The 57671-nt window shown below is 70.1% G+C and carries 47 protein-coding genes and 1 tRNA gene (2 of these 48 running past the window's edge); 17 read left to right on the forward strand and 31 right to left on the reverse strand.

Annotated features, from left to right (window positions below):
- The 8 genes from rpiB to IT371_17890 all read right to left on the reverse strand — a co-directional run.
- Window positions 1–288 carry the 5' portion of a ribose 5-phosphate isomerase B gene (gene rpiB, locus IT371_17855; protein ID MCC6749535.1) on the reverse strand. The gene continues 228 nt to the left of window position 1, outside the view, so 288 of the gene's 516 nt are visible here — the first part of the coding sequence; its start codon is at window positions 286–288; its stop codon lies off the left edge, out of view.
- A gap of 33 nt (window positions 289–321) precedes the next feature.
- Window positions 322–1566: a beta-ketoacyl-ACP synthase II gene (fabF, locus tag IT371_17860; GenBank protein MCC6749536.1), complete on the reverse strand. Its 1245-nt coding sequence runs from the start codon at window positions 1564–1566 to the stop codon at window positions 322–324.
- Window positions 1567–1574: 8 nt separating this feature from the next.
- Window positions 1575–1817, reverse strand: coding sequence for an acyl carrier protein (gene acpP, locus IT371_17865; protein ID MCC6749537.1), 243 nt, complete (start codon window positions 1815–1817; stop codon window positions 1575–1577).
- Between the two features lie 60 nt (window positions 1818–1877).
- Entirely contained in the window at window positions 1878–2618 is a 741-nt protein-coding gene (fabG, locus tag IT371_17870) for a 3-oxoacyl-ACP reductase FabG (GenBank protein ID MCC6749538.1), read from the reverse strand.
- Window positions 2618–3577, reverse strand: a complete 960-nt coding sequence (gene fabD, locus IT371_17875; protein MCC6749539.1) for an ACP S-malonyltransferase — start codon at window positions 3575–3577, stop codon at window positions 2618–2620. Before fabD ends, fabG begins: the two co-directional genes overlap by 1 nt.
- A gap of 10 nt (window positions 3578–3587) precedes the next feature.
- Complete coding sequence (locus IT371_17880) at window positions 3588–4568, reverse strand: ketoacyl-ACP synthase III (protein ID MCC6749540.1); 981 nt, start codon at window positions 4566–4568, stop codon at window positions 3588–3590.
- A 1097-nt stretch (window positions 4569–5665) separates the two neighbouring features.
- Window positions 5666–5851: a 50S ribosomal protein L32 gene (rpmF, locus tag IT371_17885; protein ID MCC6749541.1), complete on the reverse strand. Its 186-nt coding sequence runs from the start codon at window positions 5849–5851 to the stop codon at window positions 5666–5668.
- 76 nt (window positions 5852–5927) lie between these two features.
- A complete protein-coding gene (locus IT371_17890; GenBank protein ID MCC6749542.1) occupies window positions 5928–6497 on the reverse strand; it encodes a DUF177 domain-containing protein in 570 nt (189 codons plus the stop codon).
- A 245-nt stretch (window positions 6498–6742) separates the two neighbouring features.
- Here IT371_17890 and IT371_17895 point away from each other — a divergent pair, with 245 nt between their 5' ends.
- Window positions 6743–7360 carry a hypothetical protein gene (locus IT371_17895; protein MCC6749543.1) on the forward strand — a complete coding sequence of 206 codons (618 nt, stop codon included), beginning with the start codon at window positions 6743–6745 and terminating at the stop codon, window positions 7358–7360.
- Window positions 7361–7389: 29 nt separating this feature from the next.
- Here IT371_17895 and IT371_17900 read toward each other — a convergent pair whose 3' ends face one another.
- The 6 genes from IT371_17900 to IT371_17925 form a co-directional block, all read right to left on the reverse strand.
- A complete protein-coding gene (locus tag IT371_17900) occupies window positions 7390–8949 on the reverse strand; it encodes an MCE family protein (GenBank protein MCC6749544.1) in 1560 nt (519 codons plus the stop codon).
- Window positions 8946–9755, reverse strand: coding sequence for an ABC transporter ATP-binding protein (locus IT371_17905; protein MCC6749545.1), 810 nt, complete (start codon window positions 9753–9755; stop codon window positions 8946–8948). Before IT371_17905 ends, IT371_17900 begins: the two co-directional genes overlap by 4 nt.
- A 35-nt stretch (window positions 9756–9790) precedes the next feature.
- The gene (locus tag IT371_17910; protein ID MCC6749546.1) at window positions 9791–10594 is read right to left on the reverse strand and encodes an ABC transporter permease; all 804 of its coding nucleotides are present in this window, start codon (window positions 10592–10594) and stop codon (window positions 9791–9793) included.
- 3 nt (window positions 10595–10597) lie between these two features.
- Window positions 10598–11785, reverse strand: coding sequence for an alanine racemase (alr, locus tag IT371_17915; protein MCC6749547.1), 1188 nt, complete (start codon window positions 11783–11785; stop codon window positions 10598–10600).
- A 131-nt stretch (window positions 11786–11916) separates the two neighbouring features.
- On the reverse strand, window positions 11917–12639 hold the full coding sequence (locus IT371_17920; GenBank protein MCC6749548.1) for a Crp/Fnr family transcriptional regulator: 723 nt from the start codon (window positions 12637–12639) through the stop codon (window positions 11917–11919).
- Between the two features lie 160 nt (window positions 12640–12799).
- Window positions 12800–13768 (reverse strand): hypothetical protein, encoded by a 969-nt coding sequence (locus IT371_17925; protein ID MCC6749549.1) that lies wholly within the window; start codon window positions 13766–13768, stop codon window positions 12800–12802.
- Window positions 13769–13833: 65 nt separating this feature from the next.
- Here IT371_17925 and lepB point away from each other — a divergent pair, with 65 nt between their 5' ends.
- On the forward strand, window positions 13834–14454 hold the full coding sequence (gene lepB, locus IT371_17930) for a signal peptidase I (GenBank protein MCC6749550.1): 621 nt from the start codon (window positions 13834–13836) through the stop codon (window positions 14452–14454).
- A gap of 17 nt (window positions 14455–14471) precedes the next feature.
- On the opposite strand, the gene IT371_17935 is transcribed toward lepB, so the two are convergent.
- A complete protein-coding gene (locus tag IT371_17935; GenBank protein MCC6749551.1) occupies window positions 14472–14828 on the reverse strand; it encodes a PilZ domain-containing protein in 357 nt (118 codons plus the stop codon).
- 187 nt (window positions 14829–15015) lie between these two features.
- Here IT371_17935 and IT371_17940 point away from each other — a divergent pair.
- From IT371_17940 to IT371_17950, 3 genes are all read left to right on the forward strand, one after another.
- A tRNA-Thr gene (locus tag IT371_17940) sits at window positions 15016–15091 on the forward strand.
- A 133-nt stretch (window positions 15092–15224) separates the two neighbouring features.
- Window positions 15225–16160 (forward strand): polysaccharide deacetylase family protein, encoded by a 936-nt coding sequence (locus IT371_17945; protein MCC6749552.1) that lies wholly within the window; start codon window positions 15225–15227, stop codon window positions 16158–16160.
- A gap of 78 nt (window positions 16161–16238) precedes the next feature.
- Complete coding sequence (locus IT371_17950; GenBank protein ID MCC6749553.1) at window positions 16239–18941, forward strand: tetratricopeptide repeat protein; 2703 nt, start codon at window positions 16239–16241, stop codon at window positions 18939–18941.
- A gap of 34 nt (window positions 18942–18975) precedes the next feature.
- Here IT371_17950 and rnc read toward each other — a convergent pair whose 3' ends face one another.
- The gene (rnc, locus tag IT371_17955) at window positions 18976–19686 is read right to left on the reverse strand and encodes a ribonuclease III (protein MCC6749554.1); all 711 of its coding nucleotides are present in this window, start codon (window positions 19684–19686) and stop codon (window positions 18976–18978) included.
- A gap of 77 nt (window positions 19687–19763) precedes the next feature.
- Here rnc and IT371_17960 point away from each other — a divergent pair, with 77 nt between their 5' ends.
- Window positions 19764–24668 carry an AAA family ATPase gene (locus IT371_17960; GenBank protein MCC6749555.1) on the forward strand — a complete coding sequence of 1635 codons (4905 nt, stop codon included), beginning with the start codon at window positions 19764–19766 and terminating at the stop codon, window positions 24666–24668.
- Window positions 24669–24690: 22 nt separating this feature from the next.
- Here IT371_17960 and IT371_17965 read toward each other — a convergent pair whose 3' ends face one another.
- The 3 genes from IT371_17965 to IT371_17975 all read right to left on the reverse strand — a co-directional run bounded on the left by IT371_17965 (window position 24691) and on the right by IT371_17975 (window position 27775).
- The gene (locus tag IT371_17965; GenBank protein ID MCC6749556.1) at window positions 24691–26862 is read right to left on the reverse strand and encodes an HDIG domain-containing protein; all 2172 of its coding nucleotides are present in this window, start codon (window positions 26860–26862) and stop codon (window positions 24691–24693) included.
- Window positions 26863–26941: 79 nt separating this feature from the next.
- Complete coding sequence (locus tag IT371_17970) at window positions 26942–27130, reverse strand: hypothetical protein (GenBank protein ID MCC6749557.1); 189 nt, start codon at window positions 27128–27130, stop codon at window positions 26942–26944.
- An 87-nt stretch (window positions 27131–27217) separates the two neighbouring features.
- Complete coding sequence (locus IT371_17975; protein ID MCC6749558.1) at window positions 27218–27775, reverse strand: hypothetical protein; 558 nt, start codon at window positions 27773–27775, stop codon at window positions 27218–27220.
- A gap of 222 nt (window positions 27776–27997) precedes the next feature.
- Between IT371_17975 and IT371_17980 the strand changes: the two genes are divergently transcribed.
- The 3 genes from IT371_17980 to IT371_17990 all read left to right on the forward strand — a co-directional run bounded on the left by IT371_17980 (window position 27998) and on the right by IT371_17990 (window position 35040).
- On the forward strand, window positions 27998–31279 hold the full coding sequence (locus IT371_17980) for a tetratricopeptide repeat protein (GenBank protein MCC6749559.1): 3282 nt from the start codon (window positions 27998–28000) through the stop codon (window positions 31277–31279).
- A gap of 211 nt (window positions 31280–31490) precedes the next feature.
- On the forward strand, window positions 31491–33344 hold the full coding sequence (locus tag IT371_17985; GenBank protein MCC6749560.1) for a serine/threonine protein kinase: 1854 nt from the start codon (window positions 31491–31493) through the stop codon (window positions 33342–33344).
- Window positions 33345–33369: 25 nt separating this feature from the next.
- A complete protein-coding gene (locus IT371_17990) occupies window positions 33370–35040 on the forward strand; it encodes an HDIG domain-containing protein (GenBank protein ID MCC6749561.1) in 1671 nt (556 codons plus the stop codon).
- Here the strand turns inward: IT371_17990 and IT371_17995 are convergent.
- On the reverse strand, window positions 34994–35269 hold the full coding sequence (locus IT371_17995; protein ID MCC6749562.1) for a hypothetical protein: 276 nt from the start codon (window positions 35267–35269) through the stop codon (window positions 34994–34996). The two genes, IT371_17990 and IT371_17995, sit on opposite strands and share 47 nt — an antisense overlap.
- Before the next feature lie 235 nt (window positions 35270–35504).
- Here IT371_17995 and IT371_18000 point away from each other — a divergent pair, with 235 nt between their 5' ends.
- Together IT371_18000 and IT371_18005 are read left to right on the forward strand one after the other, a co-directional pair.
- Entirely contained in the window at window positions 35505–37961 is a 2457-nt protein-coding gene (locus IT371_18000) for a HEAT repeat domain-containing protein (GenBank protein MCC6749563.1), read from the forward strand.
- A 262-nt stretch (window positions 37962–38223) separates the two neighbouring features.
- Complete coding sequence (locus tag IT371_18005) at window positions 38224–38799, forward strand: sigma-70 family RNA polymerase sigma factor (GenBank protein ID MCC6749564.1); 576 nt, start codon at window positions 38224–38226, stop codon at window positions 38797–38799.
- A gap of 34 nt (window positions 38800–38833) precedes the next feature.
- Here the strand turns inward: IT371_18005 and IT371_18010 are convergent, their stop codons facing one another.
- The 9 genes from IT371_18010 to tilS form a co-directional block, all read right to left on the reverse strand.
- Window positions 38834–40384 carry an NAD(P)H-hydrate dehydratase gene (locus IT371_18010; GenBank protein ID MCC6749565.1) on the reverse strand — a complete coding sequence of 517 codons (1551 nt, stop codon included), beginning with the start codon at window positions 40382–40384 and terminating at the stop codon, window positions 38834–38836.
- 5 nt (window positions 40385–40389) lie between these two features.
- The gene (locus IT371_18015) at window positions 40390–40761 is read right to left on the reverse strand and encodes a holo-ACP synthase (GenBank protein ID MCC6749566.1); all 372 of its coding nucleotides are present in this window, start codon (window positions 40759–40761) and stop codon (window positions 40390–40392) included.
- A 7-nt stretch (window positions 40762–40768) separates the two neighbouring features.
- Window positions 40769–41476 (reverse strand): pyridoxine 5'-phosphate synthase, encoded by a 708-nt coding sequence (locus IT371_18020; protein ID MCC6749567.1) that lies wholly within the window; start codon window positions 41474–41476, stop codon window positions 40769–40771.
- A 12-nt stretch (window positions 41477–41488) separates the two neighbouring features.
- The gene (locus tag IT371_18025) at window positions 41489–42847 is read right to left on the reverse strand and encodes a phosphoglucosamine mutase (protein MCC6749568.1); all 1359 of its coding nucleotides are present in this window, start codon (window positions 42845–42847) and stop codon (window positions 41489–41491) included.
- 61 nt (window positions 42848–42908) lie between these two features.
- A complete protein-coding gene (locus IT371_18030) occupies window positions 42909–43856 on the reverse strand; it encodes a YbbR-like domain-containing protein (protein ID MCC6749569.1) in 948 nt (315 codons plus the stop codon).
- A complete protein-coding gene (locus IT371_18035) occupies window positions 43837–44814 on the reverse strand; it encodes a TIGR00159 family protein (protein MCC6749570.1) in 978 nt (325 codons plus the stop codon). The genes IT371_18030 and IT371_18035 overlap by 20 nt, the downstream gene beginning before the upstream one ends.
- On the reverse strand, window positions 44811–45674 hold the full coding sequence (gene folP / locus IT371_18040; GenBank protein ID MCC6749571.1) for a dihydropteroate synthase: 864 nt from the start codon (window positions 45672–45674) through the stop codon (window positions 44811–44813). The genes IT371_18035 and folP overlap by 4 nt, the downstream gene beginning before the upstream one ends.
- Window positions 45675–45757: 83 nt before the next feature.
- A complete protein-coding gene (gene ftsH / locus IT371_18045) occupies window positions 45758–47644 on the reverse strand; it encodes an ATP-dependent zinc metalloprotease FtsH (GenBank protein MCC6749572.1) in 1887 nt (628 codons plus the stop codon).
- 134 nt (window positions 47645–47778) lie between these two features.
- On the reverse strand, window positions 47779–49131 hold the full coding sequence (gene tilS / locus IT371_18050) for a tRNA lysidine(34) synthetase TilS (GenBank protein ID MCC6749573.1): 1353 nt from the start codon (window positions 49129–49131) through the stop codon (window positions 47779–47781).
- A 95-nt stretch (window positions 49132–49226) separates the two neighbouring features.
- On the opposite strand from tilS, the gene IT371_18055 reads away from it, so the two are divergent.
- The 6 genes from IT371_18055 (at window position 49227) to IT371_18080 (ending at window position 56537) form a co-directional block, all read left to right on the forward strand.
- Complete coding sequence (locus tag IT371_18055; GenBank protein MCC6749574.1) at window positions 49227–50036, forward strand: hypothetical protein; 810 nt, start codon at window positions 49227–49229, stop codon at window positions 50034–50036.
- Between the two features lie 3 nt (window positions 50037–50039).
- On the forward strand, window positions 50040–51677 hold the full coding sequence (locus IT371_18060; GenBank protein MCC6749575.1) for a hypothetical protein: 1638 nt from the start codon (window positions 50040–50042) through the stop codon (window positions 51675–51677).
- Window positions 51678–51888: 211 nt separating this feature from the next.
- Window positions 51889–52824 (forward strand): ATP-binding cassette domain-containing protein, encoded by a 936-nt coding sequence (locus tag IT371_18065; protein MCC6749576.1) that lies wholly within the window; start codon window positions 51889–51891, stop codon window positions 52822–52824.
- A gap of 7 nt (window positions 52825–52831) precedes the next feature.
- Window positions 52832–53542 (forward strand): ABC transporter permease subunit, encoded by a 711-nt coding sequence (locus IT371_18070; protein MCC6749577.1) that lies wholly within the window; start codon window positions 52832–52834, stop codon window positions 53540–53542.
- A gap of 4 nt (window positions 53543–53546) precedes the next feature.
- Window positions 53547–55193, forward strand: a complete 1647-nt coding sequence (locus IT371_18075; GenBank protein MCC6749578.1) for a GldG family protein — start codon at window positions 53547–53549, stop codon at window positions 55191–55193.
- An 18-nt stretch (window positions 55194–55211) separates the two neighbouring features.
- On the forward strand, window positions 55212–56537 hold the full coding sequence (locus tag IT371_18080; GenBank protein MCC6749579.1) for a DUF4340 domain-containing protein: 1326 nt from the start codon (window positions 55212–55214) through the stop codon (window positions 56535–56537).
- Window positions 56538–56539: 2 nt separating this feature from the next.
- Here IT371_18080 and IT371_18085 read toward each other — a convergent pair whose 3' ends face one another.
- Both IT371_18085 and IT371_18090 read right to left on the reverse strand, forming a co-directional pair.
- The gene (locus IT371_18085) at window positions 56540–57523 is read right to left on the reverse strand and encodes a hypothetical protein (protein ID MCC6749580.1); all 984 of its coding nucleotides are present in this window, start codon (window positions 57521–57523) and stop codon (window positions 56540–56542) included.
- Window positions 57523–57671, reverse strand: the end of a protein-coding gene (locus tag IT371_18090) for a serine/threonine protein kinase (GenBank protein ID MCC6749581.1). The gene runs 1348 nt beyond the window's last position; 149 of the gene's 1497 nt are visible here — the last part of the coding sequence; its start codon lies off the right edge, out of view; the stop codon is at window positions 57523–57525. The genes IT371_18085 and IT371_18090 overlap by 1 nt, the downstream gene beginning before the upstream one ends.

Here is a 57671-nt window from a genome sequence, read left to right on the forward strand (position 1 = left end):
GATGGACATGCCGATGCCGGAACCGCAGATGAGCAACCCGAGCGGCACGCGCCCATCGGCCACGGACTGGGCTACGGCCAGGGCGAAGTCGGGGTAATCGACGGAGTCGGTGGCCGCGAGGACCCCCTTAGACTGATCGAAGCGCAGCCCGTGCGCTCCGTCGGCCGCCAGGGGGTGGCACCCGAGGTCCTCGACCGCCCAGCCCCACTTGTCCAGCGCTCCCAGTAGCTCGAACTTGAGCGCCAGCCCCGCGTGGTCGCAGCCCAGGGCAATCCGTCGCTCGTGCATGATCAACTCGCTGCGCTCTCCCCGGCCCGCGGCTCAGTCGCCTTGATAGCGCTGCACCACGAGACAGGCGTTCGTACCGCCGAAGCCGAAGCTATTGCTCACCGCCACGCGAACGGACTGCTCCCGCGCCTGGTTCGGCACGTAGTCCAGGTCGCATTCGGGGTCGGGTGTTTCGTAGTTGATCGTCGGAGGGATCACGCTGCGGAAGACGGTCATGGCCGCGACGGCGGTCTCAACCCCCCCCGCGGCGCCCAGCAGGTGCCCCGTCATGGACTTCGTCGAGCTCACCGCCAGCTTCGCCGCGTGATCGCCGAACACGCGTTTGATGGCCATGCTCTCGAGGGCGTCATTGAACCGTGTCGAGGTGCCGTGCGCGTTGATGTAGTCCACCTGCTCGGGGCTGATCTGCGCCGAGCGAAGCGCCATGCGCATGCAGCGCTGAGCTCCCTCCCCCTCGGGGGCCGGCGCGGTGATATGGTACGCGTCCCCGTTCAGGCCGTACCCGACGAGCTCGGCGTAGATGCGCGCGCCGCGTCGCTTCGCGCGCCCGAGCTCCTCGAGCACCAGGATCCCCGCCCCCTCTCCGACGACGAAGCCGTCCCGATTGGCGTCGAAGGGACGACTGGCGCGGGTCGGGTCCTCGTTGCGCTTCGAGAGGGCCTTGGCCGCGTTGAAGCCGCCGACGCACAGCGGGCTGATGGTGGCCTCCGTGCCGCCAGCGAACATCACGTCCGCGTCGTCCCGCTGGATGCACCGGTACGCGTCGCCGACCGCGTGGGCCCCGCTCGAACAGGCCGAGACCTGACACAGGTTCGGGCCCTTGCAGCCGAACCGGATGGAGATCTGGCCCGGCGCCATGTTGGGGATCATGGCGGGCACGAAGTAGGGCGACATCTTGCGCGGGCCCTTCTCGAGCAGGACCTTGTGGGTCTCCTCGATGGTGTGCACCCCCCCCATCCCGGAGCCGACAAAGACCCCGACCCGTTCCGCCTCGTCCTCGCCGAATTCGAGACCAGCATCCTGCTTGGCCAGCTCGGCCGCGACGACACCGAAGGCGACGAAGCGATCGACCGTCCGGGCGAGGCGGTTGTCCATCCACCGCGTCGGGTCGAAGTTCTTCACCTCGCACGCGAACGTCGTCGGAAACCCCGTCGGGTCGAACTGCGAGATAGGACCCGCCCCCGACCGACCGGCCAGCAACGCAGCCCAGGTCTCGTCGACCCCAACGCCGATCGGGGTCACCAGTCCTATTCCGGTAACGACCACCCGTCGCGTCACGGCTCGTCCTATTTGGCGTGGTTCTGGATGTAGGTGATGGCGTCCTGCACGGTCCGGATCTTCTCGGTGTCCTCGTCCGGGATCTCGATCCCGAAGGCCTCCTCGAGCGCCAGCACCAGCTCCACGACCGCAAGCGAATCGGCCTGCAGGTCGTCCGTAAAGGACGCCTCGGGCTTGATCTTGTCGGCGTCGTGGTCGAGCTGCCGGCTGATGATCTCAATTACCTTCTTGGCGATTTCGTTCTGGCTCATCACTCGCTCCGCTGGGAGGCCCCTCGGCCCCCCTCGTCAATAAAGGGGCCTCGGCCCGCTCTAGAGATACAGTCCACCGTTGACTCGGATTACCTGCCCCGTGACGTACGCCGCCCGGGACGAACACAAGAACTCCACCGCATCGGCCACCTCGTGCGCCGTACCCATGCGCCCGAGCGGGATCGCCGCGAGCAGCTTCTCCCGCGCCTCGCCGACCACGTGATCGTCGGTCATCTGCGTGGCAATGAACCCCGGCGCGATGGCATTCACCGTCACGCCCCGGGGCGCCAGCTCGAGGGCCAGGCTGCGCGTCAGCCCCAGCAGCCCCGCCTTCGAAGCAGCGTACGAGACCTGCCCGGCGTTGCCGCGTTCCCCGACCACCGAGGAGATGTTCACGATGCGGCCCAGCTCCTTGGCCTTGAGGAGGTGCCGCGCCGCCGCCTTGCAGAAATTGAACGCCCCGGTGAGGTTCACGCCGAGGACCTTATCCCATTCCTCCGGCTTGGTGCGCAGAAGGAGCCCGTCCACGGCGATCCCCGCATTGTTCACGAGGATGTGCAGCCCCCCGAAGTCGGCCACCACGCGAGCCACGGTGGCGTCGACGGCCTCGCGGTCGGTCACGTCGCAGCGGAAATACGCCGCCCCCTCGCCGCAGAGCGACACGGCCTCGTCCGCGCTCTCCTGGCGGTCGCAGAGCGCCACCCGAGCCCCGCGGCCCGCGAGCGTCTGCGCGATGGCGCGCCCGATCCCCTGCGCGGCCCCCGTGACCAGGGCTGCTCGTCCGCTCAGTGTCTGCTCGATCACGACCCCTCCTCGGTCTTCGTGGCGCCCGACGCCGCTGAGGCCAGGGCCTCTACGTTCTCGGGGGTCTCTACGTTCCCCAGCTCGAGCCGCCCCGCAATGCGCTTGATCAAGCCCGTCAGCACTTTTCCGGGGCCAACCTCCAGCGCCCGGGTCACCCCGAGCGCCTCCAGCGCCAGGACCGAGGTCTCCCAGCGCACCGGCGCAGTAACCTGCCGCACCAGCAGGTCGGGGATCCGAGCGGCGTCCTGATTCGGCGCTCCCTCGACGTTGCTCACCACGGGTATGCGCAAGGAGGCGAGCGTGACCCGCGCGAGCTCGGGCGCCAGACGGTCGGCTGCCGGGGCCATCAGCGCGCAATGGAAGGGGGCGCTCACCTGAAGGCGCACCGACCGCCCCCCCCTCTCCTTCACCAGCGGCAGCAGTCTCTCCACGGCGCCCGCGTGCCCGGCGACGACGACCTGGCCTCCGCCGTTGAAGTTCGCCGGCGCCACGACCTCTCCCTGGGCGGCCTGGTCGCACGCCGCGGCGACCTCGTCCTCCGCGAGGCCCATGACCGCGGCCATCGCACCTTGGCCGAGGGGAACCGCCTCTTGCATGAACCTTCCGCGCAGGTGCACGAGCCGCACGGCGTCGGCGAAGGAGAGCGCCCCCGCGCACACGAGGGCGCTGTATTCCCCGAGACTGTGCCCGGCCGCCACCGCCGCGCGAAGGCCCGTCTGCTCCTCGAGCGCTCGGAGGGCCGCGATGCTGACCGTCAGAATGGCCGGCTGGCTGTGTGCCGTGAGCTTGAGCGCCTCCTCGGGCCCGTCGAAGCAGATCGCGGACAGGGAGAATCCGAGCGCATCGTCCGCCTCTTCGAAGGTCCGCCGGGCCACGGCGTAGCGGTCAGCTAGGCCACGGCCCATGCCTACCTTCTGCGAGCCCTGACCTGGAAAGACGAATGCCAGCATCCGCAGATCCTTCTCCTTACCAGCGCACCAGAGCCGCACCCCACGACACGCCCGCCCCAAGCGCCGTCAGCAACAGGAGATCCCCCTGCTGAATGCGTCCCTGCTCGAAGGCCTCGCTCATGGCGATGGGGATCGAGGCGGATGAGGTGTTGCCGTACCGTTCGATGTTGTTGAAGAAGCGCTCCGAAGGCAGTCCCACGCGCTGCGCGACGCCGTCGAGGATGCGAAGGTTGGCCTGGTGCGCGAACACCGTGGTCACGTCCCCGGCCGCGTACCCGCACCGCTCGAGGACCGTCGTGCAGGCCGCCGACATGTTCCGCACGGCCAGCGAGAAGATCTGCCGCCCGTTCATGTGAACGTAGTGCAGCTTCTTCTCCACCGTGTCACCGTTCGTCGGGTTCACCGTGCCGCCGCCGGGGATCGTGAGGTGACACGCCTGCGCACCATCCGAATGGATCTCGCAGCCGAGGAGCCCGCTCGGACCATCCCCCGGCACCAGCACCGCCGCGCCGGCACCGTCGCCGAAAAGCACGCAGGTCCCGCGGTCCTTCCAGTCGAGGAAACGGGACAGGATCTCCACCCCGATCACGAGGATGCGCTTCGCACTGCCGATCCGGATCAGGGCGTCGCCGAGCGTGAGGCCGTAGATGAAGCCCGCGCAGGCCGCCGACAGATCGAACGCGGGACAGTGCCCGGCCCCCAGCTTGGCCTGTACCCAGGTGGCCGTGGCCGGCATGGCCATGTCGGGCGTGACGGTGCCCACCATGATGGCGTCCAGCTCGCTCGGCTCGACGCCGGCGAGCTTGCAGGCTCGTCGCCCCGCCTCGGCCGCTAGGTCCGAGGTGCACAGTCCTTCAGCAAGGATGTGCCGCTGACGGATCCCGGTGCGCTCGACGATCCATTCGTCCGTCGTGTCGACCATCTTCTCCAGCTCGGAGTTGGTCAGCACACGCTCGGGAACCGCCCGCGCCACTGCGGCTATCTTGGCTCGCATCATCGCCCTGTTGTCCTTGTCGCGACCCTGTTCCGCCACCCCCGGGGTCGCCGGAGCTCGCGCCCTGGCCACGGGCCGCCGTGAAGAGCGGCCGGTGAGCGTCCATCGCGTCACCGATCGCGCCCGGCAGATTCAGATCCGCATGTCGCCCAGCCGCCAGCAACGCGTTCTTGATGGCCTTGGCGTTCGATCCGCCGTGGCAGATCATGGCCGTGGCGCGCACGCCCAGGAGCGGCGCCCCCCCCCACTCCGCGTAGTCGATGCGTCGCTTCAGCTGGCGAAAGGCGGGCAGCAGGGCCAGGCTGAGCAGCTTGCCCGTCCAGGTCGCCGTCAACGTCTCCTTGGCGATGGCCGCGATAGCGTCCGCCACCCCCTCGCTGACCTTGAGGACCAAGTTGCCGCTGAAGCCGTCGCACACCACGACGTCCACGTTCCCGGAGAAGACGTCCCGCCCCTCGACGTAACCGACGTAGTCGAAGCCGACGGGATTCTCCCGCAGCAGCCGATGTGACTCGCGCGTCAGCTCCGTCCCCTTGTGCTCTTCCGAGCCGTTGGAGAGCACGCCCACCTTCGGCTGCGCCCGTCCGAGCACGTGCCGCGCGTAGGTGGCGCCGAGGACCGCGTACTGCACGAGATTGAGCGGCCGGCACTCCACGTTGGCGCCCATGTCCAGAAGCACGGCCTGCTGTCGCTTCGTGGGAACCGTGATGGCGATCCCCGGCCGGTCGAGCTGGGGCACACGCTTCAGCACGAACAGCGCGCACGCCATCATCGCGCCGGAGTTGCCCGCGGATACCACCGCGTCGGCCTCGCCCCCTGCCACGAGGTCGGCCGCGATCCGCATCGATGCCTGCCGCTTGCGACGCACCGCCTGACCGGGGTGGTCGTGCATCGTGATGACGTCGCTCGCGGCCCGTACCTCGATCGGCAACCCGGCGCTTCCCCGGGCCGCCAGCTCGCGCCGCAGCCTGGCCTCATCTCCGACGAGCAGGACGCGCACGAGCCCCGTCCTCGCCGCGGCGACGGCGCCTTCCACCTCCACCACGGGAGCGTGGTCACCGCCCATCGCATCAAGGGCGATGGTCTTCATCTGCGGGCGCTCACTCCTCCCCAACGTCGAGGATCTTCTGTCCGTCGTACTGTCCGCAGCTCTTGCACACGCGGTGCGAGAGCTTCGGCTCCGAGCAGTTCGGACAGAGGACCACCGCAGGCGCCGGGACCTTCATGTGATTCGCCCGGCGCTGGTTCCGCTTCGTCTTGGACATTCGTTTCTTCGGGACCGCCATCGTCGCTTTCCTTTCCCGGATTCGCATCCGGAGGCTGACGCGCAGGACCGCGTGGTCCGCGCCTCGCCCGGGCCGCCTACTTGGGTAGAGCGCCCCGCAACTTCCCTAGAGCAACCGCCAACTTCGACACCTCGGCGGACGCCTTCTCGCTACAGGTACACGCCTCGCGGTTCAACTCGGCCCCGCAGCCGGTGCAGAGGCCTCGGCAGTCCGGCCGGCAGAGCGGCGCGATCGGAATCGCCAGAACCAGCTGTTCCCGAACCATCGGCTCCAGGTCCAGAGTCACACCGTCATGGACGTAGGTCCCCACGTCCTCGAGCGCCTCGCTCTCCTCGCCCTCCTCGCCCGCCGCCTCCGCGGCCGAAGGCAAGTACGTCAACGTCAGCTCCGGCTCGTCCACCGAAATGGTCGCCGGGGCTAGACACCGGCTGCACTCCAGCTGGAACGACGCGGAGAAGGAACCCCTCGCCAGAATGGTGGTTTCCAGCGAATCGACCTGCAGCGCCAGGGTGGCCCAGGCTTCCCGATCCTCGGGGGCCCCGGGCACCTCTCCCAGCAGGGCGCGCACTACCTCCGCGCCGAACCGGCGCTCCACGCGAACGCCTTCGGGACCAATGTCCTTGATATTTAACTTCAAATCCAGCATTGCCCCGGTACGCTCCCGAGGGACCGGGGTACTATAGGGAAGCCCACCCCCCTGTCAAGGATAAAAACCCCCGGGAAGAGGAGCGATCCCGCGACGTAGAAGTGCACCGGGCCCAAGGTTGCGGCCCCGATGCGACAGCGCGGGCCGGGGTGCCACTTCTTCTACCGGAGGACGGAGAGAAGAGCCCGCGGCCCCTTCCGAGCGCCGGGGCCTGAGCGTCCCAAGCGGACAGAACTGGAAGAGTCGTGAGCAGCTTCACTTATCTCCACCACTGCGTCTATCCCTACCTCGAACCCAGGGAGCGGATCGAAGCCGTGCGCCCCCTCTGCCGCCCCGAGGATCATCCGGTCTGGCACCCCCTCGTGGATGACCTCGGCGTCGTGTACGTGCTCCACGAGGGGGAGCAGCGCACCACCCTGCGCGTGCGGGACCTGGAGCGCCTCGGCGTCGCCGATCCGGTCCTGAGGCTCCTGGCCCAGGAGAACCTGGCCCAGTTCGACGCCGTGGCGGAGGCCCAGATTATGAACGAGGCGGGCGGTCCACTCCTGCTCTTCCACCACCCCCAGCTCCCGGTGGCTGCCGCGTTGGACAACGCCGCCTTCCGCCAGAGTCTGAAGGCCCTGCTGGCGGGCCCGGCGCTCGTCAGCGTCCCCCGCCGCAACGTCATTCTCGCGCTCGGGCTCCACAACGAGGAGGGCCTCGAGACCTTCCTCTCCGAGACGCAGAAGCTCTACGCCCTGGCCTCCCATCCGCTCTGGCCCACCGCGATCGTCGTGGACGGGGCCAACCTGTCTCCGTTCGGTCCCGTCTCGGGCGGCGGTGGTGCCAAGGCCGAGTCCGGCCTCATCACCCTCGCCGCCTGACCCCGCCCGGGGCCCGGCGCCCCGCGACCCTACTTCGCGCCGGTGCTCCCCGTCAGTGCGCTCCCCCCGAAGAGCAGCAACTGCTTCAGGTCGTCGTCGTTGAACCGGATCTGCCCGCCGAGGAAGAAATCCCGCCCGCCGCCGGTGCCGTCCTCCGGCCGTCGGTTGAAGGCGTCGTCGATTCCCCCGACCACGTAGAGCCGCTTGAAGAACTCCCACGCGGCGAGGGCCTTCAGCCGCGGGTAGATGTTGGCCTGAAAGTCGAAGAGGTCGGTCTGGATCTGGATGCGGTCGCGGAGCAGGCGCACGTCCGCTCCGATCCCCCCCGTGCTCTCTTTGATGCCGAACCGGAAGGTGAAGGGGCCGATGCGCTTGGCGAACTGGAACGTCATGCGGAAGGCGTCCGAGATCTCGATCCGCTCCTCGCGCGTCAGGAGCGGACGGGACGGGTCGTCGGAGCGAGAGATGACGGTGCGGTTCGTGCGCCGGCCCCGCGGGTCGTCCACGAGCTCGATCAAGTAATACTTGTCGGGCCGCGGCTGCAGTTCGAGCGTGACGTAGGTCTTGATGCTGCCGGCCTGGAAGTTGTACTCGCTGCGCAGCCCGACGATCGTCTGGAGCCCCGTCACCTGCTTGACGAAGCTGCTGGCGTCCCGCACTACCCCTTCCACCTCGTTGACCAGCGTGTCGTCCTTCAGCAGCCTGCCGATCGTCCCCTTGCCGTCCTTCACGTCGGTACTGACCTCTTCGACGTTGGCCAGCGCCGTGTCCAGCTTGTCGATCGCCGAGGAGAGCTTCCCGAGTCCGTCCTTGAGCTTGTTACCGTACTGATCGGTCTTCGCCTCGCCCACGATGCTCCGGATCTGCGAGGTGATGACCTTCACGTCGTCGATGATCTGCCGCACGTCCTTGTCGGCCCCCGCGGTGACCTTCCGCAGGTCCCGCGTCAACACGTCCACGTTGCCGAGGATGTCCTTCACCGCTTGCCGGTTCTCGTTGATCCCCTCGTTGATGTTCTTGCTCATGCTCGCGAGAGGCCCGCGAATGAAGGACCGCACGTCCTGGGCGAGGTCTCTGAGCACCGGCACCACGTCCGAGAGTTGCTGCACGAGCCCCGACGCGGTGGCTGCCTCGCCGACGAAGCGAACCTCGGCACCGTCCTTCAGCGTCTCTCCGACGTGCACCTGGCCGTTGTCATCGACCCACTGGTACGTCCCGGGGTCCACCTCGAGGTAGAACTCCCCGAGCAGAGACGCCGACCGCTTGTGAATCACGGCATTGCTGTAGAGCGTGACCCCCTTGTTCAGGGAGACCGAGATCTTGGCGAAGCGCTTGTCCCGGATGAGCTCCACGCGCGGCGGTCGAACGTTGAGCTCGCGGGAGACGATGTGTCCGACGGTCAGACCCGCGATCTGAACGCGAGATTTCTCGACGAGAAGGGTGGCGTCCTTGAAGTAGGCGTGGACCCGCAGTTCCTCGGGCTTCGTGCCGCAGCCCCCCTTCGCGAGCATCATGAAGGACCAGTAGCCCGCGACAGCGGCGACCACGAAGGTCAGTCCCACCTTGACCGCCGGCCCGAGGTTCCTCACGCTGACTCTCGTCCTCGCTTCGTCGGGAGCGATATTGCCGCCGAAGTGGTCACGAATTCGTGGAGCGCCGGGTGTGGGTCCTCGAGGATCTCCTCCGGCCGGCCGCTCGCGATAATTCGCCCCTTGTATAGCATCGACACGCGGTGCCCGATGCGAAAAGTTGAAGCCATGTCGTGGCTGATGACCACCGAGGTGACGCCCAGCGTCTCCGCGATCTCGGCGATCATCTCATCCACGTTCTTCGTCGCCACCGGGTCGAGTCCCGTCGTCGGCTCGTCGTAGAACAGGATGGCGGGTTCGAGCACGATGGCGCGCGCCAGCCCCACGCGCTTGCGCATGCCCCCCGAGAGCTCGGCGGGATACTTCTGCTCGACGTTGTAGAGACCGAGCGCGTTCAGCTTGTCCCGAACGAGAGCACGCATCTCCGTCCGCGACATCGTGCCGCGGCGATGCTCGAGCAGCGGGAAGATGACGTTCTCCTCCACGGTCATCGAGTCGAAGAGGGCCGCGTACTGGAAGAGCATGCCGAACTTCTGCCGCACCCGGTTGAGCTGGAAGTCGTTCATCGGCACGAGGTCTTCGCCGTCGACGTAGATCTGCCCGCTGTCCGGCTTGAGCAATCCGATGAGGTGCTTCATGAGGACCGACTTGCCGGCCCCCGACCCGCCGATCACGACGTTGATCCGGCCACGCTCGATATCCAGGTCCACCCCGCGCAGGACCGGCTGGTCACCGAAGCTCTTGCGCAGCCCCCTCACCCGGATCTGGTGCCGCTCGGACCGCGGAGCGGGGTCCTCGTCCGGCATGCGTACCGCGGTGGACTCGTCGTCGCCGATCAGCATCAGAGGCCCAACGTGATCAGAACGTCCGTCAGGATGAAGTCCAGCACGAGGATCGACACCGACGAGATGACGACCGTCCGCATGGTGGCGAGGCCGACGCCCTTGGCTCCCCCGGAGGCGTGATACCCCTGGTGGCACCCGACGAGGGCCACCACGAGGCCGAAGACCGTCGCCTTGATGAGACCCATCGACAGGTCCTCGAGGTCGGTGAACCACCGGACGTTGTAGATGAAGATGCCGCGGTCCACCCCCTTGATGAGCACCACGAAGATGTACGCGCCGAGCATGCCCATCACGTTGAAGATGAGCGTGAGGGCCGGCATCATGATCGTGGACGCCAGCAGCCGAGGCACGACCAGGTACTGGATGGGGTTCACCGCCAGCGTCGCGAGCGCGTCGATCTGCTCGGTGATGCGCATGGACCCGATCTCGGTGGCCATGGCGGAGCCCGCGCGGCCCGCGACCATCAGCGCGGTGATGACGGGGGCGATCTCGCGGGTCAGCGTCAGCGAGACCGCGGTGCCCACGTAGGCCTCGGCGTTGAAGATACGGAACGCCTCCACGCTCTGCAGCCCGAAGACCCCGCCGGTGAAGAGACTCACCAGGGCGATGATGCTGATCGATCCGACCCCGATGAAGTCCATGGCCTGCAGCAGGAGGCCGAAGCGGTAGGGGGGGCGAACGCCCCAAAGGCTCGCCCGCCCGAGGAGGAGCAGCATCTCGCCGAGGGCGCGGACGAAGCGCAGCGGGACGGACCAGATCCGGTCCACGGCCCAGCTCGTGCGCTCGAGGATCCCGTCCATGGACTAGGGCGCTTCCCGGGCTGCGCCGGGGGCGCCCCCCTCCCCCTCGAGTCCCGGGTAGGTCCGCGGAACCCGACGCGAGATCCCCGAGAGGATCTCGTACGGGATGGTGTCCGCCCACGCCGCGAGGTCGTCCACGGTGATCGCCGACGCTCCCTGACCCCCGAGGAGGGTGACGCGATCCCCGACCGCCACCGCCGGCACGTCGGTCACCTCCACCATGCAGAGGTCCATGCACACCATCCCCACGACCCGGCACCTCACGCCTCGCACGAGGACCTCCGCGCGATTCGAGAGGGCGCGCGGGTAGCCGTCGGCGTACCCGACGGGAACGGTCGCCACGCGCGAAGACCGGGAGGTGACGTAGGTCCCGCAGTAGCTCACGGGCGTGCCGGGAGGTACCTCGCGAAGCGCGTTGATGCGACTTTGTAGCCCCATCACCGGGCGGAGGCCCAGGTCGGGCACCTCCTGGCTCGGCCGCGCCCCGTACAGCACGAGCCCTGGCCGCACGAGGTCGAAGCGCGTGTGCGGGAAACGCAACGCTGCCGCGGAGTTTGCGGCGTGCACGAGCTGCGGGTCCGCTCCCATGCGACGGGCTTGCTCCAAGCACCCGCGGAACGAGGCCAGCTGCTCCTCGGTCCGCGTAGCGTCGGGGATCTCCGCGCAGGCGAAGTGCGTGGCCAGCCCGTCCACGCGAATCGACGGGTGCGCGGCGCAGCCTCGGAGGAACTCCGCGAAGTGCTCGGCCCGCACGCCGAGCCGGGTCATGCCGGTATCGATCTTCACGTGGATTCCGAAGCGCACCCGACCTGCCGCGCTGGCCGCCTTGGCAAAGTGCTCCACGTCTCCCGGGTCCCCCACCACGGGGCACAGATCGTGGTCGATCACGGCGCGATGATCCCTGCCGAAGGCCGCGCCCATGACGAGCACGGGGGCGCGGACCCCCCCGACCCGGAGTTCGACCCCCTCCTCGACGGTCGCGACGCCGAAGGCTCGCACGCCGAGTCCCTCGAGGAGGCGCGCCACCGGCAAGGCTCCGTGCCCGTAGGCGTCGGCCTTCACCACGGCCACGACGCCGACTTCGGACCCGATGACCTGTCGCAGCCGGCGCAGGTTGTGCGTCAGCGCGCTCAGGTCGACCGTCGCCACGGTGGGACGAATGGGGCCGGCCGCGATGACTCGGCTGCTCACGCCTCTAGCCTCTCGGCCCGCTCGAATGGAGGATGGGTGACGGGACCGACGGAGTCTTAATCCGGGGCCGATACGCTGTCAATCGCGGCGCAGGCACCAGAGCGGCGCCCGCACGTCGGCGCAAGCCCCCCTCACGCGGCCTGTTTCGTCGCCCCGAGCAACGCGGGTCGCAGGACGATGTGCCGGCCCCGGGAGATGACGAGCCCCTGCCGGGCCAGCGACGTAAGCGCTCTAGACACCGTCTCGCGGCAGGTCCCCACCATGTTGGCCAGGTCCTGCTGCGTGGGGCGATTGCGGATCGTCCACCCCTCGTCGCTCTGCTCCCCCTGTTCGCGGGCCAGGCTGATCAGCGTGCGCGTCAGCCGAGCCGAGACGTCGTGCAGCGCGAGGCTCCCGATCAGCTCGTCCGCGCGCCGCAGGCGTCCCGCCATCACCTGCAGCAGGCTCAGGGCCGTCTGCGGATGGGCCCGAAGGTGCGCGACGAACGCCTCGCGATCGAGGACCAGGAAGACCGAGTCTTCTGCGGCGACGACGTTCGCCGAGCGCGGCTTCCCGTCGATCAGCGACACGTCACCGAAGAAATCTCCGGCTCGGAGGACGGACAGCGTGATCTCGCGTCCGTTCTCGCCAAAGAGCACGACCCGCGCCTGACCGTGGTAGACCACGAACAGGGAGTTGCCCGCCTCGTGCTGCCCGACGACCAGGGCGGTGGCCTGCCATCGCTTGATGACCATGCGACGCGCCAGATCGGAGAGCGCCGCTTCCTCCAGGTGGCGAAAGATCGGAACCCGACGCAGGAGCTCCATCTGGGGGTTGAGTCGAATGATATGGTCAAGCTGCTTATCGGAAATCATGCCTGGCCTCCGGTTCGCTTGCGTCCGTAGAGAGCAAGCCGGGTGCCATGCGCTAAGGAGCTTGAATCGCGAGACTCTGCGCCGCAGACGGGCCGAGACGTGAGGCGGCGTTCACAGGGGAGTGTGGTGTGACGGATACACGCTGCCGTGCGCGGCTTGGTCACTCGGCGTGAACGGGGGGAGGCCTGCAGGAGGCGCCGTAGACGCCTCCCTTGACGCAGCCGTCGAAGCCCATCTTCCGGCAGTCGATGCGTTTCCGGTAGCCGTCGATGCACACCACCAGGTTGTCCCCGTCGCAGTTGTCGAAGTCGGAATCCACCGAGCACTCCTTGCCCGACGGAACGCAGAGCGCCGACTCGCGCGCGCAGGTCTTGTGACCGAAGACCTTGCTGCAATCGGTCTTGGAGACGTAGCCCTCGGTACACTTCACGACGGTGCTTCCCTGGCACTCGGACGCGAACTCCTGACAGCTGACGCCCGTCCCCTCGCAGACGGCGGACTTCCCGTCCCGGCACTGCAGCCCGGCCTCGGGGCAATCGCTGATCTGGATGGCCCCGCCCACGCACTCGAAGCGCTTCGAGTCGCGACACTCGGCCTTGCTCTTGGCCGGATCGCAGGCTCCCCCCCCGCAGATGGCTGCCTTGCCGGAGCTGTTGGTGCTTACGCCGCACTTCAGCCCGCCCTTCGCGCAGTCGATGGCCTGCTCGGCCCGCGCGATGAGGTCGCAGTTGCGTGCCACCTCCCCGTCGCAGCGCGCGACGTAGGTGGCATCGCACGGGGCCGAACGCGCCGCGTAGCCCGCGCAGGGCCTGATCTTCGTGCAATCCGCTCCCGCCTGGTTGGCGCACCGGTACGCGTTCTCGTAGAGGCGTCGCTGCCCGAAGAGGATGTACCGCTTGTGAAAGTCGTTGATGCAGTCCCCGAGGCGCGCGGTGCGCTGCACCCCGCAGGCGTTCAGGCGGATGCAGGCCTCGATCGCCTCTTGCGAGCTGAAAGGCACCGCGACGGCATCGGTGCCACCGTCGTTGCCGGTGCCACCGCCGTTCCCCGAGCACCCGAGGAGGAGCAGCGAGCAAGCCAGCGCGAGAACCGAGGAGAGGCGCGCGGAGCGCCAGGAAATCGGCGTCATGGGGCTCGATGCTTACAACGCGATTCGCCTTTTCGCTAGCGACAAAATCGAGCTACGTTCGACCGATGAAACGCGTCGCCGCGGTGTCGCTGATCCTCTGCATCTGCGTCGCGCTGATGCTGAAGTTCTGGGTCGTCGAGCTCCCGCAGGTGACCGGCCAGGACATGGCTCCCACGATCATGCGCGGAGACCGACTGTGGGTGTATCGGCTGGACCGGAAGCCCGTGCGAGGGGCGCTGGTGCTTCTCGAGCACCCCTCTGGGCCGCAGCTTCTCATCCGGCGGGTGGTCGGACTGCCCGGAGAATCCGTCGCCGTGACCCGCGAGACACCGGTGGTGGGAGGCACGCCCGCCCAGCGCGCGGTGGTGGGCGACCTCGAGCTCCAGGACGAAGGGGCCGGACAAGCCGTCCACGTGAAGCTGCGACGCGTAAGGGAGACGGTCGGTGACACCACCTACGAAGTAGCCAAGGATCCGCGACGCCGCTCCGTGGACGTGAAGGCCGTGACCTTGCGCGGAAGCTACTTCGTCCTGGCAGACAATCGGAATCACGGGACCGACAGTCGAACCTTCGGCCCAGTGCCCGAGGCCAAGATCCTAGGGATCGTCACCCGCCGGGTGAGCGCAGGCGCTCCGAGCGCCCCCGGAGAGGCCCCGAGGGCCGGCTGCGCCCCTCTGTCCCCGTGAGTCGACGGTCCTCGCCCTCAGGTCGCGCGACGAAGGTACTCTTCGAGGGGAGCGCGGGAATCGGGGGGGAGATCCAGAAACCGCACGCCTGCCCCGCGGCTGCCGCGCCATACCAGGAGCCCCTCCACGAGGCACATGCGCACCCGACGCGGGTCGAGCAGCGGGACCGGGACGAAGAGCTTGAGGCTCCCACAGGTCGGGACCGGGTGGTCCCCCCGCAGGCGTAAGCCCCCCGCGCTGATTTCCTCGACGACGTCGTTATGGACGCGGCCACCGTGCAGGTACTGAATCGGACGTCCCAACGAGACGCGTCGCGTGCGACGGCGTTCAGCCTCGCGAGCGGGCACGGAGGGGAGGTTCTCTGCGACAGACATGGGGCAGCGCTCCAAAGATTGCAGACGCCCCACGGGCTCGGTCAGCATGGAGCTGCAGTGCGTCAGCGAGCGCCTATACCCGACCTCGAACCTATTGTCCACCTGCAATGATTCCGCGCCACGTCGCGCGTGGTTGACAGGGTCCCGTCGCGTGCGGTATGGGCTTCTCCGTCGCCGATAGCGGCGCGCCACCCTAGCTCAGTCGGTAGAGCAACGGTTTCGTAAACCGTAGGTCACCGGTTCAAGTCCGGTGGGTGGCTCCACCCCCCGTCGAGCGTTCCCACGGCTGGCCACAGCCTCAGCGTTGCCTCGTCCTGATACCTGCCCGCTCCGCGGAAGAGCCCGTCCGTCGGGAAATTCGCGCGGCTGTCTCCTGACTGCTAGCATCGGGTCGCGATGCGACGCCTCCCGCTTCCCGGTTGGGTTCTGGCCGGCTCGGTGACGGTATTCGCCCTGAGCTGGCTCCTCGCCCCGGGCCACACGCTCTCCGGCCTCCGCAGGGTCACAGGGGCCCCCGCCACGCCGCGCTCCCCCCGGGTGCCTCCGGTCGTCCGGTACGCGCCCCCGCCGAGCGCCAGCGCGGAAGATCCTGCACCCCAGGAAGCGCGGATCTATGGGTTTCTCCGCACCCACCGGGTCGCTCTCACCTTCGACGACGGGCCCCACCCTGTCCAGACGACTCGCCTGCTCGGGATCCTCGAGCGCTTCGGTGCCACGGGGGCGTTCTTCGTCAACGGCTACTGGCTGGAGCAAGGACGGCCCGACGCCGAGGCCAGCCGAGCCGTCCTGCAGAGGGCCCACGCGGCCGGCCACGTGATCGGGAACCACACCTACAGCCACGTCCCCCTGCACCGCCTCTCCCCGGACGAGCAGACCTGGCAGATCGTGGCCAACGAGGTGCTCATCAGCAGCATCATCGGCGAGCGTCCCACACTCTTCCGTCCCCCCTACGGAAGCATGACCCGCCACGCGACACGCGTGCTCGCCCAGTACGGCTACGTGGATGCCCGCTGGAACGCGGCGGCAGTCGACGAGGAGGTGCGCAGTGCACGTTCCATCGCCGACACGCTCCTCGCCTGGCTCCGGGCCAACCGCGGTGGAATCGTCCTGCTCCACGATCGGCTCCCGCACTCCGTGGGTGCAGTCGAACTCCTCCTTCGCGCCCTGGACGACGAGAACTGCGCCCGACTGTCCCGCTCCGAGCCCACCTTCCAGGTCGTCTCCCTTGACTCCTTCCGTCGCGGAGCCGCACAATCGCTCGCCCTGGCTGACCAGGCGGCCACGGAGCGGCAGCGACACGGCGAGCGACTGAGAAAGCTCTGCCCCCGCTGAATTGCGCCGCTTCCCGGATTCGCTGGGCTGCCTTGGCCACCGGAGAGGGCTGCGTTCGAGAGAGGGCGTTCGAGGTCGATGGTTCGTCACGGACCGCTGGAGATGGGAGACACCGACCCCGAGCTGCGCAAGCCACCCGAGCTTGCCGACGGTGCGGGGCTGCACGCCTTGCGCGCTCGGTTCGTCGGGCGTGGGGACGCCTTGCACCAGCTTCGCCAGCTCTTCGCCCTCACCCGGGAGGCCCGCAAGCTGAGCTTCGTCACCCTGGTCGGGGAACCGGGCGCGGGCAAGTCCCGGCTCGCCGACGAGTTCGCTCGCTCGATCCGAGCCAGCGTGCCCGATGCCCGCGTGCTGGCCGGCGCCGCCGACAGTCCCGCAGGCCCCAGCTACGAGGCAGTGATCGGCCTGCTCGCCGCTCGCTTCGGCCTCGCGCAGGACGAGCCTCCCGAGGACGCGCGCCGCAAGATCCAATCCGCCGTGGAGGAGCGAGTGCCCGCCCGCCTCCACCCCGAGGTCACCCAGCTCCTCGCGCACCTCCTCGGCTTGCCCCTAGACGAGAGCCCCGTCGTGGAGAGGTTGGCGCAGCTCCCGGGTCAGCTCGAGGTGCGAACCTTCGTGGCCGTCCGACGCTTCTTCGAGTGCGACGCGCAACACGGACCGCTCGTCCTCTACGTAGACGGCATGGAACGCGCCGGCACCGAGACCGTGAACCTGGTCCACTACCTGGCGGACGGGCTCGGCGACTGTCCGGTGATGATCCTGGCCACCGCGCGCCCGACCTTGTTCCGGCGCCACCCGCACTGGGGCCAGGGCGATTTCCCGCACCACCGCGTGGAGCTCGAGCCCCTGCGACCGATGGAGGCGCAGGCCCTCTTCTGCGAGCTGGTTCCCCTCGGGTCGCTGCCAGAAGAGCTGCTCCAGGTGGCGCGCGATCGCCTGCGCGGCAGCCCGCGCGCCATTTACGAATTTGCGCACTATTTGATCGAGGGCGGGGTCCTGGTCCCCGGCCGCGAATGGACGCTCGCCCCGGCACGGCTCGCGGGCATCTCGCTACCCCGAAGCCACGAGGAGATCCTCCGCGCGCGCCTGCAGGCCCTGCCGGAACGGCACCGCGCGGCCCTGGAGAAGGCCGCCGCCGTCGGCGAGGTCTTCTGGCTCGACGCGGTAGTGGCGCTCGTACGCGCCGCGGCGCTCACCCCCTCGGCCCCCGACGGCCCCTCCCTGGAGGAGATCGCCGCCGCCGGGGACCGGAGCCGCGCCGAGGTCGCCGACCTGCTGGGCGACCTCTGCGAGCGCGGCCTGCTCTCCCCCTGTGGCCAGAGCAGCATCGCGGGCGAAACAGAATACCGATTCGCATATCCCCCCATCTGGGACCTGGCCTACGAGCTCCTGCAGGAGCCTGATCGACGGCGCTACCACCGCCTCGTGGCCCAGTGGCTCGAGCTCCGCCCCGAGGGGCGGGAGGAAGCGCGCCAGGAGCTCGTGGGGCGCCACCTGCAACGGGCCGGCGACGGGCCCAGCGCCGCTGCGCGCTACCGCCGCGCCGCCGACGCCGCTCGCAAACGCTACTTCAATCACAAAGCGATCCGGCTCTACGAGCGCGCCCTCGCCTGCGCGGGCGAAGGGGACGTGGCCAGCCGGCTGCACCTCTGGCACGACCTCGGCAGCGTCTACCAGCTGAAGGGGGACGTCGACGGAGCCCTCGACGCGTTCGAACGCATGATGCGGCTGAGCTGGGTCGTCGCCAGCCGCTCGAAGGCCGCCGTGGCGTTCAACAAGATCGGTCGGCTATGGCGTCAAAAGGGCAATCTAGAACTGTCGCTCCAATATCTAGAGCGCGGCCTCGAGATGTTTCGCCAGGCGGAGGATCACCGGGGCGTGGCCACCAGCCTCGATGACATCGGGCAGGTCTATTGGCTGCTCGGACGCTACGAGGACGCGCTGGATCGGAGCGCGAAGTCGCTCGAGATGCGCCGCCAGCTTGGCGACCGCCGCTCCATCGCGGTCTCGCTCTCCAATATCGGCAACATCGAAAAGAACCGTGGGCTCCTCGACGAGGCGAACTCCTGCTACCAGGAGGCGCTGCGCCTGCAGCAGGAAGTGGGCGATCGCTACGGCCAGGTCGTATCGCTCAACAACCTGGGGGCGCTGGCCTTCGAGAAGGGACGCCTCGAGGAGGCGCGGGACAAGTGGGAAGACGCGCTCGCCGAGGCCGAGCAGATCGGCGCCCTCCCCCTGCAGGTCATCCTGCTCAACAACCTCGGCGAGACCGCCATGCGCCTCGGCAAGCTGCCCGACGCGCGGCAGCGCTTGCAGAAGGCCGTGTCGCTCGCGGCCGAGACGGAGGAACAGCGGGTCTACATCGAAGTGCTGCGCAACCTGGGCATGGTCGAACTCCAGGAGGGGAACCGGGAGAAGGCCAAGAAGTATTGCGAGGAGTGCCTGACCATGGCCAACAACGCGCAACTCCCGGAGCTGATCGGAAAGGCGCACCTCGCGCTCGGCGAGGTTCACGCGGCCACGCTCTTCGACGCGTCAGTACCGAGCAGCGACGCCAGCAGCGCCGACGTGTACTTCCTCCGCGCCGTCGGCGTCTTTCGAGAGATGCGAAACGAGGGGGAGCTGGCCAAGGCGCTCAAGCGACTCGGAGAGTACCTCGTCGAGCGCGGCCAGATCCCCGAGGCCCGAACGACGCTCGCCGAGGCGGCCGAGCTGCTCGAGAAACTGGGGCTGGCCGAGGGCGCGAGCGTGCGAAAGATGGTAGGCGAGCTCGCCCCGTAGGGGATGCGGGAACGCGGTCGAGCCGACCGTACGATCAGCTCCCGTTGAGGATCGCCTCCAGGGCGAGGCGCGCTGCCCCCTGCTCGGCTTCCTTCTTCGAATGCCCCTCGGCACGCGCCACCATTTGGTCCCCCACGAACACCCCGACGGTGAAGACCTTGGCGTGGTCCGGGCCCCGCTCCTCCAGAACCTCGTAGCGCGGGACCTGCTGGACCTGCCCTTGCGCCACCTCTTGAAGCCGCGTCTTGTGGTCTCCGTCGAGCTCGCCGCCTACGGCACGCTCGATCAGGTGGCCGAGGAGCGCCCGCACCACCCGCGCCGCCACCTCGAAGCCTCCGTCGAGGTGCACGGCGCCGACCACCGCTTCGAAGGCATCCGCCAGAATCGAGGTCTTTCGGCGGCCCCCCGTCTGCTCTTCGCCGCGCCCCAGACGGAGGTAGTCACCGACAGCCAGAGCCTCGGCCGCACGGGCCAGGCTCGCTTCGCTCACCACCATGGCGCGCAACTTCGAGAGCTGCCCCTCGCGCGCCGTAGGCAGGTGCTCCATCAGGAACTGGCCGACCACCAGATCCACCACCGCGTCGCCGAGGAATTCGAGGCGTTCGTTGTGGGCGTCGCGCGTCCCGGTCCCTTCATTCACGTGAGACCGGTGCGTCAGCGCCTGCTCGAGGAGCGCTGGATCACGGAAGACGTAGCCGAGCCGCTCTTCGAGCGGGCCGAGACGACGTAGGACATCGTCGGTCATCGCGCGCCCGGCGGCCGAGGGGGCTCCACAACACGACAACTCATGATAAAGTGAGCTGTTCTTGCACGTTCCTGGCCATGGTGACTCAGATCAAGACGCTCGGCAAGTACCACATCCTCGAGCGACTCGTCACGAGTCCGCTGGCGGAGGTCTACAAGGTCAAGACCGTCGGTATCGCGGGCTTCGAGAAGCTGCAGGTCCTCAAGCGGGTCACGCCTCGCTACTGCGCCCAGCCGGAGTTCGTCCGCGCCTTCATCGACGAAGCGAAGATCTCGTTCACGCTCAACCATCGCAATATAGAACAGGTGTTCGAATTCGGGCGCCTGGAGAACGAGCTGTTCGTCGCCACGGAATACATCCCGGGGGTCAACCTGGAGGAGGTCCTCCACCAGGCGCAGGAGCAGCGCTGGACCGCCCCGGTCGGCCTCGTCTGCTACCTGATGGGGGAGGTGGCCGCCGGACTCGACTACGCCCACCGCAAGACGGATCAAGGGGGGCGCGCCGTAGGTCTCATTCACTGCGACCTCGGCCCGCACAACATCGCCTGCTCGTTCGAGGGTTCGGTGAAGATCCTCGAGTTCGGCAGCGCGCGCGCCGCGTGGCAGACCGTGCCCGCCGCCGACCGGCCGCGCACCCTCCCTCGGTATCTCTCCCCCGAGCAGGTGCGAGGGGAACCGCTGACGCCCGCCACGGACATTTTCAGCTTCGGGGTCATCCTCTGGGAGGCTCTGACCGGGCGACCGCTCTTCGACGGCGACACGATCGAGACCGTGCTCCAGAACGTGCTGTACGCCTCGATCCCTCCGCCGGACGCGGTCAACGAGGAGGTGCCCCCTCCGCTCACCGAGCTGACCGTGGCGTGCCTCGAGCGACGGGTCGAGCGGCGGCCCGCGAGCGCGAACGAGCTGCAGCTCAAACTGCATCGAATCCAGCGCGACGTCGGCGCGGTGATCGGCTCGCGCGCGCTGTCGTCCTTCTTGCAGCAGCTCTTCCCCGAGCACAACGAGACGCGCGACGTGCGGCAGGTCTCCGCGCGCCGACGTAGCGCGCCGCCGCGGCCGCCGCCGCCGAGCTCGCGGGTCCCCGACCTCCTCGACGCCGCGGCCGAGCTCGCCCAACCGCCGAATCCCCCGCCCCTGCCCGTGAGCGACCGTCTGACTCCGGAGGCGACGCAGCGCCCGCGGGGACGGAGCGAAGCGGCCGTGCAGGCCCGCCGGCGGCGCACGACGGAGGAGGCTCGGGTCGCGGGGCTCCTTCGATCCACGCGGTACCCAGACGACGACCCAGCACCGGCGCGCAGCGGCGGCGGCCGCCCGGCGAGCCGCGGTGCCAGCGAAGGACCCCGACCCGGATCCGCAGCGTCGAGCCAGGAGAAGACACCGAGCATCTTCCCGCCCGAAGGCTCGGTGAGTCACGACGTCTCGCTCACCGGACTCGACGGGCCACGGACGGGCTCCAGCTCCCGCCTCGAGGGCTCGCGCACCGGGTCGCGAACTGGACTCGACGCTCCCCCCACGGCAAGCGAGCCGGCTCTCGCTGCGGAACCGTCCGAAGCCCCCGCGACGCTTGACGGTCCCCGGACAGACGGAGGGCGCTCCTCGCGCGAAGACCTGGAGGCTCTCGCCAAGGCCACGCAACCGGATGCCCCCCCCGTCTCCGGCGCCTCGCCGCCCGCGCCGGACCCCCTCGGCACGCCTAGCCCCACCCTGCTCGCGCAGCCGCTCGGCGAGAAGAAGCGCTTCATTGCGGTGGCTCTCCGCTTCGACGGCCTCACGGCCCCCTCGTCCGAGGCGCTTCAGCTGATCGCGGACATCGCCTACAAGCTCGAGGGCCTCCTCCACGACCACGACGGACAATGGGTCGTTGCGCTCTTCGGCCTCCCCGTGGCCGACGAGCACGACATCGTGGCGGCGGTACGGTTCGTCCACGACGTCCGGGACGCGCTGGAACACCTCTACCAGGCGGGCAACGACACCTGGCCGGGACAGGACGCGGGCGGCCACTCCCACCCCGCCGTACGCGCCGCATTGCGAGCGGGCACGGCGCGCATCACCTCCGGCACCGACGGGGGTAGCTACCAGGTCCTCGGCAACACGATCGAGGACACCCTCGCTCTGGCGGAGCACGCGGCGCGTAGCGCCATCTACCTGACCGGTGCCGCCGCGCGCCTCGCTGCGCAGCACTACCGCGTCGGCGAGGCCCCGTCCTTCGAGCGGCGGGGAAAGTCGACCCGATGCCATCGACTGCTCGGGCCCCGAAGCGGAGCCTCCGAGAAGCGACAGGCTAGCGACGCGCTCGTCGGTCGCGAGATGGAGATCAAAGCCATCCGGGGAGCGTGGCGCGAGTGCGCGGTGCAGCACGATCAACGGACCGTGCTCGTAGTCGGCGAACCCGGGGTGGGCAAGACCAGCCTCGTCGACGACTTCCTCCAGCGCCACGTCGGTGAGGCCCGCGTACTCTATGCGGCAGGACGCCCGCACCGACGGGCCTCGCCGTACGCCCTCGTCATCGATCTCCTCGGAAGCCTGACCGGCACCCCGAATGCGAGCAGCACTCGCGGGAAGGCACGCGCGCTCGACGGCCTGCGGGGCCTGCTGAGCGGCGAGGACGAGCGGCTGCGCGACGAGACGCTCGAGATCCTGTCGGCGGTGCTGCAGCCCGGTGCCGGGACCGTCGCGGACTCCGGCATCGGCTTCAGCGGCCGGCGGGTCTACGAGGCCGTGCGCCTGGTCCTGAATCGCGTCGCGCGCCTCGCACCCCTCGTGGTCGCCATCGAAGACCTGCACTGGGCCGACGGGTCGAGCCTCGACTGCGTCCGTTCACTGGTCGAGCGGGGGGAGGATGCGACGGGGCAGCTACTCTTTCTCGTCTCGGCACGACCGGAAGAGGGGTTCGATCACGCGGCGTGGAACGGCTTCCCGCAGCTCTCCACGGTGGTATTGCACGAGCTGGACCAGGGCGACCGGCAACGCCTGATCGGTGACGAACTCGGAGAAGGCGTCGGGGACAAGCTGCGCCAGGAGGTCGAGCGGCGCGCCGGAGGCAATCCCTTCTACATCCGCGAGCTGTGCCGCGCGCTCGCCGAGTCGCCACCTGCGGGGGCAGCCGAGATCCCGGCGACGATTCGCGGCGTGATCGCGAGTCGGGTCGACCGGCTGCCGAGCGACGTCAAACTCGTGCTGCAACACGCGACGGTAATCGGACCCAGCTTTCGCGAGGGGATCCTCACCCAACTCCTCGCGCGCAATCCCGCCCGCGCGCTCGGGCTGCTCCGCAACCGGCGCATCCTCGCGCCGGGCGTGAGCGCCGTCGGTGCGCCCGCGGTGGGGCTCGGGGTCAGCGAGCAATTCGAGCGCACCTGGACCTTCCGACACGTTCTCGTGCAGGAAGTGGTTTACGACTCGCTCAGCAGCGTAGACCGCCGCGCCCTGCACCAGCGGGTCTCCGAGATCCTTCGACGACGCGCCAGCCGCGGCTTCGTCGACCCCCCGCTCGAGCTCGCGCGGCACCTGGAGCTGGCGGGGCTAGCGCGCGAGGCCGGCGAGCACTACCTCCGCGCGGCGCACGAGGCCGCGGCCACCTACGCCCACGAGGAGGCCCTCGAGCTCTTCGGGCGGGCGCTGCGCCTGGCCGAGGGGAACCCAGCGCTCCAGTTCGAGGCCCTCGCGGGGCGCGAGCGGATCCACGGCCGTCTGGCCCAGCACGACCAGCAAGCCCTGGACCTCGACGCCCTCCGGCGCCTCTGCGGCGACGACCCGGCACGGGTGAGCGAGGTGCGCACGCGCGAGGCGGTGTTCCTCCTGCGCGGCGGCGAGCTCTACCGGGCGCTCGAGTGCGCCGAACGTGCCGAGGAGGCTGCCGGTCGCGCCGGCGACGAGCTGCTGCGCGGCGAGGCCTTGCGCCTGCGGGGCGAGGCCTACGGCCGACTGAACGACCACGGGCGCGCCATCGACGCCGCATCGCGCGCCCTGGCCATCTTCGAAGGCGCGAACGCGCCCGCGCATCAGGTTCGGGCCCGCTTGGGCCTCGGACGCATCTGCCTGATGCAGGCGCGGTACGACGACGCCCTGCAGCACTACGACCCCGCGCTCGAGCTCATCAAGCAGACGGGGGACCGCTGGCAGGAGCACCTCCTGCGCAACAACCTGGCCGTGGTCTACGCCTGTCGGGGGGACTTCTCGCGCGCCATAGACGAAGCGATGTACAGCCTCCGGCTCTGTCAGCAGTTCGGCGACCGGGCGCGGGAGGGAGACAACGCCTCCGTGCTCGGCATCGTCCACCTGGCCATCGGCATGCACGAGAGCGCGAGGCAGTACCTCGAGGACGCGCTCGCCATCCATCGAGAGACGGCGTCCCCCTGGGGCGAGGCGGACACTCTGGTCTACGCCGGCCTGCTCGAGACGGCCGAAGGGAACTACTCGAGGGCGCTCGAGCTCCTCGAGCAGGCACGAGGCCTCGCCGAGCCGATGGGGGCCCGCTACATCACCGTCGCGGCCCGCAACGCCATCGCCTGGACCTTGTGCGATCGCAATCAACCCGGTGACGCCGCCAAGGCGGTAGACGAGGCCACCGAGGCCTTCGAGACGGCGCGCCAGGCGCAGATCGTCGTGGGCGAAATCCCGGGACTCAGCCGGGCGGCGCGCGGCACGGCGCTCCTCGGCAACCTGGAGGCCGCGCGGGCGCTCTCGCGGCGGGCGGTGGAGCTCCTCGACGAGCAGCGGTTGATCGAGGGCGCCGAGGAAGAGATCCACTACACGCACTACCGGATCCTGCGGGCCCTCGGCGAGGCGGGCGCCGGCGAGTGGCTCGAACGGGCGCACTCCACCTATCTGACGAAGATGGCGGCGCTCGAGGACCCGGAGGCTCGCCAGGCCTTCAGCGAGCGGGTGCGGCTCAACGTGGCCATCCGGCGCGACTACTTGAAGAACTGGGAGACGCTGACCGGCAGCACGATCGACCGCACCGAGGAGCGGGTCGTCTGACCGGCACCTCGACGTCGATGCCTCATCGCGCGTCCTCTCCACCGCTCTCGAGGAAGGAGACGATGGCCGTCTTGATCGCGCCGAGTTGCTTCTGCGTCAGGCCGCACTCCTCGAACTGGCCGGCCGAGAAGAGCGCCAGCACCTCGCGCTCCACGAGGGCAACGATCCCGTCCCCGGCTGCACGAGGAGTGCTCGCCGCGCGCTCCACGCGGTTGGCGATCATCACGACGGCCGCCTCTACGCTCTGCGGCTTCGGTCCAGGGTAGCGGAAGAGGGCCGGGTCGACGACGGCGCCGCGGGAGGCTGCCTCCGCCTCCGCTACGTCCCGCTCCGCGGCCAGCTCGAGCGTGCCGTGATGCTGCGTGATGAAGGCCCGCACGTCCGGCGGGAGGCGATGCTCCGTGGCCAGGCGCAGGCCCCCCACGACGTGCGATAGCTCAGCGCGCGCCACCCCGGCCGCCGCCTCCGCCGCCGCCACGGCACCCCCAGGTTCGAGCCGTCCAATGTCGTGGTAGAGAGCCCCCACGCGCACCAGAGCGCGGTCGGCGAAGATGGCCTCCGCGGCGCGGTCGGCGAGATTGACCACCCGAAGGGTGTGCGCGAACGTCTCGGGCGCTTTTTCGCGCAGGCGCCGAAGCAGCGGCCGGTCGTAATCCGCGAGCGCGCGCAACGCTCCTCTCGAGCTCTGCCCGAGCCAACGCTGGACGAAGGGCAGCGCGAGCAAGGCCACCACGCCCGAAAGGAGGCCGCCCGCGAAGGCCTGCGCGGCAGACCAGTGCTCCGCGTACGTCGAGCCGCCAGCCGTCATGGCGGAGGTCGCCTCGAAGGCGGCCATCTGCGCGAGACCCACCAGCACCCCGGCCGCCAGCGTCGCGCTTCGACGCCGACGCCGCACCACCAGCGCCCCCGCGAGTCCCCCCGAGGCAGCGACCACCATCGTCGTGAGGTCGAAGACGTGGGTAACCGCGAGGCCAACAGCCATGGTGATGGCCACCACCATGGCAGGAAGCCGACCCACCACCGCGGCGATGATGAGCGGCAGGGCGGCCTGCGGAACCATCGCCGCGTGCACCGGCGCGTAGGCGAGCAAGACGGTCCCGGCGGAGCTCAGCAGGAGCAGCCCCGCATAGGTCAACGTCTCGGCGCGGTAGCCCTCGAAGGGGGGTGGGAAGACCTCCCGCGCGGCGACGGCGAAGACGAGCAGCAGCGCGCCCAGGAGGGCGACCCGCGCGAGCACGGCCCGTCGCTCCGCTACCGCGCCCCCCGAAGCGGCCGCGAGTGCGCGCAGCCCGTAGAAGGCCCGGCTGTCCACCACGGCACCGCGCCGAACGAGCACCTCGCCCCGCCGGATGAGGACGACCTTCAGGCCCGTGACCTGCGAGATGTCGACGATGAACTTCTCGTTCTCGCGGGCGTAGGTCAGATTCGGGGGGAGGCGCTGGAGAATGAAGTCCAGCATCTCCTTGCGCGGTCGCTCGGCGATCTTGAAGAAGAACTGCCGGCCGCTGCGCTCTAGCGCCGGCCGTAACACGGAGAATCGGTGCAGCCCGGACACGGGCCGCGTGACGTAGAGCCCCGACCAGAAGATGCGAATTTCGTCCTTCTCGTTGGGGAACTCCGTGTCGGCCACCACGCCCGCCTTGAAATAGGGCTCGAGCAGGTCGAAGAAGCCTCTCAACATGGCTTCGAGCTCGCGGCGACGCTCCGCCTGGGTCCGGGTGGCTGACTCTTCCTCCGCTTCGTCAGCGCCTTCGCCCTCCCCGGCCACCGGCGCGACGGCTCCGCGCTCCGCACCGGCATCCGTCGAGGGCTGCCCCTCCTCCGCTCCCCCTTCGGCCGCTGCGGGGGGCCACCGCCAGCTCGAGAGCGGACGCGTCAGAGCGGCCGCGATGATGCGTTCTCGTGCCTGGTACAGGAGCTGGTTGTCCTTGTTGTAGATCGGGACGTAGCTCTCCTTGGCGGCTTGGGCCTCCTTCTCGTAGCTCTCGTGGAGATCGAAAACAGCGTCGGTAGACGCCCGGACCACGTAGCGCGCGACGCTCCCCTTCTCGAGCGCGCGCGGCGCGTAGACGCGATCGAGGAGCCAATCTCCTCCGGCGATCGTGGCAGCCGCCACGAGCGGAAGGAGCCAGCGCACGAGCGACATGAGCGGCGCGCCGAGACGTCGATCTGACCGAGGACTCCAGGGGATCATGGGGCGACTGCGCGCGGACGCGCTCCACCGCGCCCCACGCCGCCCGCACGGCCTTGCGCGGAAAGCGAGGCGCGGGGACCTAGAACCTCATCCCGTGGCGCGCGCGGAACTTCAGCCAGTCCCACGCAGCCCAGCCGGAGAGCCCGACGCCGATGAGTCCGATCGGCCACGCCCCCACGGCCACCAGCGCCACGCCTGCGGCAGCCGTGCCCGCCGCTACTGCGCCCTTCCGTCGTGCCTTCTTCTGCACCGGGGTCGTCGCGCTCATGGTGTCTCTCTCCTGCTCGAATCATGACACGCGACCCGTGGGGGCGCGAGACTCCGGGCCGCCCTTCGGTCCGCGCGACGCGCCTCACTACCGCCCGCTCTGGAAATGGAACGTCCGCTGCACCGTCAGCGAGTCTGTCTGCACGCCTGGGACGTGCAACCCCCGCAGCACGTTGGTTACACAGCTCCGCGCCCCGTCGGAGAGCCCCTCGGCGTCGGCATCCATGACGTACCCGCTGCGGTGCACGCGGAGGCGCACCGTCGCCGCCCCACTCGTCGTCGCTCCACTCCGGTCGTAGCAGTCCTTGAGCTTGGGCTGCGCACCGTTCAACGCGGCGGAGACGCTCCGCTCCGTTTCCGCGCGGAGCCGCGCTTCACGCGCCTCCGCCGTCTCGCCGTCGGCGCCGGCATCGGCCGACCTGGGACTCGCGCCACGGTCGGGGACCCCGGCGTCCCCCCGAGGAACGCGAGCGACCGGACGCCCGGCCACACGAACCTGCGGCGCAGCTCCAGCGGGAGGTGTCGTCGGCAGCTCCTGCGCCGGCGGAAGGTTCGCGGCGCTCGTCGCATCACGGCGCGAGCAGCCCGCAGCGACCCCGAGGAGGGAAGCGCAGCCGAGGAGCAGGTACGAGTGAGCCGTGCGCATCTGCAGGGCATGGTACCGTCGGCTGAGTCTTTCGTCAACGTGCCGTGGTTGCAGGGGAAATCCCATCTCATGGCTTGCCTATTCTCCCTGCCCTGTGGTATCTGAAGCTGGAAGTCGGTCGACCCGCGGTACGCCGTGCGGCGATCGGGACGAGGCGGCGCGGGCCTCCACCGTCGGATCGGGCGGGCAAGCCAAGGCGACTCGCCGCAGGGCTAACGGAGCGTGGGAATCGACACCGAACTCCAACGGCTGGTCGAGGCCGTCCGGCGCCAGCCCGGATCCCGAGCGTTCGCCCTCCTGGCGGAGCACTACCTCGACATCGGCCGCCCACAAGACGCGCGCCAGGTCTGCCAGGACGGCTTCACGGCCAACCCCTCCTACGAGCGGGGTGCGATCGTCTTCTTGCGGGTTCTCGGTGAACTCGGTGACGTAGGCACCGCCGGCCAGATCTACAGCCAGTCGATTGCGCGGCACCCGCGCTCGGCCAAGCTCCGCACGGCCTGGGCGCAGGCCCTGCTGCACGCCGGACATCGCACCGAGGCGAGGATTCGGCTGCTCGAGGCCATCGACCTCGACCCATCGGATCGCGAGGCGCACGACCAGCTCGCGGCCCTCGAAGGCGACGCGGCCGGAGCGCAGACCACGCGGCCCGTACGCAGGGACCCCGGGGCGGGGCGCGAGAGCGAGGAACTCCTCTCTCAGGGACTCGCGGCGCAGCTGCGGCCCCGCGTGGACCCGAACGGCGTCGCCGTGCCGGCTCACGTCCGCTTCGATCTCACTCCAGCTCCGGTGCGGGTCCGTCTGGACACCCTTACTGGTGGTCCGCGGGTGACCCCTTCGCCCTTCGACGTCACTCCGATGCCGCTCGACCCAGTGCTCACACCCTCACCGTTGCCCACGGTCGAAGACACGCAGACGGCGCGCGCGGAGCTAGATCTGCCTCCCCTGCGTCCTTCGGTGGAGACGGAGGTCGAACCCGAGGTCGAGGCCGCGCCCGCTCCACAGCTCCCCCCCTCGGGGGGACCCGACCTCCTCGAGCAGCTCCCCGGCTTCGCCGAGCAGCCTCCCGTACTGGAGCTCGAGCGCCCGACCTCGCCGGCTCGGCTCGCCCCCCAGTCGAGGGGAGCCCGACTGGCGGCTGCTCCCACGTCGCGCCGGCGCCGGGGCTGGATCTGGCTCACCGTCGCCGTCGTGGCGCTGGGAACCGGGGGCGTGATCGGCTACCGCGCGTACCGCGACCACGTCATTCGGCGCGAGGTGGCGCGGGCCTTCGCCCTCTCGATTCCCGACCTTGCGAGCAGCTACCGCGAGGCGCTCGGCGTCCTCGACCGGCTCTTGAAGCGGCACCCTCGCGACGGCCGTCTGCTCGGAGCGAGTGCGCTGCTGCAGGCCCACCTCTCGGCCCGACTCCACGTCGACCCGGGTGGAAGGGAGCGGAGCGCGCGCTGGGCCTCTGAAGCTCTGGCCCGCCCCACGACCGGTGGCGCCGCGCACGCGCGCCTGACCCAAGCCCTCCTCGCTCTCGGGCAGGGCGACGTCTCGCGCGCCTCGAGCGCCGTGCAGGCGCTGCAGCCCGCCGAGCCGCTCTGGCACCACCGCGTGACGCTGGCCCAAGTCTCGATCGCGCAAGGACAGGCCGAGCCGGCGCAGGCCCAGCTCGACGGGGCGGCCGCCGGCCCCGCGTTTCCCGCGCTCCTCCTCGAGGCAGGCCGGCTGGCGCGGCTGCGCGGGGACCTTGGAAGAGCCGAGAGCCTTCTCCAGCGGGGACTCGACGCGAGCCCTGCCCATCCCGGCCTGCTCGTGGAGCGTGCCCGCGCCCGCTTGGCAGCCGGCACGCCTCCCGATGTGGCGGAGGTCGATCGCCTCGCCGACGCTGTGGCGTCCACGCCGGGGTTCGCGGCGAACCTCTCCCTCTTGAAGGGCGAGCTGGCCGCGGCTGCCGGTCAGCGCGCGGCAGCCCGAGAGCATGCGGCCGACGCCCAGCGCGCGCGTCCCACCGACCCCGAAGCACGCTGGCTCGCGGCCAGGTGGATGCTCGGGCCGGGAGGAAAGGTCTCCGCGGCGCTCGCGGGTCTGGAACGGGACGAGCCGTGGCGTGCCAGCTTCGACCCCGCGGCGCGGCTCCTCCGCGCCCGCGCCCTGATCCTCGCGGGGAGGCCGCACGACGCGACCGACGCCCTGGCGCGCCTCGAGACGCGCAACCTGACACCGAGCGATCGGCGTGCCGCACAGGCGCTCCAGGTCCAGGCCGCGCACCTCGCCGACGACGGGGCTCGCGTAGAGGGGCTATGCGCAGCTCCGGGGTTTGCCGAGGACCCGGCCGTCGCGCGCGCCTGCGGCGAGGCGCTCCTCGAGCGGTCCGCGCTCGGTACCGCGAACAAGCTGCTCGCCACGCTGCCCAAGAGCCCCGCCGAACGCTACCTTCGCGGCCTGCGCGCCTTCACCCTCGGAGACCATGCGACCGCGGTTCGCGTCCTCTCCGCCCTTCGCCCCCAAGAGGCAGACGAGGAACCCGCCCTGCCCCTTCTCGCGCTGGGGCGCGCTCTGGTACGGCAGCATTCCCTCACGGAGGCCGTACGCGTGCTGCGCGCGGCCGTGACCCAGGACGGCCGCTCGGCGCGCGCGCGACTGGCGCTCGCCGTCGCACTGGCTGCCGCAGGACACGATTCCGAGGCGGGCTCTCTCCTCGACGAGCTGGTCGCCGACCGGCCCACGGCCCCCTCGCTCCTCGCCGCGGCAGGCCAGGTCTTCCTGGCCCTCGGCAACGTGCAGCGCGCCGACGGCCTCGTGCGAGCTGCGTCGCAGCGAAGCCCCGAAGCGACCGCCCTGATGCTCCTCGCCGGCAGGGTGGCGCAGGCGGAAGGGCAACTCGACCGTGCCCGCTCCCTCTTCAAGAAGGTGCTCAATCGCGACCCGCGCCAGGCAGAGGCTCTCATCGATCTCGGGCGGGCCGAGCTCGAGGCGAAGCACGTCCCGAAGGCGACGCAGCACTTCGCCGCGGCGGTACGCCTGCGCCCCAAGGACCCCGAACTGCTCCTCCTGCAGGCCGAGGCGTACGCCAAGGCAGGGCAGTACCGCCAGGCCCTCAAGCCCGGGCTTCAGGCGATCCAGGCCTACGTCCGGAGCGAACAGCGCGGTCGAGCCGTCGAGGCGATGGTGACGCTCGGCCGCGCGATGCGCCAGGGGGATGCGTGGGCCCGGACGCGCGCGCAGCAGCTCCTCTTCGAAGCCACCCGGCAGACGCAAGCCCCAGCGACGGCCTTCCTGGAGCTGGGACGCGTCCACCGCCAGAACCGCAACGCCACGCGGGCGCTCGTGGCGTTCCGCCAGGCCATCGCCCACGACCCCCAACTCGCGTCGGCACACCTCGAGCTCGGGCTGACCCTTCGCACCCGTCCCGCGTGGCGGAACCAGGCCAAGAAGGCCCTCCGCGACTACCTGCGCCTCCGCCCCAAAGGCGACGAGGCAGTGCGTGTCCGGGCCCTGCTCGCCCGCATGAAATGACCGAGCTGTTTCAATCCAAGGCATGGACACCTTGACGGTTTTCTCACATCGGGGGGTGGGCTTTGCCGTTGCGCCTCCCAGGCCCATCCGCTAGCATGAGGGGCCGTGGCCCGGGCCCCCTCGGATGAGCTCTACGGCCGGAGATTGACGCGTCCGACAGGTACGAACGCCGATGAACGACTATGGGGCAGGGATGGAATCGGGAGCGAGGATGAGCGCAGCGGCGAGCGTACCCCCAGGTACCGAGATTGGTGGCCGCTTCCTCCTCGACGCCTACCTCGGGACCGGCGCTCTCGGTGAGCTCTACCGCGCCACGGACCAGAAGACGCAGAAGGTAGTCGCCATCCGCCTTCTGGCGAGCGATCTCACCCGAAGCGAGGCGGTCCTCGAAGAGCTGCGGGAGCAGGTCAAGGCCGCCTCGACCCTGACGCACAAGAACGTGGTCAAGGTCTTCGGGATGGGCAAGGAGGGCTCGCTCCGCTACATCGCAATGGAACACGTGGATGGGCAGAGCCTTCGGGCGCTGCTCGACCGCAAGCGGCAGGGGGGCAAGACCTTCTCGCTGAAGGGGGCCTACAACGTCGTGGCGCACATCTGCAACGCGCTCGACTACGCCCACGCGACCATGATCCACGGGCTCGTCGGTCCCGGAACCGTGCTCATCAACCGGGCGGGGCGGGTGAAGGTCGCCGAGTTCGGCCTCGCCTGTGCCCTCGCCCCCGGCTCCGCCGCCGTGGCCCGCTTGACCGACGCCTACTGCATGGCGCCCGAGATGATCCACGACCCCTCGTCGGCGGGACCCGCGGCGGACATCTACTCTCTCGGGGCCATCCTCTACGAGCTCCTCACGAGCCACCCTCCCGGTGAGCCGCTCGAACCGATGCACGCCCTCGTGGCAGGGGTTCCCGCCCCCGCCGAGGACGTCGTCTGGCGCTGTCTTTCGCCGAACCCGGCTGACCGCTTCGCCGACGCGCAGCAGGTCAAGGCCGCCTTCTACGCTGCCGTGCAGGCCAGCGGGGATCTGGCAGACGCCGACTTCCCTGCCGCCCATTCGGAGGCCCACGTGTCGTCGCACAAATCCTCGGCTCCTCCGGCGCCGCAGCCGCCGGTCGCAGCTCCCCCCGTGCGCGCCCCGGCCCCGAGGGCCGCCGCTCCCGCACCGCAGGCCCCCCAGCCTCAGCCCCAACCGCGCATCGACCCCGAAGTCCGGCTCCAGCAGCTCCTGGCGGATCCTTGCGGCGACAACTCGGAGCGCTGGCTCGTCCATAAGAACCGCCTGGACTTCGGGCCGTTCAGCATGCTGGACCTCAAGCGGCAGCTCTATCGCGGAGACTTCTCGGGGGACGATCAGCTTCTCGATCAGGAGACCGGCCAGCGCGCCATCGCCCGCCAGCATCCGCTCCTGCAGGAATTCGTGGCCCTGGTGGAGCGGCTGCACCAGTCTCACCGCCACCAGAAGGCGGAGCTCGAGGATCGGCACAAGGCACGCAAGCACCGCACCGTGATCGTCGTGACGGTGCTCATCGTGCTGGCCATCCTGGGCGCGGGAGGCGCGGTGACCTTCTACGTGCTGCGCCGCCAGCCCGAGGTCCGCGAGAAGATCGTCTACAAGGACAAGACCGGCGAGGCCGTCCCCAACCTGAAGGGGATCGAGGTCTCGTGGCAAGCCGAGCCCCCCGAGCAAGCCAAGGCGCGCAAGCTTCGCAAGCCGAAGAAGAAGAAGGCCGGCGGCGCGGCGGGCGACGACTCGACCAACCTGGGCGACGCGACGCAGGGGGGGGGCGACGAGCTGCTCTCGCAAAAGGTGGTGCAGCAGGTGATGCAGGCGAACCTCGCGCGCCTCACCCCGTGCGTGCTCCAGGAGGCGCGACGAGACGGCTCGTTGCGCCGCGTAGAGATCGACTTCGGCGTGAAAGGCACGGGCAAGGTGAGCTCGGTCAAGGTGAACGGTCAGAGCGCCAGTCCCTTCCAGGTTTGCGTGGCAGGGCGCATGAAGGCGATCCAGTTTCCCACCTTCGACGGGCAGCTCACCCGAGCTAGCTTCTCGATGAACCTGAAGTACTAACCCGTCGAGCTCATCCCAATTGAACATGATCCGCAGGCGTAGACGGGCCGGCCTTGGCGCCACGGTCCTCCTCGGCCTGCTCCTTGGAGCCCTCGCGCTGGCGCTTGCCGTCAGCGACCTGATCCTCGTTCCCGACCTACCCGGGACGGGCCCGCTGCCGCTCACCCTGCGAACCTCCGCCCTGTCCAGGCCGGACGGCGCCTCGACCGCCGCGTCCCCCTCAGGTCCGCACCGCATCACCATCCCTCGCGGCGACCGCCCGGATCCGCGCCTTCTACCCGCGGTGCGAGCGGCCGAAGCGGGTCGTCGTCCGCTTCGCCCGGAGGTCGCCGTCGGCTGGGGCGCCGCCTTCGCGCTCGTGTTCTGGCTCTTCAGCGCCTATCTGCGGATCCTCGGCGGGGCCGCGGCCCTGCTGCGGACGCAGGTGATCCTGGGGCTGGCGCTCGTGCTCCTCCTGCTCGCCGCAAAGGCCCTGCTGCTCGGCACCGCGGCGGCGCCCTACTGGATCCCCCTCGGCGCGCTCACGCTGGCGGCGGGCGTTCGCCTCGGGCGGCGCGTGGCCGGCGCCACGGCGGTGGCCGGCGCCACAGCGGTCGGGCTGCTCCTCCCTTCCGATCCGATGCTCACCCTCGTGCTGCTGGCCCAGGGGATCGGCTCTGCGGCGCTCGCGCGCCGCGCAGCACGGCCCGCGCGCTTCCTGGCCTCGGCCCTCGTCGGCGGGGTCGCTGCCGTCACCGCGCACCTGGCCTTCGGGATCCTGCTGCACGGCCTCGATCCGGGGCAGGCCCTGGACCCGAGTCTCCTGCGATCCGCCACCGCCCTCTCCCGGGCCGAGGGGTGGTCGGCCCTGGGAGGCGGCCTGCTGGGCGGCGTCGCGGCCCTCGCGCTCTCGCCGCTGCTCGGACGCCTGCTCGGGCAGCTCTCCAAGACGCGCCTGCTCGCGCTGGCGGATTTCGAGCATCCGCTCCTCCAGCAGCTGGCCACCGACGCCCCGGGCACCTGGGCGCACAGCCTGGCCCTCGCCAACCTGGCCGAGATCGCGGCGCAGTCCGTGGGGGCCAATGGGCTCCTCGTGCGCGTCGGGGCGTACTTCCACGACGTGGGCAAGGCGCTGCACCCGGCCTATTTTGTGGAAAACCAGGCGGGAGAGAACCCCCACGACGCCCTGGCCCCGGAGGTCTCGGCCGACGCCATCATCTCGCACGTCACCGACGGGGTGCGGCTCGCGCAGCGCTCCGGCCTCCCTCCGGCCGTGACCGAGTTCATCTACACGCATCATGCGCAGGAGCTCGTGCAGTACTTCTGGCAGAAGGCGCTCAAGAGCACCGGCTCCGGCTCGCCGCGCGAAGAGGACTTCCGCTACCCCGGCGTCCCGCCGAGCACCCGCGAGACGGGGATCCTCGCCATCTGCGACGCCGCGGAGGCCGCTTCGCGTACCCTGGCCGACCCGAGCGGTGAACGCGTCGAGCAGCTCGTGCGGCAGATCCTGTTCACCAAGCTGGCCGCGGGGACCCTCGACGAGTGCGGGCTCACCGTGGAGGACCTTCGCACCGTCGCCGCCGCGATCACGGAGGCGCTACGCGGATCCCTCCACGGGCGGATCAAGTACCCGTGGCAGCGAGGGGCCACGGGGGAACATCGGACGGGATCTACTTCGGAACGAAGCCTGCCCCCTCGGTCACCGCGCGGACCTTGAGCCCGAGGACCGCCGTCGGATCCACGAAGTAGAGCTCCCCTCGGGCGTTGCGCACCTGCAGGGAGCCGCTCGAGAGGTCCACCTCGCGAACCCGGTCGACGGTCAGGAGCGCTCCTTGCCCCGCGATGAAAACCGTCGCCTCCTGCCGCTCCTCGAAGGTGAACTGCGCTCCCTTGCCTGCGGCGCCGCTGGCTCGGCCGAACAGCTCGAGCAATGCATCCTTCGTCATCGTGATCTCCCGTCCGTTGAGGTGGCTTGCTGGTCGCTAACCTAACGGAGACCGCGCACGCGTTCAACGTCGGTGGCGGCCTCCGCCGATGAGAAAGCGACGGGCACCCATTTCGCCCCCTTCCCGGGTCTCGCCCGCGGCCGACACTTCCGACCGGGCAGCCAGGGTCTCTTCGGCGCGTACCACGAGGAGGCGTCGTGGCAGAGGAAGTGGTACGTTTGCCGAGGAACCCGTGATGACTCTCGCCCCCCTCCGCGCAGGCCTCCTCGGGCTGCTCCTACCGCTCGCAGGCTTTGACTGGGCCGGCAAGGTCCAGACCGACATCCAGGACCTCCGGAGTCCCAACGCCACCCTTCGCCGCCAGGCCGTGGAGCGCCTCGCGGCGTACAGCGGGAACGAGGTGAAGCGACACCTTCTGACCGCCCTTCGGGACACCGAGCCGGGGATCCAGAAGCTGGCCGCCCGCGCAGTAGCCGACCGCGGCTACCGGGAGGCGGTCCCCGAGCTCAGGCGCTGGCTCTCCCACTGGGACGAGGAGGTCCGCGCCGCTGCGGCCGACGCCCTCGGGCGGCTCGGAGGGAACGAGTCGCGCCAGCACCTGGTGCGAACGCTGCGCGATCCCGAGCCGGTGGTGCGGCAGAAGGTAGTCGAGGCGCTCGGCCGCGCGCCCGGGCCCGACCTGATCATCCCTCTCCTCGCCCGTCTCCAGGACGCGAACTCCGGAGTTCGCCGCGCTGCCGTGGAGGTCTTGTGCCGCCTCCGGGAGGGACGCGTGGTGGTCCCCGTTCTAGGGCGCCTGACGGATCCCGCGCGGGAGGTTCGGCTGGTGGCGGTCCAGGGCCTGGGACAGCTCGGTGACCCCCGCGCGGCCCCCGCGCTCGCCCGCGCGCTCAAGGACGGCTCGCCGGAGATCGTGGAGGCCGCGCTCCAGGCCCTCGGCAAGCTGCGGGCCGAAGGAGCGGCAGAGCCACTCATCGATCTCTTCCTGAACGGACCGCTTCGACACCGCGAGAAGGCCGCGCTCGCCCTCGGGACGCTCGGCACGAATCCGGCCATCCGCGTGCTCGTGGCCGCGCTCGACGTGCCTGCCACTCGGGCCGCCGCGCGCCGTGCGCTCGTCGCCGCGGGCCCCCGCGCGGGGACCCAGGTAGCGGCGCTGCTGCTGGATCCGCGCACCTCGCGCGCCACCGCGCAGGAGGCCGTGGAGATCTCCCGGGAGGCACGGCTCGTGGCCTGCGTGCCCGCCCTGCTGCAGGCGCTCCGGAACCACAAGCTGCCACGCATCCCCCTGGTGGAGGCCCTGGGGCAGATCCGGGATGTTCGGGCCCAACGACCGCTCCTCGATCTTCTGGAGGACGCGAGCGCGGAGGTCCGCTGGGCCGCCCTCATCGCCCTGGATCCGATCCTGGACGAACGTGCGGCCGAGGCGCTCCTGCCGGTGCTGCACGACGCGACGGAGGCCGCCCGGTTGCGGGCCACCGAGCTGCTCGGACGCCTCGGATCGCGCATCGCCACCCTCCCCCTCCTGCGACTGGTGCGCGGACGCGACCGGACGCTGGCGCGCGCAGCGGCGGTGGCCGTGGCGCAGCTCGGAGATCCGCGGGCGCTGGAGCCGCTCGTCGGGCTCCTCTCCCACTCCGACCGGCAGCTCCGCCGTATTGGCGTGCACGGCCTCGCCCGCCTGCGCGACCCCCGAGCCGTGCCGGCGCTCGTGCGCCTGTATGCCGAGCACGAGGATCCCGCCGTGCGGGCCGTCGCGCTTCAGGGGCTCGGAGGCACCTTGCGCGGCACGTCCGAACCGCGCGCCCTGGCGCTCCTGGGCGCGGTCCTGGCCCGGCGGGATCGCACGACCGGGCTGGCCGCCCTCGACGCGCTCGCGGCCATGCGTGATCCCGGCATCTCGGCGCTGCTCCTCGAGCGCTTCGCCGGCCTGGATCGCGCGCTGCGTCGCCCCGCCGCGGAAGCCCTCGGCAATCAGGCCCCGCAGCCCGCCACCCTCACCCTCCTGCGAGGCCTCCTGTCCGACAGCGATGCCTCCACGGCCGCAGCGGCGGCCTGGGCTCTCGGAAAGCTCGGCGACCGCGCCGCCGAGGAGCGGCTCGCCCAGGCGGCTCAGCACCCTCGCTGGCCCCTGCGCGTCAACGCCACCGCCGCCCTCGCCCGTCTCGGCACGAGCACAGCCCTCGCCCGCCTTCGCGTGGCGCTGCAAGATGCGGATCCCTACGTGCGGGCGAACGCGGTCGCGGGACTCGCCCGGCAACGCAGCGAGGGTCTCGTGCCCGTCCTGGCCGAACGCCTGCACGGTGACCGCAGCCCTTGGGTCCGCATCAACGCTCTGCGCGCTCTGTCCCTCTGGCAGCCGCGCAAGGTGACGCTCCCGGAAGGGAAGACCTTCAGCTCGGTCAAGGACCTCACCCAGACCGTCTCCGAGGGAGATCCCGATCCCCGCGTTCGAGGTCTGGCCGAGGAGCTCCTGCTTCGACCGCCGGTCAGCCAGCGCGAGACCTGGATCGGTCTCTATCTTCTGGACCGTGAGCAGCAACCTCTCCGCAACACCTGGTTTGCACTCGTCACGCCGGGCGGCCTGGTGAAGGCCGCGCAGAGCGACGGCCGGGCTGAGGCCTGGGAAGAGAACCTGTCCCCCGGGCGGTGCTTCGTGGAGCTCGCGCCGACAGAGGAATCGCGCCCCTGAGTGCCGAGGGTGCAACCGAGTTGGCACAACCTCCCCAGGATCCTGCGCCTCGCCGCGGCACGGTCGACAGAAACCTGACGACGAAACTCTTTGAACAATCGCGGCGTTTTCCGTCGTGTAGGTGCAAGGCCGAGTTCCGCCCCCTGACAAACGTGTCGTAGCCCCCGGCGCCGGGCGGCCCCCCGGGCGGCGCGCCGCAAGCCACCGCGCGGGATTGGCCGCTTCTTGCGTTCTGGCACGCGCCTTGTAGTGCACTTGGGGGATGCCGCAGTCGAAGCCTCGGGACACCTTTCAGCAAGTCGCTCTGGGCCACAAGGGCGAGCTCTACGCGACCGCGTTGCGCTACGCCCGGAACCACGGGGATGCCGAGGATCTCGTGCAGGAGACGCTCCTCCGCGCCTTCTCCGCCTGGGACCGTTTTCGCGAGGGCAGCAACTGCCGCGCCTGGCTCTTTCGCATCCTGACCAACAGCTTCATCAACGAGTACCGCCGCGTGGTGAAAGAACGACGCCTCGCGGGGCGCCGCGACGAGGAGGCCGTGTACTGCCCCGTGCGGAGAGCGGCCGCGCGCGACCCCGAGGGGACGCTGCTCGCGCGCACCTTGGGCGACGAGGTCCTGGAAGCGCTCGAGTCGCTCCCCGAGGAGTTCCGACGGGTGGTGCTCCTCGCGGACGTGGATGGGCTGAGCTACCGCGATGTCGCGGATCGCCTCGGCTGCCCGCTGGGCACCGTGATGTCGCGACTCCACCGAGGGCGACGCCTCCTCGAGGCGACGCTTGGGGACTACGCCCGCTCCGAGGGGATCCTGCGGGCGGACGAGATCCCGGTCGCGGCGTAAGCGTCTGCCGCGCCCTGAGCCCCCGCGGCGCGCCCTAGGCCTCGAGGTCCTTGAGCACCCGCCCCACCTCCACGAGCAGGTCCCCGGCCAGCATCCCGCGCCCGCCGAGCCGAGCTGCCGCGCGGTCGCCCGCGAGGCCGTGCACGTAGACCCCCACGAGGAGCGCATCCAGGGGGTCGTTCTTCTGCGCCACGAGCCCTCCGACGAGGCCGGTCAGCACGTCGCCCGTCCCCGCGCTTCCAAGGCCCGCGTTCCCGGTCGGGTTGATGAACGCGCGCCCGTCGGGGCTCGCGACGATGGTACGCGCCCCCTTCAGCGCGAGGTAGACGCCGTGCTGCTGCGCGAACGCCGTTGCCACCCCGAGACGGTCCGCCTGGATCCGATCCACGCTCGAGCCGGTGAGCGTGGCCATCTCGCCCGGGTGCGGGGTGAGGAGCACGGGAACCCGCGCCTCGGCGAGCACCGGGAGCTGAGGGGCCAGCTCGTTCAACCCGTCCGCGTCGATGACCAGCGGCACGGGGCTCTCGCGGACGAGCCGCGCGATCAGCCGCGCCATCCCCTCCCCGCGCGGAATCCCCGGCCCCAGCGCCACCGCCGCCTTGCCCGCGACCTGGGCCAAAAGGTGCGCGAACACATCGTCGCTGTCGCTCGGCTCGGCTCCCTCGGGGAGGAGCGGCGTCAGCATGAGCTCGCGGGTCTTGCACTCGAGGGCCGCGAGAGCGGGAGCCGGGGCGGCGATGGTACAGAGACCCGCCCCCGACCGAAGGACCGCTTCCCCGCAGAGCAACGCGGCGCCCGTTTTTCCCGGCGACCCGGCCACGACCAGGAGGTGCCCGTGCGTCCCCTTGTGCCCCCACGCCGGCCGCGCGGCGAGGCGCGGCGCCACCCCGGCCTCCTCGAGCAGCTCCGCGGCGAAGGTCGCCCGCTCCTCGAGCTGCCGCGGGATACCGATGTCCACCACCTGCAGGCGCCCCACGCGCTCGCAACCCGGGTGACTCACCAGGGCCACCTTCGGGTACCCGAAGGTCACCGTGTGATCGGCCGCGAAGGCCACCCCGAGGACCGCGCCGGTGTCCGCATCCAGGCCGCTCGGGATGTCCACCGCGACCCGCAGGGCCCGGCAGCGGTTCGCGCGCTCGATCGTGCGCCGCGCCGGGTCGCGCACCTCGCTGCGCAGCCCCGTGCCGAGGAGCGCGTCCACGATCACCGTGGCGGAGGCGAAGATCGTCTCCTCCGCGTCGAGCTCCTCCGGCGCCGCGATGGTGCGCAGGTCCGCACCCAGGCGCTCGAGGATCTGCAGGTTGACGCGCGCGTCGGGGGTGAGCCCGTCGGCGCTGCCCACGAGGTAGGTCGTGACCTGCGCCCCGGCGCTCGCCAGGTGCCGCGCCGCGACGAACCCATCTCCCCCGTTGTTCCCCGCCCCGCACAGCACGACCACGCGCTGGCCCGAGGCCCCACGTTCCCGCCGGATGAGGTCCGCCACACCGCGCCCGGCGCACTCCATCAAGACCAGCGACGGGACGCCGTACTCCTCGATGGTTCGCCGGTCCAGCTCCCGCATCTGCGCCGCCGTGCAGACCCGCATGCGCCTCACCCCTCCGCCACGACCATTGCCGCGGCCAGGTCCCGCTCGTGCGTCAGGGTGAGCAGGATCGAGGTCACGCCCAGGTCGCGCGCCGCCACCGCCGCCTGACCGTGCAGGTGGACCTCCGGCCGGCCGTCGGGCGCGCTCCGCACCTCGAGCTCGTGCCAGCGCAGCCCCTTGGGCACCGAGAGCGCCTTCAGGATGGCCTCCTTGGCCGCGAAGCGCGCGGCGTAGTGCTGGGCCGCCAGCCGGTGGCGGTCGCAGTGGGCCCGCTCGAGCGGGGTGAAGATCTTGTCCAGGAAGCCGTCGCCGAACCGACCGATGAGACGTTCGATGCGCGAGATCGTGACGAGGTCTAGTCCGAGGCCCCGAACCATCGCCGGGCTAGCCGTTCATCGTGGCCAACATGTCGCGGACCGCGCGATCCAAGCCGACGAAGATCGCCCGCCCGATGATGGCGTGTCCGATGTTCAGCTCCTCGATCTCCGGGATCGCCGCCACCGGCCGCACGTTCGGGTAATCGAGCCCGTGCCCCGCCGCTACGCGAAGGCCGAGGGCCGCGGCCACCGCCGCGCTCCCCGCCAGCCGCTGGAGCTGGAGGTCCCGCTCGGTACCGCGCGCTTCGCAGTAGTCCCCCGTGTGCAGCTCCACGATCGTCGCTCCGAGCTCGGCCGCCGGCTTCAGGCGGTCGCGGTCGGGATCCACGAAGAGGCTGACCTCGATCCCGCCCTCGCGGAGACGGCGAATCGCGTCGGGCAAACCGGGCGTCCGCAGGTCAAGCCCCCCCTCCGTGGTGCGCTCCTCGCGTCGTTCCGGCACGAGCGTAACCAGGTCGGGGCGGACGTCGAGCGCGATGGCCACCATCTCGGGGGTGGCAGCCATCTCCAGGTTCAGCACGGAGCGTACCGTCTGCCGCAGCAGTCGGATGTCCCGATCCTGGATGTGTCGTCGATCCTCGCGCAGGTGGGCGGTGATGCCGTGCGCGCCAGCGAGCTCGGACACAGTCGCGGCCCACACCGGATCGGGATACGTCGTGCCGCGCGCCTGTCGAACGGTCGCGCAGTGGTCGATGTTCACGTGGAGGCGTTTCATCGCTCTTCGTTTCTAGTTCTGGCAAGCCGATTGGAGTTCTGCGGCGATATGCTCGGCGAGCTGACGGATCGCGCCCTCGTCGGTCCCTTCCACCATCACGCGCGCTTTGGACTCGGTCCCCGAGTAGCGCACGAGCACCCGACCCTCTCCCGCGAGCCGCCGTTCGGCGTCCACGATCATCTTCTGGACCGACGGCAGCTCTTCGAGCGGCCGCTTGCGACCCACTTTGACGTTCACGAGCACCTGCGGGTAGCGCGTCATCACGGCGGCCAGCTCGGAGACCGGCCTCCCTTCGAGCACCATCGCCGCCAGCACCTGCAGCGCACCGACCACCCCGTCCCCGGTCGTCATGTAGTCCAGGAAGACGAGGTGCCCGGACTGCTCGCCCCCCAGGTTGAACCCGCCCCGGCGCATCTCGTCCACCACGTACCGGTCACCCACCGCCGTGCGGACGATCTTCCCCTTGTTCGCCAGGACGCACCGCTCGAGGCCGATGTTGCTCATGACCGTCACCACCAGCGTGCGCTGACGGAGGGTGTCCGCCTTGAGCATGCGCGTCGCGATGAGCGCCATGATCGCGTCGCCGTCCACGACCTGCCCCTTCTCGTCGACCATGATCACGCGGTCGGCATCCCCATCGAGCGCGATCCCGAGGTGGGCCCCCTTCTCCACCACCGCCTGCTGGAGCGCCTCGGGGTGTAGCGCCCCGCACTGGTCGTTGATGTTCGTCCCGTTCGGCTGCACGCCGAGCATCGTGACGCTGGCTCCGAGCTCCTCGAAGACCGTCGGGGCCACGCGATAGGCGGCCCCGTTGGCACAGTCCACCACGACCTTGAGCCCCTCGAGCGTCAGATGGTGGGGGAAGATGCTCTTCAGGAAGGCGACGTACCGCCCATCCACGCCCGCGATGCGCGTGACGCGGCCCACCTGCTCGGCCGGGGGACGCGCGTCGTCGAGCGCCCCCGAGCTCATGAGCTGCTCGATCTCCGCCTCCGTCTCGTCGGGCAGCTTGAACCCGTCGCTGGCGAAGACCTTTATGCCGTTGTCCTGAAACGGGTTGTGGCTCGCGCTGATCACGACGCCCGCATCTGCGCGCATGCTGGAGGTCAGGTGCGCCACACCGGGCGTGGGCATCGGCCCGCAGAGCCAGCAGTCAGCTCCCATCGAGCAGATGCCCGCCGCCAGCGCGTTCTCGAACATGTAGCAGGAGAGCCGCGTGTCCTTGCCCACCACGATGCGCCGTTTGTGCTGCCCGCGACGGAAATAGTAGGCCACCGCGCGCCCCAGGTTGAGCGCGACCTCGACGGTCATCGGGTGGATGTTGGCCACCCCGCGGATGCCGTCCGTACCAAAGAGCTGGCGCTCGCCCATGGTTCCTCCCGAGTTTCGACGCGCTAGACCACGCAACAATTCAGTACTTGGAATCTTCCTGTCAAGGGGACTCTCGCCGCGGAGCGGCCGCCCCGCTCCGGCGCTGCACCTTCACCCGCGAGGGCCGGAGTTCCTTCACGCGCACCCCCTCCGGCAGACCGACGACGCGCGGGACCACCTCTGCCCCATCCGTCGCGTCGGAGACGCGCACGCTGACCACCACCTCCTCGCGCACGAGCGTGGCCAGGCGCTCTGGCGAGCCCTCGAGGGTCACCTCGAGCACCTCCGGCGACAACGCGACGCGCCTCGCCGCCCCCCCCGCGACCCGCACGGGGACTCCCGAGAGCGTGACCGAGTTCATGATCGGGGCGACGTGGACGCTCACCTCCACCCTCGCCGGCGAAGGCCCCGCCACGCGCGGCGGGAGCGGCAGCCAGCCGGTACGCGCCACTACGGTTCCATCCGCGCCCTCCACCGAGACGGGCTGGGTCTGCAGCGGTCCGAGCGCGCTCACGACCTCCTGCGGACCGCTCACCGTGGCGCGAGAAGGCCTTGCGACCCACCGCACGACCCTAAATCCCGTCGCCACTTGCCCTGCGAGGGTGACTTCGATCGGTAGCTCGCGCTGCGCGAGTGGCGCGAAGCGGACGTTGAACCCCTCCGGGGTCATGGAGCTGACCCGGATCCCGGGAGGGAGGTGAAGGGCCTCCTCGGTGATCCGCACGTAGCCCCCGGGAACGCTCGTGAGGTCCACCGTGACCTCCGCCAGCTCGTCAAACCGGAAGCGCGCCAGGCGTCCGGCCGCTCCGACCACCCCGACGCGAATCACGCTCGGGACGTCCGCCACCAGCACCTTTCCCGGCGGCAGGACCAGCGCCAGCTTCACCTCGCCCTGCGCCATGGACTGCTTCTCGGCGCGCACGACGAAGAAGAGCAGCACGGCCAGGACCAGGGAGACCCCCTTGAGGAAGAGGTTCTCCGCGATCAGGCTAGTGACCGGCTTTCGCATTCCCCGTAGCCTCCCGAGCGTCCTTCTCCGCGGTCTCGTCTCCCGGCGCTGCCAACGCAAGCCCCTCGCCCGGAGGCACCTCCGCGGGCTTCGTCGCTTCGTCCACCGCGCGCTGCGTGCCCATGGCTCGCCCGAGTCGACGAACCCACCGTGCGAACCACGTCTCTGCGGGTCGAGCGCCTTCCCCGGCGAGTCGAGCCCGGAGCTCCCTCCGGAGCTCGGGACGCGAGAGGTCGAGGCGCAAGGCCCCCCCCTGGCAGAGACTCACCACCCCCCGCTGCTCGCTCACCACGACGGAGATGGCGTCCGTCTCCTCGGTCACCCCGAGGCCGGCGCGGTGGCGGGTGCCGAACGACTTGTCCAGCCGCTGACTCGACGAAAGAGGCAGCAGCGCCCCAGCACGCTTGAGGCGCGATCCCTGAATCAGCACAGCCCCGTCGTGCAGGGCGTTGTCGGCCTGCGGGGCGAAGATGGCGAGCAAGAGCTCCTTGCTCACCACCGCGTCCAGCTCGGTTCCGGCCTGCGTCAGCTCGCGCAGATCCACCTCGCGCTCGAACACGATCAGCGCCCCGATCCTCCGCGCGGCCATCGCCTCGCACGCCGCCGCGACCTCCTCGAGCACCGTGGAGTCCTCGTCCGCCCGGGCGGCGGAGAAGACCTTTCGCCCCATACGCATGAGCCCCCGCCGTATGTCCGCCTGGAACACGATGATGAGGATCAGCAGCAGGTAGTTCAGCACGTGGTCGAGAAGCCAGGTCAGCGTGACGAGCGAGAGCTGACGCGCCGCGAGGACGATCCCCGCCACGGCCAGTAGCCCGACGAGCACGTGCGCGCCGCGCGACCCGCGCAGAAGGAGCAGCACGCGATAGACGATCACCGCGACCACGAGCACGTCGAGCACCGCCAGGGCCGCGCCGCCCAGATCGAGGTCGCGAAAAAAGGCCAGGAGCTCCGTCATGAACGGGTCGCTCGAGCGCCGCGCACCGCGTCGGCCACCCGAACCGCGGGGAGGAGCGCGCCCACGTCGTGCACGCGCACCGCGTTCGCCCCCGCCAGGATGCCCGCGGTGACGGCGGCCGCCGTCGCCATCACCCGATCGCCCACGTTCTGCCCGGTGTGAACGCCGAGGAAAGACTTCCGCGAGGGTCCCACCATCAGCGGAACGCCAAGGGCCTCGCGGATCTCCCCCGTCGCGGCCAACAGCGCCGTGGTTTGCGTGGCTGTCTTGCCGAACCCCAGACCGGGGTCGGCCCAGATGCGCTCGGCGCGGATCCCCGCCCGCACGGCTGTGCGGATGGCTGCCTTCAGCTCGTCGATGACCTCCGCCACGACGTCCTCGAACGCGATCCCGTCTTGCATGGTCGCAGGGCGCCCCCGCAGGTGCCCCAGGATCACCGTCGCGTCGGCGCGGGCGACGACCTCCGCCATGGCGGGGTCCAGCCGGAAGCCGCTCACGTCGTTCACGATCGAGGCCCCTGCCGCGAGCGCCTGCCGCGCCACCTCGGCCTTGGTGGTGTCGATCGAGAGCGGCACCTGCGTCCGCGGCGCGAGGGCGCGCACGACCGGCAGGACCCGCTCGAGCTCCACGTCGACCGCCACGGGCTCCGACCCGGGTCGCGTGGATTCGCCCCCTACGTCCAGCGCGTCCGCTCCCTCGTTCACGAGCGTCAGTCCGTGTTGGACGGCAACCTCCGCCTCCAGAAAGAGCCCCCCGTCGGAGAAGGAGTCGGGAGTCACGTTCACGACGCCGATGACGTAGCAGCGGTGGCCGTCCCACCGGGCGGCTCCCACCTGAACGGGCGCGAAGACAAAAGGCATCGCCGTGGCCCCTTCTTCAACTGGCGCGTGGGACGAGCCGAGAGGGGGGCCCCGACCAACCTCTCGACGTGAGGTCGACGAGGCTAGGCTTTTTCAGGGTCCTCGTTGAGGCTCGGCAGCGAGGGCGAGCCGAAGATCGGCTTGCTCTTCCGCTCCCGCTCCTCCTTCACCCGCGCGTCGTCCCCAGCGCCCGAGGCGCTCGCTCGATTCGACACCGGCACCGGTCGCCCGTCGAGCACTGCGTCGATCTGCACGCCGTCGAGGGACTCGTGTTCGAGCAGCGCCTCTGCCAGTCGCGCGAGCTGCTCGCGTCGGCCCTCGAGGAGCTCGCGGGCGTGCTGGTAGTTCTCCTCGACGATCCGGCGCACCTCGTCGTCGATGCGCTCGGCCGTGCGCTCGCTGTAGTTCCGCGTGCGGTTAATCTCGCGACCGAGGAAGATCTGCTCCTCGCGCTTGCCGAACGCGAGCGGCCCGAGGACCTTGCTCATCCCCCACTCGCAGACCATCTTGTGGGCGATGTCCGTCGCGCGTTCGATGTCGTTCCCGGCGCCCGTGGTCAGCTCGCCGAACGTCACCTCCTCGGCGACGCGCCCACCCATGAGGATGGCGATGGTGTCGCGAGCGAACCGCTCGCTCATGCTCAGGCGGTCCTCCTCGGGAAGCTGCTGCGTGAGGCCCAGCATCGACTGCCCGCGGGGGATGATGGTCACCTTGTGCACCGGGTCGGTGCCCTTGATGGACTTGGCGACGATTACGTGTCCCGCCTCGTGGTACGCGGTGTTCCGACGTTCTTTCTCGGGAATGATCAGCGAGCGCCGCTCGCTTCCCATGAGCACCTTGTCCTTGGCGTACTCGAAGTCCCCCATGTCGACCCGGTCCTTGTTGCGGCGGGCCGCCGTGAGCGCGGCTTCGTTCACCAGGTTCTCGAGGTCGGCTCCGGAAAAGCCCGGCGTCCCGCGCGCGATGATCGCCAGCGCCACGTCCTCGCTGAGGGGGGTACGCCGTGTATGGACCTTGAGGATCTCTTCCCGTCCCCGTACATCGGGACGCGGCACGACGATGCGGCGGTCGAAACGGCCCGGGCGAAGCAGCGCCGGATCCAGCACGTCCGGACGATTGGTGGCGGCGATCAGAATCACCCCCTCGTTGCTCTCGAAACCGTCCATCTCCACGAGCAGCTGATTCAGGGTCTGTTCCCGCTCGTCGTGCCCTCCCCCGAGGCCCGCCCCACGGTGGCGCCCCACCGCGTCGATCTCGTCGATGAACACGATGCACGGGGCGTTCTTCTTGCCCTGCTCGAAGAGGTCGCGCACGCGGGACGCGCCCACACCCACGAACATCTCCACGAAGTCCGAACCCGAGATCGAGAAGAAGGGGACCCCCGCCTCCCCGGCGATGGCCCGCGCCAGGAGGGTCTTCCCCGTCCCAGGCCCACCCATGAGCAGCACGCCCTTGGGGATGCGCCCCCCTAGCCGCGTGAACTTCTTCGGGTCCTTCAGGAACTCGACGATCTCCTCCACCTCCTCCTTGGATTCCTGAATCCCCGCCACGTCGTCGAAGGTGACCTTGTTCTGGTGGTCGGACATCAGCTTGGCCCGGGACTTCCCGAAGCTCATGGCCTTTCCGCCGCCGGCCTGCAGCTGCCGCATGAAGAAGAAGAAGATCACGAAGAGGAAAATCATCGGCAGCCACGAGATGAGGACCGACTGCCAGAACGAGCTCTCCTCGGGCTCCTCGATGGCGTACGGAACCGCTGCCTTATCCAGCTTCTCGCGCAGCTTGCTGTCGAGCGCCTGCCCGGTGGTCCGCACCTTCCGATCGGAGTACTCGATCGCGTAGCGGCTGCCCTTGATCGTCACCTTCTTGATCTTCTCGGGCGTCTTCTCCACGTCCTGGACGAACTGGTAGAAATCGAGCTTTCCCTCCTCCTTCGCCGGCGTCGCGAACAGGTTGTAGATGCTCACGAACATCAGGATCAGGAGGACCCAGAGCAGAATAGTCTTATGCGATTGTTTCAAAGGAGGCCTCCACCTCTCATTATTGAATGAACCCCCTGCGTCGTCAACCGGACCCCCGAATGTCTAAGGGCGTTTCGCGCGGTCGATCACGACGGCCGCTCGAGCAGCCGCACGCGCCAGGCGCTCTCTCCCGGGGCCGGCAAGCGGCCGTGCCCCGTCCGGTGACCGGGGACCAGCGCGACCTCCTCACCGGCGACGAGGATCGGCACCGAGCTCCGCTCCCGCCTCGGCACCCGCGCCTCCATCAGGAGCCGCGCCACCTTCTTCCGTCCCTGCTCGCCCAAGCGCAGGCGGTCGCCGAGACGCGGGCCGCGGAGCTCATAGACCTCGCCTCGCCCCGGGGCGCGCACCCACTCTCCCGAGAGAGGCGCGGCCGGGGCCGGAGCGCGCACGACCTCCAGCTCGCGGCCGGACCACTCGAAGCGCCCCTCCTGGAGCCGCCTCGCGACCGACGCGTCCGGCTGAGGGCCGGGGTCGGGCTCGCTCCGCTCGAGGCGAAGCGCTCCGTAGGTCCGGACCGCCCGCACCCCCGGCAAGTCGACCACCGCGCTCCCGTCGGAGCAGGCGGCGAGCCGCGCCAGGGCCTCCACGTGCCGCCGCGACAGCCCCCGCGCACTGCCCCGCGCCCGCGCATAGGCCCTTCGCAGCGCGCGATGCAAGACCCCGGTCGGCCACCGCCCGAGCTCCTCCACCGAGAGCGCCCCATCGTGATCTGCCCGCCGCAAGGCACGCCGCGCCTCCGCCTCCAGCGCCCGATCCTCTTCTCTCGAGGTTCGCGCCAGGCGGCACAGCGCCTCCACGACGCGCGGGTTCTCTTCGGCGAGCAGGGGAAGGATCCGACGGCGCACGCGATTTCGCAGGTAGGCGTCGCTCTCGTTCGTCGGCTCCCGCACGGGAACAAGCTCGTGGTGAGCCAGGTACTGCTCGACCGTGGCACGATCGACTCCGAGGAGGGGCCGGATCCACGGCCCGCTCTGCCAGGCCATCCCTCGTAGCCCCCGGAGTCCCGTGCCCCGGAGCACGCGCATGAGCACCGTCTCGGCCTGATCGCTCGCCGTGTGGCCGAGCGCGATCCACTCCGCCTCGAGCTCCGAGGCAAGCTGCAGCAGCGTCGCGCGCCTCGCCTCGCGCGCCCGCTCCTGGAGGTTGCCTCGGTCGGCCTCCAGCGCCACGCGCCGGTTCACGAAGCGCAGGCCCAGCCTCTCGGCGAGCGAGCTCGCCATCGCAGCCTCGACGGCGGACTCCGCGCGCAGGCCGTGGTCGACGTGCGCCGCCACGAGGTCCCATCCGCGGGCCGCCGCGAGGCCGGCCAGGCAGTGCGCGAGGCAGAGCGAGTCCGGCCCGCCGGAAAGGGCCACGACACCGCGGCTACCGGGCAGCACCCGGATCGGGCCCTGGAACGCCTCGCTCACCCGGCGAGGCATCGGGAGGTCGTTCATCTGTGGAGCTCCATCCAGGACGCCTGCCTACCACAGGTCAGGAGCGAGGCGCACAATGTTGACATCCTCCAGGCGGGGCCTCAACCTGATGCCCCATGGCCCGGAAACGTCTCGGTGAGCTGCTCGTCGAAGCCGGTGTCATCGATGAACTCCAGCTCCGCTCCGCGCTCGCCGAGCAGCGCAAGTTCGGGCGCCCCCTTGGACGGGTGTTGGTGGAGATGCGGATGGTCTCCGAGGACGCGATGGTGAACGTCCTCAGCCACCAGCTCAACATCCCCGCCGTGAAGCTGGATAGCCGCCCGCTCGAACCAGCGGCCCTGCGCCTGCTGGATCTCGAGTTCTGCCAGCGCTACGCCTGCGTGCCCTTCGCCTATCAGGAACGCGGCAAGTTCCTCGACGTGGCGATGGCCGACCCCACCAATCAGGAGATCTTCGACCAGGTCCGCGTCCGCACGCGGTGCAACGTGCGGCCCTACCTCTCGGGCGTCATGTCCATAGACACCGCGCTCAAACGCGCCTACCCCTCCAGCGTGACGCCAACCGAGCCCCCCGAGTCCTGGATGGGCGTCCGCACCGACGAGCCGATGTTCGAGCTGGATGGCCGACGCGGGACGCCCCCGAGCCGAGAGGTCCCGGCGATCGCGACGGGACGCTCCTCGGTGGAGATCGACCTCGACCAGGACCCGCCAGCTCCGAGCGTATCGGTGCGCGTCACTCCGTCAGGGGCGACTCCTCCGGCAGGAACGGCCTCTGACCCGCAGCTGGACGAGGTCCTGGCACAGGTGTCCCAGATGAAGGCGCTCATCGACCGGGACGAGAAGGTCCTTCGCCGCCTGCTCGGGCTCCTCATCGAAAAAGGGATCTTCAGCCGCGACGAGCTGCTGGCGCGGCTGCGCGAGGACTGAGCCGTGACCCACGGAGTCATCCGTCGCACCGGGTTCCGCACCGGCCCCCGCGAGCAAGCTCCCGCCGCCCGTGTCGTCGACGCCCTCGTCAGCGCCCCGGACTCGCGCGGTCAGGTCCGACAGCTCCCGAGCATCGTGCTCCATCGGCTGGTGGCGGAGATAGGGCTCGGCGATGCGGTGGACCTCGTCGCGCTCGCCAGCCCCGACCAGATCCGCGGCGTGCTCGACCTGCAGGTCTGGCAGGGCGACCGGCTCGACAGCGACGAGCTGCTCGACTGGCTCTACACCCTCGCCGCGCTCCCCGAGGACGCCCGGCGCCGCAACCTCAACGCCCTCGACGTGGAGCTCGTCGGCTGGCTCTTCGCCGCCCGGACGCGCATCTATCTGCTCGCCGAGCAGGAGCCACCCGACGAACCCGAAGGCCCGATCTATCGCACCCCCGACGGCTGGTTCGCCCTCGAGATCCTGGAGGCGGACGAGGCGTCTTTCGAGCGGCTCGTGCAACTGCTCGAGACGATGTACGGCGACGACGCCGATGCGGCGCGCCGACTGCTGCAGACCCTGACCTGGGAGCTCCCCTCCGAGCTCGAGGAGATGGCGCTGCGCTGGCGCAACGGCCGGCTCGAGGATCTCGGCTTCGTGGATCCGCTGACCGCCCTCAGCCTCTACACCTACCTCGACCCGGGCAGCGTGACACTCGACGAGCGCACCTTCGACCGCGCCGACCCGAGCTCCACCACCGCTCCGTCGCTGGAGCTCGTCCCGCTGCTGCAGGTGGAGGGGAGCACCTTCCTCGGCCGCGCCCTCGCAGCGCTAACGGATCCTGCCGAACGCGCCCGCCTGGGCCACGCCCTGCTGACGCTCAGCAACTGGGCTCTCGCGGCGGACCGCGTCGCGCCGACCGACGTCGAAGGCGCGCGGACAAGTCTTGTCGCGCTGCACCACCGGCTGAGTCTCGCCCTCGAGGTCCTCGCCCACGGCGAGCCGGCCCGCGGCGCGGAGTTCCTCGGCCGCGTCGCCGTCCTGCGGCTCGCCCGCGTCGGACACAGCTTGACGCTCGCCCTGCGCGAGCGTCTGCGTCCCCTCGCCCGGCAGGGCCTCCTCGGCCGCACCCCGCGGGCGGTGGACCTCCTCGACGAGCCGCTCGGCAGCCGGATCGCGGGACTGCTGGCGCTGCGCCCCTACTTCGTCGACGCACGCGAGGGACCGCGCCCCTTCCTGACGCGCGCGGACCTCGCCGAGGCGGCGGGCTGGGTCGAAGAGGCGGCGATGGCCACGGCGCTGGTGCCGAAGGGCACCTGGCCGAGCCCCCTCCCCGACGAGCTCACCCTCGGAGACCTCTTTCGCACCGCCCTCGCGCGCCAGGTCGCAGGGGGCGAGGGCCCGCTCGCACAGCCGGAGCTCGCGCGCTTCCTGGCCCAGGTGCTCCCCCTCGAGACCCGCGGAGCGGAGCTGCGAACTGCGGCCCTCCGCCTGGCGGAGGCGCGCCTCGGGGTTGCCCCCGGCCCGGTCGCCACCCGGGTGGTAGAGGGCTGGCTCGACGGCCTGGCGGCGGCCGTGCAGGCCCTTCGCGTAGACGACCTGGACCTGCGCTTCGTCTCCGGCTTCCACCTGCGCCGGGCGGGCGGCGCCCCGAATTAACGCTGAGATCACCGAGCACTCGACGAAGACCGGCCGGCGCGCCGGGCTTGACATCGCGGCCGCGGTGCGAGTAGAGACTCACCGGGAATACCTGGAGGGCTCCCGCGGTTCTGAGGCCGGCGAGTCCTAACGCCTCGGCGCTCCTTCCGGGGGCTGGATCCGTGGAGAGCTCAGCATGACAGGCAACGGCAGCGCTGTGCCGCGCAGAACCATGATCGAGGTCCAGAACCTCGCCAAGGACTACGGCAGCTACCACGCCGTGCGCGGCATCTCCTTCGACGTGCACGGCGGCGAGGTGGTGGGGTTCCTCGGGCCCAACGGCGCCGGGAAATCCACCACGATGAAGATGCTCACCTGCTACCTCGCGCCCACCGCGGGCATCGCACGCGTGGGTGGCGTGGACGTGGGCGCCGACCCGCTCGCGGTCAGGCAGCAGCTCGGTTACCTCCCCGAGGACACGCCGATCTACCCCGAGATGACGACCCTCGAGTTCCTCGAGTTCGTCGCCGCCATGCGGCGAATCCCCACCGACCGGCGCCGAAAGCGCATCCGCGACGTGGCCGAGGTCTGCGGCCTCTTCTCGGTGATGGGCAAGCTCGTCGGCGAGCTCTCCAAGGGCTACCGGCAGCGGGCGGGGCTCGCGCAGGCGCTCGTGCACGACCCGGCGATCCTGATCCTCGACGAGCCCACGAGCGGCCTCGACCCGAACCAGATCGTCGAGATCCGGCAGCTCATCCGCGAGATCGGCCGCGAGAAGACGGTGATCCTCTCGACCCACATCCTGCCCGAGGTCCAGGCCACCTGCAGCCGCGTGATCATCATTCACGAGGGGCGGCTGGTGGCCGACGGCACCCCCGGCGAGCTCTCCGCGCAGGAGGGGGAACACGCGTACCGCCTGCTCGTCGAGGCGGTGGGGCTCTCGCGGGAGCAGGTCACGGAGAAGCTTCAGGCGATCCAGGGGGTGAAGAGCGTCTCCGAGGTCGACGGGGACGATGGGGCCCTCGGCCTGATGGTGGCGGGGGAGAGCTCGCGCGACCTGCGGCGCGACCTCTTCGCCTGCGCACGCGACAACGGCTGGATCCTCCTCGAGCTCAAGCGCCAGACGCTGAGCCTCGAAGACGTGTTCCGCAAGCTGACCCGGGAGTAGGGGCGCCATGCACAACGTCCTCACCATCTGTCGCCGCGAGCTCGGCGCCTACTTCAACTCGCCGGTGGCCTACATCGTCGTCACGGTCTTCCTGCTGGCCAGCGGCTACCTGTTCTTCTCCCAGGTCTTCCTGGTGGGCGAGGCCACGCTCCGCGACTTCTTCGGCATCAGCCCGCTCATCTTCATCTTCTTCGCCCCGGCGGTCACGATGCGCCTCATCGCCGAGGAGAAGCGCTCCGGCACGATGGAGCTGCTCATCACCCTCCCCGTGAAAGACTGGGAGGTCGTGGTCGGCAAGTTCCTCGCCTCGCTCGGGCTGCTCGGCACGGCCATCCTGCTCACGCTCACCTACCCCCTCAGTCTCAGCACCATGGGCAAGCTGGACTGGGGCGCGGTGACCGGCGGCTATCTCGGCTTGCTTCTCCTCGGCAGCACGTACCTCGCTATCGGCCTGATGGCCTCGAGCTGGACGCGAAATCAGGTGGTGGCCTTCATCATCTCCTTCGCCATCACCTTCGCCCTCTACCTCTCGGGCAAGCTGCTCCCGCTGATGCCGCCGAGCCTCGCCCCGATCATCGAGTACGTGAGCCTCGACTCGCACTTCAACAACATCGCGCGCGGGGTCATCGACACCCGGGACCTCGTCTACTACCTCTCGCTCGTGGGGGCGTGCCTCTTCGTCGCCACCCAGTCCCTCGAGAGCCGTCGCTGGAGATAAGACCATGGCCAACGACAAGCTCAGCCGCGGCGGCAACGCCGTCCTCTACAGCGTCCTCACGGTGGGCATCCTGGTGCTCGTGAACGTCATCGCCAGTCGCACCTTCGGGCGGCTGGACCTGACGCAGGAGCGCATCTACACCATCAGCGAGGCCTCGAAGAAGCTGGTCGCCGGGCTTCCCGATCGTCTCACCATCAAGGCCTTCATCAGCGCCGACCTCCCGCCGCAGGTCCGCTCGCTGGCGCGCTACGTGCGAGACATGCTCGACGAGTACGCCACGTACTCGAAGGGCAAGGTGAGCTGGGAGGCTCTCGACCCGACGAGCGACGAGAAGGTGAAGGACGAGGCGCGGCGCCTGAAGGTCCAGCCGGCGCAGCTCTCGGTCTACGAGAAGACCAAGGCCTCGGTGAGCCAGTCCTACCTCGGCGTGGCCTTCCAGTACGGCGGCAAGGTCGAGTCGCTCCCCTTCGTCTCCCGCATGGACGACCTGGAGTACGAGATCTCCTCCGCCATCCGGCGCCTCAGCACGAAGAAGCGGAAGATCGGCTTCACCAGCGGACACGGAGAGGCCAGCTTCCAGCAGGGGCTCCAGGCCGCCAAGGAGGCGCTGAAGGACCACGAGGTCACCGCCGTGGACCTCACCGAGGGGAAGACCCCCATCCCCTCCGACGTGGACGCGCTGGTCGTCGTGGGGCCCACCCAGCCCTTCGCCGAGCGGGCGAAGTACGAGCTGGACCAGTTCCTCATGAAGGGCAAGCCGGTGGCCTTCTTCCTCGACGGCATGGTGCTCGAGACGCCGCGCGGCTCCTTCGGCGGCCAGGCCCCGCCGCGCATCGCCCGCGGAAACTCGGTCGGGCTCGGCGAGCAGCTCGAGCACTACGGCGTGAAGATGCGGGAGGACCTCATCTTCGACCGGCAGAACGCGCGCGTGGTGCTCCCCGCCGCCGGTGGGCAGCGCGTGATCACCAACTACCCGGGCTTTCCCGTGGTGACCACGCTGTCCCGCGAGAGCCCGATCTCGCGCGACCTGAAGGCCTTCATCCCGATCTTTCCGAGCTCGCTCGAGCTCGTCGGTCCCGCCAAGAGCGGCGCGGTGAAGTCCATCGTCCTGGCCTCGAGCACCCAGGCGAGCTGGCGGCACACCGGCTTCTTCCTCTTCGACCCGCTCCGGCAGCCCGAGCCGAGCAAGGAGCTCGGACCGTTCCACTTCGCGGTCTACCTCCAGGGGAGCTTCGGTAGCTACTTCGCCGGCAAGGCCGTCCCCACCGTGGGTCCCGCCGGCAAGCTCGCCGAGAAGGAGCAGAAGCCCGCGGCGCAGGGACCGAAGAGCGCCCCCTCCGCGCGGCTCGTCGTGGTCTCCGACGCGGACCTGGTGAAGGACCAGTTCCTGGGCGTCTTTCCGGACAACCTGATGCTCCTGCACAACGTGGTGGACTACCTGGCGCAGGACGAGTCCCTCATCGCCATCCGCGCCAAGACGCAGACGCGCCGGCCGCTCGAGAACGTGGAGGACAGCACGGTGACGCTCATCCGCGTCGGGAACATCGTCGGCGTCCCCCTCGCGCTGATCCTCGTCGGCCTCCTCCGCTGGCGTCTGCGCCGCGCGGCCCGGCAGCGACGCGCCGAAGCCCTGGTGAAGGGCGACCTCTGACCCTCGACGGACGGCCCCATGAACCGCAAGACCATCCTGGCCCTGATCGTCTTCGTCCTCCTCCTCGCCGCCGCCTACGCGGTCGTGCGGAGCCCCGAGAAGGGGGACCGCTCGGCCACCCCGAAGACGCGGCCCCTCCCCGCCATCACCGCCTCGGCGGTCCAGCGCCTCACGGTGCGTGGCAAGTCCGGCGAGGTCGTGCTGGAGCGCGACGGCACGCGCTGGAGGCTGACGAAGCCGGTGGCGTACCCCGCGGACCGCGTGGCCGTCGAGGCCGCGGTCGAGCGACTGGGGAAGCTCGAGTTCGGTGACCTGGTCTCGGAGCTCCCGACCAAGCAGAGCGAGCTGGAGGTAGACGACCGGACGGGCATCAGGGTCACGGCCGAAGGGGGTGGCAAGGTACTCGGCGAGCTCACCGTCGGGAAGGTGGTGGAGGAGTTCACCATGGTGCGCCCCGCCGGGAAGAATCAGATCTACCAGGCCGTTGGGGCGTTCCGCATGGACTTCGACCGGGAGGTCAGGAACTGGCGGGACCGCACCATCCTCGAGCTGAAGCAGGACGAGGTGCGCGGCCTCGAGGTCACCTCGCCGTCCGGTCGCATCTCGCTGGCCCGCAAGGATCAGAACAGCCCGTGGAAGGTCGAGTCTTCGACGGTGAAGGTGGAGACGCTGGACGAATCCGTGCCCCGCAACCTGGTCGCCTCGCTCAGCAGTCTGGCGGCCCTGGACTTCGCCGACGGCGTGACGGCCGAGAAGGCGGGGCTCGACAAGCCGAGCGCGACCATCGTGGCCCGCCTGGCAGGAGGCAAGAGCTACACCGTGCTCGTCGGGGCCTCGGAGAAGGACAATACCTGGCTCAAGCGCGCCGACCAGCCGCAGATCTTCGTCGTGCAGAAGGCGAGCCTCGAGGGTCTCGCCCGGCGCCCCATCGACTTCCGCGACAAGACGGTCCTCTCCTTCAAGCCCGAGGACCTCGTGAGCCTGTCGGTGACGCAGCAGAAGGAGGGGGAGACCTCTGCGGTCAAGCTCACGCGCAAGGGTGCGGAGTGGAGCAGCGGCGGCAAGCCCCTCAAGGACGCGGACAAGGTCAAGCAGGCCGTCGAGGCCCTGGCCACGCTGAAGGCGGAGTCCTTTGCCAGCCACCCCGCGAAGGAGTACGGCCTCGACAAGCCGGCCTGGACCTTCGAGCTCGAGCTGAAAGACCGCACGCGCCATCAGCTCGCCGTGGGAGCCGTCGAGAAAGACGGCTTCTACGGGCTGACGCGCCGCGGAGTCGCGGACCTCTTCACCTTCCGGAAGTACTCGCTCGAGCGCTTTCAGCTCGAGCCCAAGAACTTCAAGTAGGACTACCTCAGGCGCCAGCGCGTCCCGGTACCTCGGAGGGTGCGCTTACCGATGGCGAGCTGCATCTTCACCGTCGGCAGGCCGGGCAAGCCCCCCGCGGAGGGAAGCGTGCCCGCTCCTTTGGGCTCGAGCTGCCCGGTGACCGAAAGCCCCCGACGGGAATGCGCGACGACGGAGATCTGGCCGACGAGGGCCGGTGCCCCCTGGCCGAGCGGACCCACCTCCGCGCGCCCGGCGAGGCTCAGAGGACCCACTGCAGATTTGCTCCACACGAGCCCGCCCTTCAACGCAAACGCCCCGTCGAGCCCCTTGCCCGCGAGGCGCTCGATGACGAGCTCGTGTTCGGAGAACCGGGCCTCGAGACTCAGCTCCGTGAAGCGCAGGGCCCCCACGGTCAGCCGCTCCGCGGTCAGGGTCACCTGCCCCTCGAGGCGTGGAGCTGCCCCGGGCTTGTCGACCTGGATCGCGAGTCCCCGCAGTGTGGCCCGGAGCCCGGCGAGCTCGACGCGCGCCCCGCCCTCGCAGACCACCCGGATCGTCCCGCCCTCCACCTGGCCGTGCTCGACGCGCACCTTGGCGGCCTGCGCGACCCGAAGTCCCCGCCCGAGCTGCGCGGCGGGCAGCGACGCGGCGAGCTCTCGCACCTGGACCCGCTCGACGCCTCGGCCTCCCCCCTGCAGGAGGCTCGTGCGCAGTCGTACCTCCGCGACGGAGAGCGAGACCAGCCCCGGAGCGCCCAGGGCGATCCGCCGGGCCACGAAGGTCGACTCGAAGAGCTGGTAGGCTACCTCGCCGATCCGGACCGGAACACCTAGACGCTCCCGCAGCCTCTCGGCCACCAGTCGCGCCAGGTCCTGCCCGCCGTCCCCCTTCGCACTGCCCTTCCGCGGGGCCTTGGCCCCTCGGCCGCCCGGTTCCCCGCGCACGGGCGCTGGCAGCAGAAACCCGCAGGCGAGAAGACACGCGAAGGCGCAGCGCAACCGCACTACTTCTCTCGCTCCTTGATCCGCTGCTGGAACGAGTAGGGCCGCTGCGCGCGACCTCGCCGCCGCGGGCGATCGTCCCCCTCGTCTCCCCCGTCGTCGGAGAGGTACTCGGTCGAGGCCATGGCGGACAAACCACCGCTCGGGATCC

The sequence above is a fragment of the Deltaproteobacteria bacterium genome (genome assembly GCA_020848905.1).
Lineage (GTDB): Bacteria > Myxococcota_A > Polyangia.

What these genes read in the sequence shown, in the direction of transcription:
- IT371_17880 (MCC6749540.1), bottom strand. Translation starts at nt 4,568, where the DNA reads ATGATGCGAGCCAAGATAGCCGCAGTGGCGCGGGCGGTTCCCGAGCGT.
- acpP (MCC6749537.1), bottom strand. Translation starts at nt 1,817, where the DNA reads ATGAGCCAGAACGAAATCGCCAAGAAGGTAATTGAGATCATCAGCCGG.
- IT371_18000 (MCC6749563.1), top strand. Translation starts at nt 35,505, where the DNA reads ATGACTCTCGCCCCCCTCCGCGCAGGCCTCCTCGGGCTGCTCCTACCG.
- tilS (MCC6749573.1), bottom strand. Translation starts at nt 49,131, where the DNA reads ATGAACGACCTCCCGATGCCTCGCCGGGTGAGCGAGGCGTTCCAGGGC.
- IT371_17945 (MCC6749552.1), top strand. Translation starts at nt 15,225, where the DNA reads ATGCGACGCCTCCCGCTTCCCGGTTGGGTTCTGGCCGGCTCGGTGACG.
- ftsH (MCC6749572.1), bottom strand. Translation starts at nt 47,644, where the DNA reads ATGTTCGTGAGCATCTACAACCTGTTCGCGACGCCGGCGAAGGAGGAG.
- IT371_17960 (MCC6749555.1), top strand. Translation starts at nt 19,764, where the DNA reads ATGGTGACTCAGATCAAGACGCTCGGCAAGTACCACATCCTCGAGCGA.
- IT371_18025 (MCC6749568.1), bottom strand. Translation starts at nt 42,847, where the DNA reads ATGGGCGAGCGCCAGCTCTTTGGTACGGACGGCATCCGCGGGGTGGCC.
- IT371_18020 (MCC6749567.1), bottom strand. Translation starts at nt 41,476, where the DNA reads ATGAAACGCCTCCACGTGAACATCGACCACTGCGCGACCGTTCGACAG.
- folP (MCC6749571.1), bottom strand. Translation starts at nt 45,674, where the DNA reads ATGCCTTTTGTCTTCGCGCCCGTTCAGGTGGGAGCCGCCCGGTGGGAC.
- rpmF (MCC6749541.1), bottom strand. Translation starts at nt 5,851, where the DNA reads ATGGCGGTCCCGAAGAAACGAATGTCCAAGACGAAGCGGAACCAGCGC.
- IT371_17965 (MCC6749556.1), bottom strand. Translation starts at nt 26,862, where the DNA reads ATGATCCCCTGGAGTCCTCGGTCAGATCGACGTCTCGGCGCGCCGCTC.
- IT371_17970 (MCC6749557.1), bottom strand. Translation starts at nt 27,130, where the DNA reads ATGAGCGCGACGACCCCGGTGCAGAAGAAGGCACGACGGAAGGGCGCA.
- IT371_17975 (MCC6749558.1), bottom strand. Translation starts at nt 27,775, where the DNA reads ATGCGCACGGCTCACTCGTACCTGCTCCTCGGCTGCGCTTCCCTCCTC.
- IT371_18075 (MCC6749578.1), top strand. Translation starts at nt 53,547, where the DNA reads ATGGCCAACGACAAGCTCAGCCGCGGCGGCAACGCCGTCCTCTACAGC.
- IT371_18065 (MCC6749576.1), top strand. Translation starts at nt 51,889, where the DNA reads ATGATCGAGGTCCAGAACCTCGCCAAGGACTACGGCAGCTACCACGCC.
- IT371_17890 (MCC6749542.1), bottom strand. Translation starts at nt 6,497, where the DNA reads ATGCTGGATTTGAAGTTAAATATCAAGGACATTGGTCCCGAAGGCGTT.
- IT371_18055 (MCC6749574.1), top strand. Translation starts at nt 49,227, where the DNA reads ATGGCCCGGAAACGTCTCGGTGAGCTGCTCGTCGAAGCCGGTGTCATC.
- IT371_18080 (MCC6749579.1), top strand. Translation starts at nt 55,212, where the DNA reads ATGAACCGCAAGACCATCCTGGCCCTGATCGTCTTCGTCCTCCTCCTC.
- IT371_18010 (MCC6749565.1), bottom strand. Translation starts at nt 40,384, where the DNA reads ATGCGGGTCTGCACGGCGGCGCAGATGCGGGAGCTGGACCGGCGAACC.
- lepB (MCC6749550.1), top strand. Translation starts at nt 13,834, where the DNA reads ATGAAACGCGTCGCCGCGGTGTCGCTGATCCTCTGCATCTGCGTCGCG.
- rnc (MCC6749554.1), bottom strand. Translation starts at nt 19,686, where the DNA reads ATGACCGACGATGTCCTACGTCGTCTCGGCCCGCTCGAAGAGCGGCTC.
- IT371_17950 (MCC6749553.1), top strand. Translation starts at nt 16,239, where the DNA reads ATGGTTCGTCACGGACCGCTGGAGATGGGAGACACCGACCCCGAGCTG.
- IT371_17985 (MCC6749560.1), top strand. Translation starts at nt 31,491, where the DNA reads ATGAGCGCAGCGGCGAGCGTACCCCCAGGTACCGAGATTGGTGGCCGC.
- IT371_18030 (MCC6749569.1), bottom strand. Translation starts at nt 43,856, where the DNA reads ATGCGAAAGCCGGTCACTAGCCTGATCGCGGAGAACCTCTTCCTCAAG.
- IT371_17910 (MCC6749546.1), bottom strand. Translation starts at nt 10,594, where the DNA reads ATGGACGGGATCCTCGAGCGCACGAGCTGGGCCGTGGACCGGATCTGG.
- IT371_18035 (MCC6749570.1), bottom strand. Translation starts at nt 44,814, where the DNA reads ATGACGGAGCTCCTGGCCTTTTTTCGCGACCTCGATCTGGGCGGCGCG.
- IT371_18005 (MCC6749564.1), top strand. Translation starts at nt 38,224, where the DNA reads ATGCCGCAGTCGAAGCCTCGGGACACCTTTCAGCAAGTCGCTCTGGGC.
- IT371_17905 (MCC6749545.1), bottom strand. Translation starts at nt 9,755, where the DNA reads ATGCCGGACGAGGACCCCGCTCCGCGGTCCGAGCGGCACCAGATCCGG.
- IT371_17995 (MCC6749562.1), bottom strand. Translation starts at nt 35,269, where the DNA reads ATGACGAAGGATGCATTGCTCGAGCTGTTCGGCCGAGCCAGCGGCGCC.
- IT371_18015 (MCC6749566.1), bottom strand. Translation starts at nt 40,761, where the DNA reads ATGGTTCGGGGCCTCGGACTAGACCTCGTCACGATCTCGCGCATCGAA.
- IT371_17925 (MCC6749549.1), bottom strand. Translation starts at nt 13,768, where the DNA reads ATGACGCCGATTTCCTGGCGCTCCGCGCGCCTCTCCTCGGTTCTCGCG.
- IT371_18070 (MCC6749577.1), top strand. Translation starts at nt 52,832, where the DNA reads ATGCACAACGTCCTCACCATCTGTCGCCGCGAGCTCGGCGCCTACTTC.
- IT371_17990 (MCC6749561.1), top strand. Translation starts at nt 33,370, where the DNA reads ATGATCCGCAGGCGTAGACGGGCCGGCCTTGGCGCCACGGTCCTCCTC.
- IT371_17920 (MCC6749548.1), bottom strand. Translation starts at nt 12,639, where the DNA reads ATGATTTCCGATAAGCAGCTTGACCATATCATTCGACTCAACCCCCAG.
- IT371_17935 (MCC6749551.1), bottom strand. Translation starts at nt 14,828, where the DNA reads ATGTCTGTCGCAGAGAACCTCCCCTCCGTGCCCGCTCGCGAGGCTGAA.